Genomic DNA, 53,412 nt, shown 5'->3' on the forward strand with positions numbered 1-53,412 from the left:
CGTCCTTGAACCGGCCCAGCCGCAGCTTGGGCCCTTGCAGATCGGCCAGAACCCCCAGCGGCCGTTGCAAGGCCATCTCGGCGCCCCGCACGGCCTTCAGGGCGGCGGCGTGGTCCTCGTGCGAGCCGTGGCTGAAGTTCAACCGAAAGACGTCCACCCCCGCCTGGGCCAGGGCCTTGACCGTGCCGGGCGCGCGGCTGGCGGGCCCCAGGGTCGCGACGATGCGGGCGCGGCGGGCTCTGTTCATGACGGCGTTTCCTGCTGGTTTCTGGGCCGCCCGGCGGCGCACGGCGGCGCCGATCCGGGACGATTTGCCCTCTTCTGCCTAGGAAACGTCAAGGGCGTAAGCCCGGCTTCCCTTCGGGAAACACGAGTTTACGGCCCCGAAACAGGAGTTTATCGCGCCGGCGTCGTCTCCGTCGCCGGGCAGTCGGCCACCGCGAACCCGTTCAGGTCGATGCAGCGGCCCTCGACCTTGGGCGTCGCCACCCCGATCACATGGGCCAGGGTCGGGGCGATGTCGATGGTGCGGATCGGCAGGAACCGCTCCTCGCCCGTCGCGCCGGGCCACCAGAACAGGATCGGCACCCGACGATCATATTCCCACGGCGTGCCGTGACCGGCCAGGGTCGAGCCGACCCGACCGCCCGCCGTGACGTTCTGGGCGAAGGCGAACTGGATGTCGGGCGAGCGCTCGGCCACGGTCGACAGGCGCATCCGCTCGCGCAAGCTCATCATCTCGGGCTGACGGCTGTCCGGCAGGGGCTCGGCCAGCAGCCGGTCGCGGGTCTCGGCGAAGGCCACGTCCGGCAGGGCGCGCAGCAGCTCGACCGCCGCCTCGGCCACCTGGGTCCGCAGCGGATCGGGCAGAGACCGGTGCTGGGCGTCGGCGACCATCAGGCCGCTGCCCCCGACCTGAAGCGGATCCGCGCTGAGGTTGAAACGCGCCTTCAGCGCGTCGTTCACCCCTTGGATCGCCGCCATGTCGGCGCGGCGGGCGTGGGGATAGCCGTGGTCGTGCAGCCGCTCGACGAAGTCGGACCCGCCGTGGTCGGCCGTCAGCACCACCAGGACCCCGCCCGGAACCTGGGCCAGCCGATCCAGGAAGACGTCCAGGGCCGCGTCCAGCCGCAGCATCTGCTCGCACATCTCCGGCCCCTGGGTGCCGTACATATGACCGATCCGGTCCGTGGCCGACAGGCTGACGCCCAACATGTCGGTCGTCGCCCCCTGCCCCAGCTTCTGGCTGTCCAGCAGATATTCGGCGGCCTCCAGCGTCGCCTCGTCCAGCAGGGGCGAGGTGTCGAATTTCAGGCCCGCCGGCGGCAGGGTCGAATGGAAGGTCTGGCCGCGAATGGTCCAGTCCCCGGCCAGGGCCCGGCACTGGTCATGGGCGTAGTCCCACGTCACCGGCGCCAGGCTCATCCCCCGGCGGAAGGCGCGGTTGTAATCCGCCACCGGCGCCAGCTTGGCCTCGGCCGTCTCGCCGGGCTCGACATAGGTGGTCAGGCCGAAGTCGCCGGTGAACCAAAAGGCCTGGCCCTGATGGCCCGCCAGATTGATCGCGCCCCGATCCTTGCCCGAGACGGCGACGACCTTGCTCTCAGGGCTCACGGCCTTCAGCCAGTCGCCCAGGGTCGTGGCGCGCAGCTGCTCAGGCCCCACCGGGCCGTTGTCGGTATCGTCCCGTCCGTGGGCCAGGTGGTTCTGCGGCGCGGCCAGGCAATAGACCTCCTTGCCCGTCTTGGCGTCGATCCAGTCGTTGGCGGGGATGCCGGTCTCGGACGGATGCAGGCCCGTCAGGATCGTCGAGTGGCCGGGGCAGGTCTCGGTCAGGCCGTGGGTCTGATAGCCGTTGATCGACACCAGTCCCTGGTCCGCCATCCGGCGCAGGCCGCCGGTGTAGCGGCTGCGATACTGGTCGAACAGATTGGCGCTGAACTGATCCACCACGATGGTCACGATCAGCTTGGGCGGCGTCAGGGCCGCGCGGGCGGTCTGCGGCGCCGCCGTTTGGGCGGTCTGGGCCAGGACCGGACCGGCCGCCCCCAGCGACAGGGCGGCCAGGGCCGCCAGCGTGATGCGCGACAGGGACATGGGCTTACTCCGAAACAGCGTGGCTCGGCTTCTTAAAGGCCGCCGATGGCGATGGCGTGACAGCGGATCAGTGGGCCGGTCGGGACCGCAGCCGTCCCAGCTGATGCACAGCGACGGCGATCACCCCGCCGACCATCACCCCGATAATGGCCGAGCCCAGCGCCGTCACCGCCCAGCTGATCACGCCGTGCAGCGGACCCGTCGCGGCGCCGACCGCATGGGCCAGATGCTCCAGCGGCTCGGCCGGCCAGTGCAGGCCCAGCGTATGGGTTCCGTGCACCAGAATGCCGCCGCCGACCCACAGCATGGCGGCGGTCCCGATGATCGACAGGGCGCTCATCACCACCGGCATGCCCTTGACCAGGCCGCGCCCCAGGACGCGAACCCCGCCGTTGGGGCGCTCGGCCAGATGCAGGCCGATGTCGTCCATCTTCACGATCAGGCCCACGACCCCATAGACGGCGACCGTCATGGCGACGCCGACCACCGCCAGAATGGCCGCCTGGGTCAGGATCGGCTGGGCCGCCACATCGGCCAGGGCGATGGCCATGATCTCGCCCGACAGGATCAGGTCGGTCCGCACGGCCCCGGCCACGGTCGCCTTCTCCAGCGACGCGGGATCGTCCTCGGCGGCGACCTCTTCGTCAGGACCATGGCCGCCGAAGACCTCCATCAGCTTCTCGGCGCCCTCGAAACACAGATAGGCCCCGCCGCACATCAGGATCGGGGTTATGGCCCAGGGGGCGAAGGCGCTCAGCAACAGCGCCGCAGGCAGGATCAGCAGCAGTTTGTTGCGAAACGACCCCAGGGCGATCTTGCCGATGATCGGCAGTTCGCGGCTGGGCGACAGGCCGGTGACATAGCGCGGCGTCACGGCCGCATCGTCCACCACCACCCCGGCGGCCTTGGTCGAGGCCTTGCCCGCCGCCGCCCCGACATCGTCGATCGAAGCCGCCGCCATCTTGGCGATGCCCGCCACGTCGTCGAGCAAGGCGATCAAACCGGAAGGCATGCGAGAATCCCCAAGTTGCGCCGCAATAGGCGGTCGCTCCCGGCCCTAGGGCGCGCCGCCGGATTTGTCGAGCGCATCCGCACGACGACGAAAGCCCCGCCGGCGAACCGGCGGGGCTTCCATTCGAACGCATTTCCGATGTCGGTTTTTTTTAGAACTTACGGCCAACCCCCACAGAAACGACCCACGGGTCCAGATCCACATCGCTCTTCAGAGCGCCGTCGTTGACGTCGGCGTCGATATTGACCCACACCTTCTTGACGTCGACGTTCAGGCTCCACGGTCCCTGGATGCCGATGTCGGCGCCCGCCTGCAGGGCGTAGCCGAAGTTGTCGTCCAGATCGACTTTGAAGCCGTTCTTGTCCTCGCCGCTGTAGAACAGCATGTAGTTGACGCCCGCGCCGACATAGGGGCTGAACCGGCCCTCGGTCAGCGGGCGATACTGAAGGGTGACGACCGGCGGCAGGACCCAGGTCTCATGAACGGCGACGTCGGTCGTTCCGCCCTGGGCGCGGATCTCATGCTTGGTCGTGCCCAGGATCGCCTCGACCGCCAGATGGTCGGTCAGGAAATAGGTGAAGCCCAGGGTCGGCATCACGCTGTCGCCCACATCGACGTGCAGGCCGGAGTCGGCGCCGGCGGCGGTCGTGATGGCGTTGTCGGCTTCGGAAAAGACGTCCGTCACGCGGCCGGTGATGACCCAGTCGCCCTTCTTGGGCGCTTCCCAGACGGCGGTCTGGGCCATGGCCGGCGCGGCGAAGGCGGCGGCGGCGACGGCTGAGAGGATCAGGGTTTTCAGTTTCATCTTGCTCATCCCCGACGCCCGCTGCCGCCTCATGCGACCTGTTCCGAGCGTCTTGAGAGGGATGTGCGCCCCCTGCAAAGGTTCGGCCTTGATCCAGCGCAAACCCATGCAGGGGTTGGACAATCTGTCCATTCAGACCACCCGGGCGTGCCGCTTCTCGATGTCGACGGCGGCGGGATCAAAGGCGGCGCAGACCGCCCGCACGAACGGACGCCCCAGGTCCGTGACCGTAACCACAGACCCGCTGACCTCGGCCAGCCCGTCCAGCTGGAACGGCAGCAGCCGGGGCCAGGCGGCGTCCACCTCGGCCAGAGCGCGCCCGTGTCGGCGCGCCAGATCCGCCACATCGACGGCGAAGTCGCACATCAGCCGTTCGATGATCTCGCCCACGAAGGCGTCGCGCGGATTTAGGGCCACGCCTCGTGCGACCGGCAGGTCTCCAGCCTCCACAGCAGCGCGCCAGTCTCGCTCCTGGGTGTGGTTCTGAACAAAGCCCAGCGGCGTGCGGCTGATCGACGACGCCCCCAGGCCGATCAGCACCGGCGCCTCGTCGGTCGTATAGCCCTGGAAGTTGCGACGCAGCCGGCCGGCCCGCGCGGCGGCGGCCATGGAATCGTGCGGCAAGGCGAAATGATCCAGTCCGATCGCCTGCCAGCCCTTCTGCACCAGATAGCGCGCCGCCGCCTGGCTCTGGGCGAAGCGCGCCTCGGCCCCAGGCAGATCGGCGTCCTTGATCAGCTTCTGATGCGGCTTCATCCACGGCACATGGGCGTAGCCGAACAGGGCGATCCGGTCCGGCCGCAGGGTCGCGACCTGGGCCACCGTATTGACGACGTTCTCGACCGCCTGAAGCGGCAGGCCGTACATCAGGTCGAGGTTCAGCGAGGTCACGCCCTGCGCCCGCAGCGCCTGGGCCGCCCAGCGGATGGTCTCGAAGGATTCCGGCCGGTTCACCGCCGCCTGAACCACGGGCGACAGATCCTGCACCCCCAGGCTGGCGCGGCTCAGGCCGATGCGGCCGGCGGCCTCGATCCAGTCCTGGGTCAGGACTTCGGGGTCCAGTTCGGCGGCGATCTCGAAACAGTCGCCCAGGTCGAACCGGGCGGCCAGGCCGGCGAACAGCCGCTCCAGCTCGTCCGGCGGCAGCATATTGGGCGTGCCGCCGCCCAGATGGATCGAGCCGACCCTCAGGCGTCGACCGTTCAGCCCGCCCATCCGGGCCAGGACCAGATCGGCCTCCTTCAGCAGCAGATCGACATAGCTGCTCATGGGGGCGACCCGGTTCATCGCCCGGGTGTTGCAGCCGCAGTACCAGCACAGCCGCTTGCAGAAGGGGATGTGCAGATACAGCGACACTGCGCGGTCGAGGGGCGCGGCCGACAGCCACGCCCCCCAATCGGCGGCCCCGACGGCGGGCGTGAACTGCGCCGCCGTCGGATAGGAGGTGTAGCGCGGCGCGTGGGCGTCGTAGCGGGCGATCAGCTCGCGCGTCGTCCGCACGTCGGCGCCGGCCGGGCTAGAGAGGGACATCGCCTTCTTTCGCCGCATCGACCGACAGGCCTTGATCGCCTTCGTCGAACAGGTGGAACTCGTGCCAAAGGCCGTTCAGCACGCCGAAACCGACCGCCAGCCCGACACCCAGGATCCAGGAAAAATACCACATGGCTTGATGCTCCTCGGGTTCAGTACAGGTCGGGGTTGGTCTTGAGTGCGGCGGTCGAGGTCCGGCCCCACAGCACCTTGTAGACCCAGCTGGTGTAGGCCAGCACGATGGGCAGGAAGACCAGGGTGCAGATCAGCATGATGAACAGGGTCACGTGGCTGGACGAGGCGTTCCAGACCGTCAGGCTGGACTGCGGGTCGATCGAGCTGGGCAGGATGAAGGGGAACATCGACAGGCCGACGGTCGAGATGATGCCGACGGTCGAGATCGACGACCCGCCGAAGGCCAGGGGCGCGGACCGCAGCCACATGCCCGACAGGCCGACCACCGCCCCGACGAAGCCGAGGGTGGGCGCGATCATCATCCACGGATAGACCTTGTAGTTGTCCAGCCAGGCGCCGGGCGCGGCCTCGACCGTGGTGCGCAGCGGGTTGGAGAAGCCCTGGATGTCCAGGTCCCCCACGATCCGATAGCCGACGTTGCCGAAGGCCATATACAGGCCGCCCGCCGCGAATAGGACCAGAGCCAGAAGGCCGGCGATGGTGCCGAACAGACGGGCGCGTTCCAGCACCGGTCCCTGTTCCGCCTTGACCGACAGCCAGGCCGCGCCGTGCAGCACCAGCATGGCCACCGACAGCAGGCCGGCGATCAGGCTGAACGGGGTGAAAAGGCCCAGCAGATTGCCGTCGTAGAAGGAGCGCAGGTCGCTATCCAGACGGAAGGGGGCGCCCAAGAGGACGTTGCCGACGGCGACGCCGAACACCAGGGCCGGCACGAAGCCGCCGATGAACAGGCACCAGTCCCAGAAGGACCGCCACTTGGGCGAGGGCCGCTTGGAGCGGTACTTGAACGACACCGGCCGCAGGATCAGGGCCGACAGGACCAGGAACATGGCCAGGTAGAAGCCCGAGAAGCTGACGGCGTAGACGAAGGGCCAGGCGGCGAAGATGGCGCCGCCGCCCAGGATGAACCACACCTGGTTGCCTTCCCAGGTGGCGCCGACGGTGTTGATCACCATCCGGCGCTCCTCGTCCGTCTTGGCGACGAAGGGCAGCAGGGCCCCGACCCCCAGGTCGAAACCGTCGGTCAGGGAGAAGCCGATCAGCAGCACGCCCAAGAGGGCCCACCAGATCAGGCGAAGGGTTGCGAAGTCGATTGGAAGATCCATGGTCGGATGTCCTCAGTCTGTCTGGTTCAGGCCACGGCCGGGGCGGCGACGGGGGTCGCGGGCGCCTCGGGGGCGGGGGCGCCGAAGGTTTCCTGCTCGTGGAAGGGCCCCTTCTTGATGGCGTAGAGGATCAGCCTGACCTCGACGACGGCCAGGGCGCCGTACAGGGCGGTGAAGCCGATGATGGTGCCCCACAGCTGGGGCACGGTCAGGGTCGAGGCGCCCAGGAAGGTCGGCAGCACGCCTTCGACTGCCCAGGGCTGACGCCCGAACTCGGCCAGGATCCAGCCGAACTCGATCGCGACCCACGGCAGCGGGATCATCAGCACCGCCAGACGCAGGAACCAGCGGGTGTCATGCTTGCGCACGGTGCACAGGAAGAAGGCCGTGGCGAAGAACAGGATCATGAACATCCCGATGCCGGCCATGATGCGGAAGCTCCAGAACAGGGCCGGCACGTTCGGCACCGTCTCCCAGGCCGTCTGTTTGATCAGCTCGGGCGAAGCCATGCGCGGATCGGCGACGTGGCGCTTCAGCAGCAGGCCGTAGCCCAGGTCGCGACGATGGGTCTCGAACACGCCGCGGGCGACGGGATCGGCCGGATTGGCCTTGACCTTCTCCAGGGCGTCATAGGCGATGACGCCGGATTCGATGCGGTCCTCAGCGGTGGCGACCAGTTCGAAGATGCCCTGGACCGGCTTGTCGATGGTGCGGGTGGCGATCAGACCCATGATCCACGGCACGTGGACGCCGTAGTGGGTCTCGCGGTCCTTCATGCTGGGGATGCCGATCAGGGTCAAACCGGCAGGCGCGGGCTCGGTGTGCCACATGGCTTCCAGGGCGGCGAGCTTCATCTTCTGGTTGTCGGTCAGGGCGTAGCCGGACTGGTCGCCCAGGACGACGACGGACAGAGAGGCCGCCAGGCCGAAGGCCGAGGCCACCGTCATCGACCGCTTGGCGAAGCCGACATGCTTGCCGCGCAGCAGATAGAAGGCCGAGACCCCCAGCACGAACACCGAGGCGCAGACATAGCCGGCGCTGACGGTGTGGACGAACTTGGCCTGGGCCACCGGGTTGAAGATCACGGCCATGAAGTCCGTCACCTCCATCCGCATCGAGTCCGGATTGAAGGCGGCGCCGACCGGGTTCTGCATCCAGCCGTTGGCGATCAGGATCCACACGGCCGACAGGTTCGTACCCAGCGCCACCATGAAGGTGACCAGCAGGTGGGCCGACGGCTTCAGCTTGTCCCAGCCGAAGAACATCAGACCGACGAAGGTGGCCTCCAGGAAGAAGGCCATCAAGCCCTCAATGGCCAGAGGCGCCCCGAAGATGTCGCCGACATAGTGGCTGTAATAGCTCCAGTTCATGCCGAACTGAAACTCCATGGTGATACCGGTGGCGACGCCCAGCACGAAGTTGATGCCGAACAGCGTGCCCCAGAAGCGCGTGATCGTCCGCCAGATCGGCCGACGGGTCATCACATAGATGGACTCCATGATGACCAGCATGAACGACAGCCCCAGGGTCAGGGGCACGAACAGGAAATGGTAAAGGGCTGTCAGCGCGAACTGCAGCCTGGATAGGTCGACGACCGCGAGGTCGATCATGGCTCTAGGCTCCTTGTAGCCGGCCCCGACGACCGACGTTCGTCCCGCCCTAGAACCAAGGCGGGGCGGTCGCCTTGATTTCGATCAAAGCCCCCTTGCCCTCGGGATCGTAGTGGACTGATCGTCCTTGGACATTTCGCCCAACGACGGTTTGTCCAATGGCTTTCGGCCCTGTCCCGAGGCTGGAGTGTTCGAATGACCTCTGCGCCGATTTCGGCCTCCTCTCCCGCCGCCCCTCCCGCCGTCTGGCTGAAACGGTCCGCCGCGCCCTGGCGGCGTCTGACCGCCCTGGCGGGTCTTCTGGCGGTGGCGGACGTGGTTCCGGCGGTCGGTTTCGCCGGCGGTCTGGCCATGACGGTGGCGACCTTCGGCGCCTCGCCCCTGGCCGCCCTGCCCTGGCTGCTGCTGGCGGTCGTCAGCCTGATCGCCCGCGGCCTGATCGGTCAGGCGGCGGTGGTGGTGGGCGCGCGCCTGGGTCGGTCGGTCAAGACCAGCGTGCGCGACCGGCTGCTGGCCGACCTTTTCGGCCGGGGCGCCCGGTCCGGCGACCGTTTGACCGCCGTGGTCGAAGGGGTCGGCGCGCTGGACGGCTATATGTCCCGCTTCACCCCCCTGAAGACGGCCGCCGGCCTTTCGCCCCTGTTGATCATCGCCGTCGCCGCCGTCGCCAGCCCCTTTTCCGCCGGCATACTCCTGTTCACCCTCCTGCCCTTCGTCTTCGGCATGATCCTGGCCGGAACCGCCGCCGCCGGTGAAAGCCGCCGTCAATTCCAGGCGCTGGAACGGCTGTCGGGCCTGTTCGTCGATCGGGTGCGCGCCCTGCCCGCAGTCCTGGCCTTTGACGCCCGCGCCCGCACCACCGTCGAAATCGCCCGCGCCTCCGACGAACTGGAGCGGCGCACCAATCGGGTCATGCGCATCGCCTTCCTGTCCTCCGGGGTACTGGAGTTCTTCTCGGCCCTGTCGGTCGCCCTGATCGCCGTCTATTGCGGCTTCAACCTGTTGAAGCTCCTGCCCTTCCCCGCGCCGGAGCAGTTGGACCTGCCGCGCGCCTTCTTCGTGCTGGCCCTGGCGCCCGAGGTCTATCAGCCCCTGCGTCGTCTCGCCGCCGCCTATCATGACCGCCAGGCGGCCGAGGCCGCCGTCCCCGCCCTGATCACGCCCGAGCCCGTCGCGCGCGACCGACATATCCTGCCGGAAGACGCCCCGGCGATCCGTTTCTCCAGCGTCTCTATCGCTTACGGCGACGCCGCCCCGGTGATTTCCGACTTCGACCTGGAGGTCCGGCCCGGCCAGATCGTCGCCCTGGTCGGCGCCAGCGGTTCGGGCAAGTCCAGCCTGCTGCACCTGTTCCTGGGTCTGTCGCCCCTGACCGCCGGAGAGGTCGAGGTGGGCGGCGCGCGCCTCAGTCAGGCGGGCGACTTCGCCGGTCAGATCGCCTGGGCCAGCCAGAACCCCGTCGTCGTGCCGGGCAGTCTGGGCGACAACATCCGCATCGCCGATCCGTCCGCCTGCCCCGGCCGGATCCTGGTCGCCGCCGGAGAGGCGGGCCTGTTCGGCGATCTGGACCGGCCCATCGACGAACGCGGCGGCGGCCTTTCGGGCGGCGAACGGCGCCGCCTGGGCCTGGCCCGCGCCATTCTGAAGCGCGCCCCCATCCTGCTGCTGGACGAGCCCACGGCCAATCTGGACCCCGCTGCGGAAGACGCCATGCTGGATCTGATCCGCCAGGCGACGCGCGGTCGCACGACCTTGATCGCCACCCATTCCGCCGCCGTCGCGGCCATGGCCGACCGCGTGGTGCGCCTGTGATGAACCGTCCCTCGTCCTCCCGCATAGGCGCCTTGATCGCCGCCCAGCGTCGCGCCCAGCGGCTGCGTCTCCGTATCGCCGCTGCGACCGGCGCGATCGTCGCCGTGGCGGCAACCTGTCTTCTAGGGCTGTCGGGCTGGTTCATCACCAGCGCCGCCCTCGCCGGGGTCGCCGGATCGGCGGCGGTCCAGGCCTTCAACTATATGGTGCCCAGCGCCACCATCCGTCTGCTGGCGATCCTGCGGACCGGCGCTCGCTATATCGAGCGGGTCTCCGGCCATGAGGCGGCGCTGAAGGCCCTGGCGCGGCTGCGTCCGCAACTGTTCGACGCCCTGGCTTCGGCTCCCCCCGCTCGCGCCCTGGCCCTGGCCTCGGGCGAGGCCTCGGCGCGGCTGGTCCAGGATGTGGACGCGGTTCAGACCCTGTTCGTGCGGCTGTCGGCGCCCTGGGCCCTGGGAGCCGGCGCCGCGTCCGCCGCCCTCCTCGCCGGCCTGGCCAGTCCATGGGCGGGCGCGCTCCTGCTGGCCTCAATGGCCCTCTGCGCAGCCGGCGCCCTGCTGATCGCACGACGTCTGGCCGCCCCCGCCGGGCGGGCGGTTCAGATCGCCGTTGGCCGACTGAAAGACCGGCTGGCCGCCCTGGAGGCCGTCTCCCCCGAATTGAAGGCCTATGGGCTGGACCGTTGGGCGGCGATCGAAGCAGCCGGGGCCGCCGCCGACCTGGACCAAGCCCAGGTCGCCCTGACCCAGGCCGGAGGCTGGATGGCCGCTTGGCAGGCTGCAGCGACGGGTTTGGCGGTCGCGACCGTGATCCCGGCCACCCTGGGCGCGCCCCTTGCCCTGACCGCCTTAGCCGCCCTGGCGGCGGTCATGGGCGTCGAATCGGTCGGCGGCCTGGTCGGCGCCCTGCAACAGAACGGCGCCGCCGAGGAAGCCGCTCGCCGCCTGGAGGCCCTGCCCTCGGCTCTTCACCCGAATCGGGCGCCGGTTTCGGTCGCCCCGACCCTGGTGCTCCAGGCCGACGGCGCGGCCCTTCATCCGCCGGCGCGCCTGGGCCTGATCGGCCCCTCCGGTGCCGGCAAGACCACGCTGATCGAACGCCTGATCGGCCTGCGGGACGCCCAGCCGGGCGAAGCTCGCCTGGGCGACATCGACGTCGCCGACCTGACCCCCGAGGACCGACGGCCGCTGTTCGCCTATGCCGCCCAGGACGTGCGGCTGATCGACGGCACCGTCCGCGAGAACCTGCTGCTGGCCGGCCCGGCCGACGACGACGCCCTGTGGCGCGCCCTGGACGACGCGGCCCTGGCCGAACGTCTGCGCGCCGACCCGGCGGGTCTGGACGCCCGCATCGGCCCCAACGGCGAACGGCTGTCCGGGGGCGAACGGCGTCGGCTGGGTCTGGCGCGCGCCTATCTGCGGCCCGCCGCCTGGCTGGTGTTGGACGAACCGACCGAGGGGCTGGACCCGGCGACCGAGGCCCAGGTGCTGAAGGCCCTGGATCGACGGCTGAAACAGGCCGGTCAGGGCCTGATCCTGGTCAGCCACCGCTCCGCCCCAACTCAGTTGTGCGACCGGACGATCCGGGTCGAGGGCGTGGGGGAAGACGGCCGGGTCGGCCTGGCGCCCGCCCGCCGGCTCACGCCCGCCTAGAGCATAATCGTTTCGGACGGAACCGCTTCGCGGTTCCGACAGAAGCGTGAATCATGCTCTCGCTTTAATCTGGAGCCTGATTCACGGCGTCAGCGGAATCGCGAAGCGATTCCACTTCAACCGATCAGGCTCTAGGCCTCGCCCTCGGCGATATCGCGCAGCCGCTCGGGCTCTTCGATCCGCAGTTCGCTGAGCGACAGCAGACGAATCACCCCTGTGGTCTTGAACTTGGTCAGGACCCGGCTGACCGTCTCTATGGTCAGGCCCAGATAGTCGGCGATCTCGGATCGGGTCATCGGCAGCCGCACCTGATCCTCGGCCTGCGGCCGCAAGGGATCGCGGCTGGGCAGCTCCAGCAGGAAGGAGGCGATTCGTTCCTGCGCCGTCTTGCGGCCCAACAGCAGCATCTGGTTCTGGGCGGCGGCGAGTTCGTGGGTCGCCCGATCCAGCAGAGCCTCTTCCAGCCGGGGCCGCTCACGGACAAGGGCGCGGTATTCGCTCTTGCGGAACCGGCACAGGGTCGCATCCTCAATCGCCTCGCCTGAAAAGGCGTAGTCCTCGCCGGTCGCCAGGCCGACGAAGTCGCCGGCGAACAGGAAGCCCGTGATCTGGCGCCGCCCGTCGGGCAACAGCTTATAGATCCGCACCGATCCTGAGGTGATGTTGAACAGATGGACGGCCGGATCGCCCTCGCGGATCAGGGCCTCGCCCGCCTTCAGCGACACCCTTTCGGCGATGGCGTCCAGGCCGGCCAGGTCCGCCGGATCCAGGCTGCTGCAGACGCTGAAGGCGCGCGCGCCGCAGCCGACGCAGACCGATTCCTGTCGGCGCTGTGCGCAGTCGGTCGGCAGGGCGCGAAGTTCCAGCATGATGGCGCGATTATGCTCTTGTCCGCCTAAGACGCAATTCTTTTGACGCGGATCAAGGCGGTCCTTTCGTCTAAGCCCTAGACGTCCGACAATGAGCGCACTCCAATACCGACGCCTGAGCGGCGACGAGGCCGACCAGGCCTATGTCATCGCGCGCATGGCTGATTCGACCCTGACGATGGACGCCTGGCGCGCCCGCGTCGCGGCGGCGCCTGCGGCCGGCGGAGTGATGGCGGCCGTGGCGGGAGGGGTCGTGCGCGCGGTCCTGGCCTATACGATCGCCACCACGACGGAGGGCGAGCGTCAATTCATCGTCGACGCCCTGGTCGCCTTCGATCTCTTGAGGCCCGAGCGGCTCGTCCAGGGCCTGATCGACGCCGCATGCGACCTGGCCCGGCAGAACTGCAAGGCCATAGGCCTGTCGGCGGGCCTGGACGCGCCAGGACGCGACGCCGTGATACGCCATATCGCCGAAGGCGCCGTGCTGCATCGGGTCATCTGATCCAGCGGCGCGGACGGGGCTGCTGGTGCGGGCGGCCGGGATCGAACCGGCAAGGGCTTTCGCCCGGCAGATTTTAAGTCTGCTGCGTCTACCAGTTTCGCCACGCCCGCGAGCCGGTCCGGCTCTATAGCCAGAACCGGCGGCCGGGGCCAAGCGGCTCAGCGCGCAGGCGTGGCCGGGGCGGCGGGGCGCATGGCGCGGAAATCGACGTCCGAATCGGCGATCAGCCACAGCAGCCCCGCCCAGGCGGCGACGTTCTGGCTCAGTTGGGCCGGGTCGATCTTGTCCAGGGTGTCGTTGGCCGTGTGGTGCAGGTCGAAATAGCGGGTTCCGTCCTGGGCCAGGCCGAAGAAGGGCACGCCCAACGGCCCCATAGGCCCGACATCGACCCCGCCCTCGGTCTCGACGCGGTCCGAGGCCAGGACGCCGATCGGATAGAGGACGCGCGTGGCGGCCTTCTGGAAGTCGGAGCCTTGCGCGCCGGCCGGCAGCCGCAGGGCATAGACCCGGTCGGCGCCGAAGTCGCTCTCGCCGGCGATGATGTGCTTGTCCAGGGCGGCGCCTTGGTTGCGGGCGTAGACGCCGCCGCCGTTGCCGGTCCGGGGCGTCGGCTGGGCCACCTCTTCGGAACCATAGAAGATGACGCGCAGGGTGCGCGCCGGGCGACGGCCGCTGTCGGCGATGGCCTTGGCTGCGGCCACCGTAATGGCGCCGCCCGCTCCGTCGTCGATCGCGCCGGTGCCCAGGTCCCAGCTGTCCATGTGCGAGCCCAGGACGATGATCTCGTCCGGACGGCTGGCGCCGGGCAGGTCGCCGATCACGTTCTGGCTGTGGGTCTCATAGGTATGGGCCGTCGAGGTCAGGCGCATCCGCACCGGCTCGCCCAGGGCGACCAGGCGGCTGACCTGGTCGGCGTCCGGCGCCGACAGGGCGAAGGCGGGGATCGTCGGCTTGCCGTCCACATAGCGGGTGGTGCCGGTGTGCGGCATCCGGTCCTCGTCGGACCCGACCGAGCGCATCACGAAGGCCGCCGCCCCCTTGGCCGCGGCGACGCCCGGCCCGGCCCCGCGCACGCGGGTCTGGGGACCATAGCCCGAGCCGTCCTGCATCGGATGCATCTGGCCCAAATCGACATAGACGATCTTGCCCCGCACAGCGGCGTCCGGCGCGGCCTGAAGGTCTTCCATCGAGGCGAAACGGACGATCTCGGCCTCGACTCCGCCTGTGGGGGTGGCTGGCGAATGGCCCAGCGCGGCGGCGACCAGGGCCTGGGCGTGGTCGCCGACAATGGCGGCGGAGCTTTCGCCCCGCTCCCACCCGACCAGAGGAAACTCTTCGATCCGGACGTTCTGGAAGCCGTGGGCGCGCAGATAGTCGGCGGCCCAGGCGGCGGCGTCCTGTTCGGCTTTCGATCCCGCCGGGCGCGCGCCGAACCGGGTCGTCAGCTGGGTGACGTAGTCCAGGGCGATGTTGGAGCGCAGGGCCGCGTCGCGAATGGCGATCGCCCGCTCCACCGTCGCGGCGTCCTGGGCCGACGCCAGGGGCGCAAAGGCGACAAGGCCCAGCGCAAGGGCGCTGGCGGTCAGCAGACGAAGGGACATGGGCGCGGCTCCACTTGGAAAGCCGCGACCCTAGAAAGAGTCAGCCGTTCTGGAAATAGGGTTCCACCGTCCCCTGCAACTTGACGGTCAGGGCCTTGCCCTTGCGGTCCACGCGATTGCCCAGAGCCAGCCGCACCCAGCCCTCGGAGACGCAATATTCCTCGACATTGGTCTTTTCCTCGCCCTTGAACCGGACGCCGACGCCGCGCTGCAACGCCTCGGCGTCGTGATAGGGGCTGGACGGGTCGACGGAGAGGCGGTCGGGAGGCGTGTCGGACATGGTCGGTCAGAGGGCTCGTAGGTCGGAAAGGCGCGGTGATAGCCGCGCCCGGCCGCCCTGCCAACCGAAACCGCCGCTCAGAACCCGAGCCAGAGCCGCGCCAGCGGTATGGCCAGCCACAGGGGCGCCGTCAGCAGGCCGCGCGCCAGCGGGCGCCGAAGGCGGTGCGCAATATACAAGACTTCCCCGAGCATGGCGGACCATCCTCAATGCCTCGCCCCCAAATCGGGCGTGAAGGGAGGATGCGCCCAAATGGGTTAGCGGATCGCCGTCATCCCACTAGGGATGAATCCGCAAGGGACGTCACTGCACCGTCTGGCGCGGCTGGGCGTCGGCGGCCGAGGGCTGATAGGCTTGGGGACCGCTGGCCGGAGCGGCGGCGGGGGTCGCGGTCGGGCGGGCGGCTGGACGGTTCGCCGGGCGGCGGGCGGCCGGACGCGGGGTCTGACGCGCCGGGGTCGCCGCAGCAGGCGTCGGCGCCGGGGACGCAGCCGTCGGACCAGAACCCGGCGTCGCGGGCGCGGCGGCGGCCGGGGCGGGGGTCGCTTCGGCGGCGGCGGCGCGGGCCGCCATCTGCTGCGCCTGGAAGCGGGCGGCCATCTTCTCCGTCAGCTCCTTGGCCTGGGCCGGCGTCATCTGGGCCATGACGGCCGCCAGGGTGCGCGGCCGCATGGCCGCCGCGACCGGCAGACGAACCCGATCCTCCAGCGAAGCCATGACGGGGGCGGCGTCCTTGGGCCGCATGGCCGAATAGACCTGAACCAGCCGGTCGATCTCGGCCTTTTCGCGCTCGTCGACCTGGCCCAGCATCTGCTTCATCTCGGCCTTCAGCGCCTCCAGCGCCTTGACCTTGGCGTCCAGCTTCTGCTCGGCGGCGACCATCAGCGGCAGGGTGGTGGCGAAGTCCTGATCCCGCGCGTCCAGCTCGGTTCGGCGCGCCGACAGGGACTGGATGATCTTCAGCTCGGCCGGAGAAATGCCGGCCTGCTGCGCCAGCTGTTCGGGCGAGAGCGCGCAGGTGCCGGCCGGGGCGGGCTTGGGCGCCGCAGCGGCGGCGGCCGGCGCAGCCTCCTCGGCCCAGGCCTTGGCGCCTTCGAACAGGCCCGGCGCGACGCCGACGGCGCGCACGGCGACGACCCCGCCGATGGCGACGGCGATCAGGGGGAGAAGGCGGGGGATGCGGGCCATGAAAGAAGGTTCCGAACTCAGGCGGCGAACAGGTCGTCGTCCAGATTACGACGCGCGGCGTTGAGGCTTTGTTTTGCGGTTTGGTTAGCGGAGCCGACGGCGGTCAGGGCCTGGACGATGGCGGCGACATTGTCGCGCCCGGCCGGCGCCCGGCCCGTCGCGGCGCTCGCGACGGTCGGGGTCATGCCCTGGATGCGTTCGGCCAGGGCGGCCATGCGGCGCGCGCGCTCGTCGTCGTCATTGACCAGGGCGGCCGGCGAAGGGGCGATCGCGGCCGAACGAACCGGTTCGGGACGGGCGACCGCCTCCTCTTCCCGGCTCCGGCTCGTCGCGGTCGGGGCCCGCGCGATCAGAACCTCCAGCTGCTGCTTGACCTCGCGCGCCTTGATGATCCGGTCGTGCAGCAGATCCGTCTCCTGGCCCGAGGCGCGCAGATTGGCCAGGGCCGCCTCGGCGCGGCCGGCGGCGGCGTTCAGCTCGGTCACCGCCTGGGCGAAGGCGATCTGCCCGGTGCGAAGGGCCGCCAGCTTGCGCTCCAGCTTGATCCCGTAGCCGACCGCCGCGACCAGCAGCAGCATGAGGACGGCGTCCATGATCATTCCAGCCATCAGCGCGCGCCCTTTATTCTTGCGGCGGATTCAGGGCTGATCGGCCCTTCGACGCGCACGGCGATATGTTGTCCCTTTCGGCCCATGCGGCCGGTCGTCAGGGGGATGGAGCCCGCACGGATCGAAACCTCCGAATCCGGCGTGGCGTTCAGCATCATCGTGTCCCCGACCTTCAGGTTCAAGACGCTGGACAGGGGCATGACCTGCTCGTCCAGCACCGCCCGCACCTCGGTTTCGGTGGTCCAGATTTCGGTGGCCAAGTGGCCTTCCCAGATGTTGTCGCGGCCGAACTTCTCACCCATGAACTGCTGCAGCAGCATCTTGCGGATCGGCTCCAGCGTCGCATAGGGCAGGAGCAGTTCGATCCGTCCGCCGAGATCCTCCATGTCGATCCGCAGCTTGATCAGGATGGCGGCGTTGGCCGGGCGCGCAATGGCGGCGAAGCGCGGATTGGTCTCCAGCCGGTCCAGATTGAAGGTGACCGGGGTCAAGGGCTCGAACGCCTGGCGGGCGTCGTTCAGCACCACCTCCACCATCCGCTGCACCAGCACCCGTTCGATGGTGGTGTAGGGCCGCCCCTCGATCCGCAGGGCCGCCGTGCCGCGACGGCCGCCCAGCAGCACGTCGACGATCGAATAGATCAGGTTGGAATCGACGGTCAGCAGGCCGTAGTTGTCCAGTTCCTCGGCCCGAAACACCGCCAGGATGGCCGGCAGAGGGATGGAGTTCAGATAGTCGCCGAACCGGATCGACGAGATGTTGTCCAGCGACACCTCGACGTTGTCCGAGGTGAAGTTGCGCAAGCTGGTCGTCATCAACCGCACCAGGCGGTCGAACACGATTTCCAGCATCGGCAGGCGTTCGTATGAGACGAGCGCCGAGTTGATGATGGCGCGAATGCCGGACTTTTCCGACCCGTCGTCGTCGCCGAGATCGAAGCCCAGCAGGCTGTCGATCTCGTCCTGGTTCAGGACGCGCTCGGACAGGGCGTCCGCAGGATCGCCCAGTCCGGCCAGGGAATCGATCGGCGCGTCGGTCATCGCCTATTGCACCAGCATTTCTTCGATCAGAACGGCGTCGACCTTGCCCGGCGCGGCGACCAGATTGATGCGGCGCAGAAGCTCGGCGCGCAGCTGATAGGTGCCGGCGGAACCGCTCAGATCCTCGGGGCGAAGCTCCCGCACGAAGCCCGTGAACATGTCCTGCAGGCGCGGCATTTCTTCCTGCAGATGCGTCGCCACCTCGGCGTCATGCATCTCCAGCGTCAGCTTGAGCTTCAGGAAGGTGGGGCGTCCGTCCGGCGACTGGATGTTCATCACCATGTCCGGCAGGGTGTAGAAGGTGACGCCGTCCGGCCCTTCCGAAATCTTGCCCAGCGACGGATCGGCCTCGCCCTCCTTGCCGCCCCCGCCGTGGCCGCCGCCCTTTTCCTCGCCCTTCTTCTCTTCCTTGCCGTGACCGCCCTTTTCCTCGGCCTTGGCTTCGCCGTGGCCGCCTTCCGCTGCGGCGGCTTCCTCGCCATGCGCCTCGGCCGGCTTGGGCTTCATCAGGAAGAAGGCCGCCGCGCCGCCGCCGCCCAGGACCAGCAGGGCGACCGGCGCGATGATGAACAGGATCGGCAGCTTCTTTTTCTTGGGCGCGCCTTCTTCGCCCTCGGCGCCCGCCTCGGCCTCGGTCGCGTCGGCGCTGGGGTCGCCCTTCTTCTTGCCAAGTTTCAACATGCGCTCGCCCCGGAGAATCTACAGGGGAAGATCGGCCCGGCTTGGTTAATGCGACGTTTACAAACGGCAGTTTTTGCCGGGCGAACCCGCCCCTCCTCCCCCGCAAAGCCCCGCCGCGCCTGAATTAACCCTGTTGGCACGGTCATTGCGTAAGGGATTTCCGAAGGAGCCTCGTCGTGGAAAACGCCGCCTATATCGGACTGTCCCGTCAGATGACGCTGCGCCGCGAGCTGGACATCGTGGCCAACAACATCGCCAACGCCGACACCACCGGCTTCAAGGTGGAGCAGCTGATGGTCGGGACGGAAATCGGCCAGCGGGCGCGCAACGACGCCATCCGGCCGTCCGCCAGCTTCGTGCTGGACAACGGCGTCGGCCGGGACTTCGGCCAGGGCGCCATGTCCGAGACGGGCCGCACGCTGGACTTCGCCATCGCCGGAGAAGGCGCCTTCTTCACCGTCCGCGACGGCGCCAACGGCGAGGCCTATACCCGCGACGGCGCCTTCACCCTGGACCCCGAGGGCCGGTTGACGACCAAACAGGGCGCGCCTGTGCTGAGCGGCGGCGCCGAGATCGTGCTGGACCCTGCGCTGGGCGCCATATCGGTCGGCGCGGACGGGACCATCACCCAGGCGGGCCAGATCACCGGCCGCCTTTCCGTCGTCCGGTTCGACACCCTGGGCGTTTTGGAGAAGGGCGGCGACGGCCTCTACCGCAACGGTTCCAACACCCAGCCGGTCGAGGCGAACGACGCCCAGGTCCATCAGGGCGCTCTGGAAGCCTCCAACGTCAACTCCCTCGTCGAGATCACCAACCTGGTCGAGATCAGCCGCGCCTATGAGAGCGTCACCCGGATGATCGAGAACACCACCGACCTGAGCCGTCGCGCCGTCGAGCGCCTCGGCAAGGTCGCATAAGGAACCCTGGACATGCGCGCACTTCGCACCGCCGCCTCGGGCATGGCCGCCCAGCAGCTGAACGTGGAGGTCATCTCCAACAACATCGCCAACATGAACACGGTGGGCTTCAAGAAGCAGCGCGCCGAGTTCCAGGATCTGCTCTATCAGAACGTCGAACGGATGGGGGCCCAGTCCTCCAGCCAGGGCACGGTCGTCCCGACGGGCATTCAGATCGGCGCCGGCGTCAAGGCCGGGGCGGTCTATCGCGTGACCGAACAGGGCACGCCCCAGCAGACCGGCAATCCCTATGACATGGCGATCGACGGCCGCGGCTATTTCCAGGTGACCCTGCCCTCGGGCGAGATCGGCTACACTCGCGCGGGCAATCTGCAGCTCAGCCCCGAAGGCCAGATCGTCACCGACGACGGCTATCCTCTGGAACCGGCGATCTCGATCCCGCAGGACACGGTCAAGCTGACCATCTCCAAGACCGGCCTGGTCCAGGCGACGCAGCAGGGTCAGACGGCGCCGACCACCGTGGGCCAGATCCAGTTGGCGACCTTCTTCAACGAGGCGGGGCTGGAAGCGATCGGCGACAATCTTTTGCTGGAGACGGCCGCCTCGGGCGCCGCCAACATCGGCTCGCCCGGCGACGTCGGTTTCGGCCAGATCCTGCAGGCCTATACCGAAGCCTCGAACGTCGATGCGGTGTCCGAGATCAGCGCCCTGATCATCGCCCAGCGCGCCTATGAGATGAACTCCAAGGTCATATCGACGGCGGACCAGATGATGTCGGTCACCTCCCAGGTGAAGGGCTGAGCCATGAAGATCGTTCGTAACGCCCTGGCCCTGACCGCCGTCTTCGCCGCGATCGCCGGCGCCGCCTCAGCCGGCTCGGTGGTCCTGAAGTCCAACCCTGTCGACGACGACGGCCGGGTGACGCTGGGCGACCTGTTCGAGGGCGCGGGCGCCGCCTCTGAGGTGGTGGTGGCCCAGCGCGTTGGCCCGTCCGTCGTTCTGGAAGCCGGCGCCCTTCAGGCCCAGGCGCGTCAGGCGGGTCTGGACTGGGACAATCCGACGGGCCTCCGTCGAGTCGCCGTGCGTCGCGCCGCCGCCGTCCCGGTTCAGACCGCCGCCGCCTCGGCCGGCCAGACGGCCCGCCCCGCCTTTGTCTCCGCCGGCGCCCAGGTCATCGCCCGCAACGACATGGTGCGCGTCACCTATCAGGTCGGGGGCGTCAATCTCAGCGTCATGGGCAAGGCGCTGCGCAACGCCGCCCTGGGCGAGCCCGTGGCGGTCATGAACACCGCCTCCAACCGCATCATCGACGCCGTGGCCTCCGGTCCCGGCCAGGCCCTTGCCGGTCCCGCCGCCGACATGGTCCGCGCCAATCCTCAACAATTCGCCGCCCGCTAGGGAAGTCCGTCATGCGTAAGCTCGTCCTCGCCGCCGCCGTCTCCGCCGCCTCCCTGGGCGCCTGCTCCACCGCCGTCGAGGCGGTGCGCGGCCCCCAACTGGCGCCCATCGGCTATCCCGCCGCCCTGGTTCCCACCCAGCAGGCCTATATGGCCGCCCCGGCGATGCGGACTGAATCGACCCCCGCCAGCGCCAACAGCCTGTGGCGGGTCGGCGCCCGCACCTTCTTCGGCGACCAGCGCGCCCGTCACGTCGGCGACATCCTGACCGTCCGCATCGACATCGACGACCGCGCCCAGACCCAGAACACGACCCAACGGTCGCGGTCCAACGACGCCTCGACCGGAGTGTCCAACTTCTTCGGTTTGGAAAGCAGCCTGGGCCGCGCCTTGCCGGGCGGTTTCGATCCGTCCAAGATGGTCGGGCTGGAAGGCGAAACGAACGCCTCGGGCTCGGGCTCGGTCAACCGGTCCGAAAAGGTCTCTCTGACCATCGCCGCCGTCGTCACCGAGGTTCTGGCCAACGGCAATATGGTCATCCAGGGCCGGCAGGAGGTCCGCACCAACCGTGAGGTTCGCGAGCTGACCGTCGCCGGCATCGTGCGGCCGGAAGACATCTCCTCGGCCAATTCGATCAACCACACCCAAATCGCCGAGGCCCGCATCTCCTACGGCGGCCGCGGCGACATCAGCCGGATGCAGGCCACGCCCGCCGCCCAGAGCCTGGTGGAGCGCTTCAGCCCCTTCTGACCCGCTGCGGCGCGAAAGCCACAACCATCAGCCGCGCAAGCGGAGCCGTGAACTGTTGACGAATACCCGCGTTTGACCGTCAGACGCGAGTTAATGAAATGTTCAAGGTCCTGATCCCCGCCGCCGCCGCCATCGCCTTGGTCGCCTTCGCCGCCAAGCCGCAGGCGACCGAGCCCTCGGCCCCGATGTCGGCGGAAGCGCCGGCCATGGCCTGGCATCTCAGCCACGAGGGCGCCATGGCCAAGCTGGCTTACGGCGTCGCCAACTCCGATCAGTTGGCCCTGATGGTGACTTGCTCGCCTGGAGACCGGACGGCCGTGGTCTATGGCGACGTCCAGCCGGACACGCCTCGCCTGATCAACGCCTCGCACGGTCCCAGCCTGATCGATCCCTTGACCGGCGGCGACGCTACGGAGTCGCGCCTGTCCTTGCAGGACGCCAGTCTGAAGGGTCTCGCCGACCGCGGCGTGATGCGGGTTCAGGGCGATGCAGGCCAGTTCGACCTGACCGCTGACAGGGCCGAGCGGCGGATGATCGCGGACTTTCTGGCCTATTGCGGGTCTTCGCGCGCTTGACAAAATACGCGGCTGACGCAGGCTTGAGTTCCACCGCCAGCAGGGCCGACCGATGAACCTCATTCTCGCCGCCCTCCTGGCTTTCGGCCAGGCGGGAGCTCCGCGCGCCGCCCCGGTCTGGACCTGGACCCTTTATGAGAACGAGGGTCCGGTCGTTCTGGCCAATGAGGCGCCCGACACGCCCAATCTTCGCGCCACCGTGGAATGTGATCCGCGCTCAGGCGTCGTGGACCTTACGGTATACAAGGAAGACGCCCCGGCGCCCGGCGCCGCCTTCGCGCGCCTGAGCTCCGGCGACGTCGCCGCGACCAGTCCGGCCCGGTTCGGACGGCGGGGACGGCTGCAGGTGACGGTCCGCACCGACCATCCGCTGTTCGCCGCCTTCGTCGGCTCGGGCGATCTGACCATTCAGACGGGCGATCGAACAGACCGGGTGGCCATCCCCCGCGCCCATCTTGCCAAGCTGCGCCGTTTGGCGGACCGTTGCGCCGGTTGAGGAGACCGACGATGTCCCGGCTTAAGCTGATCCCGCCCCTTCTGTCCGTCGCGGCCCTGGCCGCCTGCGCGACCCAGCCGCCGACGGCCGACCTGTCCCCGGCCGCATCCGCCCCCGCCCCGACGCCGGGCTACGACTGGATCCGCAACACGGACGAGCCGCCGCAACAGGCTCTGGTCTACGGCATGGCCCACAGCGACGAAGTCAAGCTTCAGCTCTTCTGCCGTCCCGGTTCCGACACCCTGGATCTGGCCGCCATACTCGACAAGCCGGCGCGCCAGCTGCGGCTGGAGTCCGGCGGCGACACCGAAACCTATCGCGCCACTTCTGAAGAGGCGGCGATCAGCGACGGCTACTACGCCCAGGCCCGCGCCAGCACCAAGGACCCCGTCTTCCAGCGGTTCCGCCGGCTGGGCTGGATCGCCGTCTGGGACGGGGACGAACGTCACGCCTACGCCGCCCGCCCCGCCGCCCTGGCCGAGATCGAACGCTTCTTCGCCGCCTGCGGATGACGGCTTGACGCCCCCCGTCCGCTCCGCTTGCGTGGCGGCTGAAAGCGGAGGGCGTCATGAAGATCATCGGTTTGGCCGTTGCGGCCGGTTTGGCGACGGCGGCGACCGGCGCGGCTGCGGCCCCGGAGGCTGCGCAGATGGGGGTCCCCGTGGCGGCGCCGGCGACGGCCCGCCCGGCTGAGGCGGCCCTGAACGCCCTGATCGCCGATTACGAAGCCTATCTGAAGGCGATCGACCCCTTCGCTGCGGGCGGAGAGGGCGATGTGGAGGCCATGGGCCGGGTTCCCGACCTGTCGCGCGCCTTCGAACTGGCCCAGCGCGCGCCGCTGGAAGCCTTCGTCGCCCGGGTCGAGGCCATCGACCCGGCAAGTCTTTCCCAGGCGGCGCGGATCAATCACGCCTTTCTGCTGTACAGCCTGAAGCGCGGCGTCGAGGGTCTGGATTACGACGCCTCTCGCCTGGCCTTTGACAGCGAAGGCGGGCCGGGAACCTGGGCCCTCTATGTCGGCCAGAGCACCCGACTGAACACGGTGGCGGAGGCTCAGGCCTATATCCGGCGCATACGGGGCTTTGGCGACATCTACGCCCAGACCACCGACAACGCCCGGCGGGGTCTCGCCACCGGCATGGTCCAGCCCCGCTCCGTCACCGAAAGCGCCCTGGCCGGGGCGCGCAATGACGTGGCGATCACGCCCGAGGACGAGCCCCTGCTCAAACCCTTCGCCACCCTGCCGACCACCATCGCCCCCGCCGACCGCGACCGGCTGAGGGCCGAGGCCGCCGCTGCGGTCGCCGCAGTCATCGTCCCCGCACGCCGGGCCTGGCTGGCCTTTCTGGAGACCGAATACCTGCCCAAGGCTCCGATCGAGCCCGGCCTGGGCAACCGCGCCGGCGGCAAGGCCCTCTACGCCTATCTGGTGCGCGGCCACACCACCACGGACCTGACGCCGGACCAGATCCACCAGATCGGCCTGTCCGAGGTCGCCCGCATCCGCGCCCGGATGGAGGTCGAGATGAAGGCCGCCGGCTGGACCGGCGACTTCGCCGGCTTTTTGAACTTCCTGCGCACCGATCCCCAGTTCTACGCCCAGACGCGCGAGCACCTGCTGGAGAAGGCGTCGGAGATGGCCAAGCGCGCGGACGGCGGCCTGCCCGCCCTGTTCGCCACCCTGCCCCGCCTGCCCTATGACGTGCAGCCGGTCCCGCCCCAGATCGAGGCGACCTACACCACCGGCCGCTACAATCCCGGCTCGATGCAGAACGGCGTCCCTGGCCACTATGTGGTCAACACGTCGAAGCTCGACCAGCGCCCCCTGTACGAACTGCCGGCCCTGACCTTGCACGAGGCCGTGCCCGGCCACCACCTTCAGATCGCCCTGCAGCAGGAGGCCGAGGACCAGCCCTATTTCCGCCGCCAGGCCAATGTGACGGCCTTCACCGAAGGCTGGGGTCTCTATTCCGAGTTCCTGGGCGAGGAGATGGGCTTTTATCGCACGCCCTATGAGCGGTTCGGCCGCCTGTCCTATGAAATGTGGCGCGCCTGCCGCCTGGTGGCCGACACCGGCCTGCACTGGATGGGCTGGTCGGAAGAGCAGGCCCGCGCCTGTTTCCGCGACAACTCCGCCCTGGCGCCCCACAATATCGAGACCGAGCTTCAGCGCTACATCGGCTGGCCCGGCCAGGCCACGGCCTACAAGATCGGCGAGATCCGCCTGCGCGAAATCCGCGCCAGGGCCGAGCGCGAGCTGGGGCCGAAGTTCAACGTCCGCACCTTCCACGACGCCCTGCTGACGGAGGGCCCGCTGCCGCTGGCCCTTCTGGACCAGCGGATGGACGCCTGGATCGCGGCGGAGAAATAGGACCTTCCCCCGCTTGCGGGGGAAGTGTCAGGTCGTGGCGCGCAGCGACACGCCTGACGATGGGGGAAGTCTTCTGTTCAAACGAGACTCCCCTCTCCGACCCTAGTCCGCTGCGCGGACGCCGGGCCACCTCTCCCGCAAGCGGGAGAGGGTCTTAAGCCCACGCCGGAACCGGCAGGCCCTTCGATGTCAGGAATTCCGGGTTGAACAGCTTGGACGCATAGCGCGACCCCGGATCGCACAGGCAGGTGACGATGGTCTTGCCCGGCCCGATCTCGCGCGCCAGCCGCACAGCCCCGGCGATGTTGACCCCGGCCGATCCGCCCAGCGACAGACCTTCGTGCTTCACCAGATCGAACAGGATCGGCAGGAACTCGGCATCCTCGATCCGGTAGGCGTGGTCGGGCTTGAACCCCTCCAGATTGCCGGTGATCCGCGCCACCCCGATCCCCTCGGTGATCGACGAGCCCTCGCCCGTCATCTCGCCCTTGGTGAACCAGTTGAACAGGGCCGCGCCGGCGGGATCGGCCAGGGCGATGGTCACATCAGGCTTCTTCTCGCGCAAATAGGCCGCGACGCCCGAGATGGTGCCGCCCGACCCCACGGCCGAGACGAAGGCGTCGATCTGGCCGCCCGTCTGTTCCCAGATTTCCGGCGCTGTCGTCGTATAATGGGCGTCTCGGTTGGCGGTGTTGTCGAACTGGTTGGCCCAGATCGCCCCGGCCTCTTCGCTCTCGTTCAGTTCAGAGGCCAGGCGTCCGGAATAGTGGACGAAATGATTGGGGCTGGAGAAGGGGGCGGCGTCCACCTCGACCAGGCGCGCGCCCAGCGAACGGATGGCCGACTTCTTCTCCTCCGACTGGGTGCGGGGCATGACGATGACCACGGGATGACCCAGGGCCGCCCCGACCAGGGCCAGGCCGATGCCGGTGTTGCCCGCCGTTCCCTCGACGATGGTCCCGCCGGGCTTCAGCGCGCCCGACGCCCGCGCGGTCTGGACGATGGACAGGGCGGCGCGGTCCTTGATCGAGCCGCCGGGGTTCATGAACTCGGCCTTGCCCAGGATTTCGCAGCCCGTCTCGTCAGACAGGCGATTCAGGCGGACCAGCGGCGTATGGCCGATCAGGTCGATGACAGACGGTGTGACGGACACGTTTCAGCTTTCAGGCGAGGTCGAACGGGAGGACGATCAGGCGGCGACCTGACGCTTGCCTAGGTGGATGCCGCATTCGACCTTGTCCATCCCCGACCAGCGTCCGGCCCGCGCGTCTTCGTCGTCTTCGACGGCGCGGGTGCAGGGCCAGCAGCCGATGGAGCGGTAGCCCTGCTCCACCAGCGGGTGGCGCGGCAGGTCGTGCGCCTCCAGCCAGGCCTCGACGGCGTCGGCGTCCCAGTCCGCCAGCGGATTGATCCGCAGCACCCCGTCCAGCACCTCGAACGGTTTCAACGCCGCGCGGGTCGCGGCCTGATAGCGTTTGCGCCCGGTGATCAGGGCGTTGAACCCGACCGTCGCCCGCGCCAGGGGCCGCACCTTCCGCAGGTCGCAGCAGGCGTCGGCGTCGGTCTTCCACAGGTCGTCGCGGGCGTCCAGGGTCGCCTTCTCGTTCGCATCCGGCGTGACCAGACGCACGTCGGTCAGTCCCAGAGTCTTGGTCAGCTGGGTGCGATAGGACAGGGTCTGCAGGAAATGCTGGCCGGTCTCCAGAAAGACCACCGGCACGTCCGGATTGGTCTGGGCCACAATGTGCAGCAGGGCCGCCGATTCCGCCCCGAACGAGGATATGGTCCCGGTCCGCAGGCCCAGGGCCGGATCCAGCGCCGCCTTCAGGATGTCCGACGCGGCCTTGCCCTCGGTCTCGCGGTTCAGCCGATCAGCCAGGGCCTGCAGATCCCGATCGTTCGACGCCGCTCGCCGCCTTTGCCAGATGGTCGGGGCGGGATCGACGGCCGGCTGATAGGAGCCGCTGAAGGCCTGATCCATCCGCGCCCAGGCCGCCGTGTCTGCCCCCGGCGCCAGCTCCACCGCGTCGAATCCCGACCGCCGCAGATGGCGCGCCTGGTCCGGCAGGACCTTGCCCGCCGCGATCAGCCGCCCGGCATAGCCCCGCTCGCGCAGCACCGCCGCCAGCGAGAAGCCGCGCCCGTCGCGAAAGGCGTCAAACTCCAGCACCAGGACGTCGGTTGCGGCGGCGGCCGCCTCGACCTCTTCCAGCGGGGTCGTCACCGACAGGCGCGGCCCGTTCTGAACTCCCTCAAGCGTTTGCAGCATCGAGCGTCTCATAGATGGCGTCGCGGAAGGGATCGGGTCCGACACGGCGCACCGTGTCGATGAACCGCTCGCCCTCGGCGCGGATTTGCAGATAGCGGTCCAGGGTCCGCTGGATGGCGGGCGCGACCTCGTCGGCCGGCAGGCTCTTGCCGACGATGTCGCCCAGGGCCGCCTGTTCGTCGGGCGAACCGCCGACGGTGATCTGGTAGTATTCTTCGCCCTTCCGGTCGACGCCCAGGACGCCGATATGGCCGACGTGGTGGTGGCCGCAGGCGTTGATGCAGCCGCTCATATTGATCCGGACCGGCCCCAGCTTCTCCTGATAGTCCAAGTCCGCCAGCCGCTTCGACAAGGCCTGAGCGACCGGGATCGACCGGGCGTTGGCCAGGCTGCAATAGTCCAGCCCCGGACAGGCGATCACGTCGGTCGCCAGATCGGCGTTGGCCGTGGCCAGCCCCGCCTCCAGCAGCGCCCGCCAGACCGTCGGCACATCGTCCAGCTTCACATGGGGCAGGACCAGGTTCTGCTCATAGGCGGCGCGCAGTTCGTCGAAGCCGTAGCGTTCGGCCAGGTCGGCGACCGCGTTCATCTGGTCGGCCGTGATGTCGCCCGGCACCCCGCCGACCGGCTTCAGCGACACCACCACCGAGGCATAGCCCGGCTGCCGGTGACGCCGCACATTGTTCCGCGCAAACCGCGCAAAGTCCGGATCGGCCAGCAGGGCGCGCTCGAACGGAGCGCTGGCCTTGGGCAGATCCTCGAACGGCGGCGGGGCGAAATAGGCCTTGATCCGCTCGGCCTCGTCCTCGGGGATCCGCAGGTCTTCCAGGCGCAGGGTGGCGTAGTGTTTGTCCACCTCCTCGCGGAAGGCCTCCAGCCCGACCGAGGCGACCAGGATCTTGATCCGCGCCTTATGGATATTGTCGCGCCGTCCCAAGAGGTTCCACGCCCGCAATATGGCGGTCAGATAGGCCAGCAGGTCCGCAGCCGGAACCGCCGAGGCGATCTCCTGGCCGATATGGGGCAACCGCCCCTGCCCGCCGCCGACGAAGACGCGGAAGGCGGTCCCGCCGTCTTCGCCGCGCACGATCTGCAGCCCCACGTCATGGGTGCGGATCGCCGCCCTATCCTTCTCGGCGCCGATGACCGCGATCTTGAACTTGCGCGGCAGGAAGCTGAACTCCGGGTGGATCGTCGACCACTGTCGGATGATCTCGCACCAGGGCCGCGGATCCTCGATCTCGTCCTCCGCCGCCCCGGCGAAGACGTCGGTCGTGGTGTTGCGGATGCAGTTGCCCGAGGTCTGGATGGCGTGCATCTCGACATCGGCCAGATCGCTCAGGATCGCCGGCAGGTCCGTCAGGGCCGGCCAGTTGTACTGGATGTTCGTCCGCGTGGTGAAATGGCCGTAGCCCTTGTCATAGGTGCGGGCGATATGGGCCAGCCGGCGCATCTGCCGACTGTTGAACGTTCCATAGGGAATGGCGACCCGCAGCATATAGGCGTGAAGCTGCAGATAGACCCCGTTCATCAGCCGCAGCGGCTTGAACTCGTCCTCGGTCAGGGCGCCGGAGGCGCGGCGCGCCACCTGGTCGGAAAACTCCGCCACCCGCTCACGCACCAGGGCGTGGTCGAACTCGTCATAGCGATACATCAGCCCACGCCTCCCGCGACGCTGTGGCCGACGGTCGGACCGGTCGCGCGAATCCGCTCCTTCAGCCGATCCCGGCCTGAGGGGGCGCCCCCCTGGACCTCCACCAGATAGGGATTGACGAAGACGTCGGGCCGCCCGGCGACCTCCGCCAGCACGATCTCGGCCGCCGCCTCGTCCAGGGTCGAAGCCTCGTCCAGGCGCTCGACCGGCTGATTGTTCAGGCCGGCATAGATGACGCGGCCGTCCGACAGGCGGTTTGCGGTCACGATCTTCACGCCGCGAACTCCGCCCGGACGTCCAGCTGAGCGGCCGAAAACGCCGCCGTCTCGCCGACGAACAATAGGGCCGGACCGGTCAGATGGGCGCCCCGCACCAGGGCGCCCAGCGCGTCCAGCCGACCCGTCAGAACCCGCTCGTCCGGCCGGCTGCCGTTCTCGACGATCGCGACGGGGGTCGAGCCCAGACGCCCCGCCGCCATCAGCTTGGCCGCCGTCTCCTCGGCCCGGTCCACGCCCATATAGATGGCCAGGGTATGATTGGGCGCGGCCAGCCTGGCCCAGTCGGCGTCGCCCCCACCCGGCTTGGCCTGGGCCGTCACGAAAGTCACCGCCTGGGCGTAGTCGCGATGGGTCAGCGGGATCCCCGCCGAAGCGGCGCAGGCCAGGGCCGCCGTCACGCCCGGCACCACAAAGACCGGAACCCCGGCCGCCCGCATGGCCTCCAGCTCCTCGCCGCCGCGCCCGAAGACGAAGGGATCCCCGCCCTTCAGCCGCACGACCCGGTGGCCGGCGCGGGCCTCCTCGATCATCAGGGCCTCGATCTGATCCTGGGGTACCGAATGTTCGCCGCGCGCCTTGCCCACGTACAGGCGTTTGGCGTCTCGTCGCGCCCGCTCCAGCACGGCATCCGGCACCAGCCGGTCGTGAATAATGACGTCGGCGTCCTGCAACACCCGCAGCGCCTTCAGGGTCAGCAGCTCCGGATCGCCCGACCCCGCCCCGACGATATGGACCATCCCCTGCTCCGGCGCGGCCGAGTTCAGCAGACGCAGCATCTCGCGCCGCGCCTCCGCCGTGCGCCCCTCGGCTGCCAAGGCCGCCGCCGGTCCCCGGAACGCCTTCTCCCAGAACCGTCGCCGCGCCATGAAGTCCGGCACATTGGCCTTGACCGTATCGCGCAGCTCGCGCGCCAGCCGGGCGACGTGGGCCAGACCGGCGGGTAGAACGCCCTCGACGGCCGTGCGCACGTCGCGGGCCAGGATCGGCGCCGATCCCCCGGTGGCGACCCCGATCACCACCTCGTCCCGGTCGATCAGGGCCGGGGTCTGGAAGTCGCTCAGATGGGGCTTGTCCACCACATTGACCTGGGCCCCCGCCGCCCGCGCCAGGGCGCCCAGCCGCGTCAGTTCGTCCGCGTCGTCCAAGGCCATAAAGACCAGACGCGCCCCCGCCAGATCCTGGGCCTGGGCCGCGCGCAGCACCGGCTCCGGCGCGCTCAGCGGGATTTCCATCCGGGGCGGGGCGCCGTCAGGCGCGAACCACAGCAGCTGGGCCGGCGTGTTCAGGAACAGTCGCAGCTTGGCCAGGGCGGGCTCACCGCCGCCGATGATCACGATCTTGGCGGCCTCAAGCGGAATGGAGGCGAGAAATACACGCATCGTCTTGCTTTCAGGGCCGGCGTCGGGGAAGGAGGACGGCGGCGGAGCCCGAACCATCGGCCTCCCCGTCCAGACCCGCAAACCAGATTGCCTTTGGCACGCTGATAGGATTTCTAACGGCGATGGCCCGTTCCCTGCTCCCGCTCAACGCCCTGCGCGCGTTCGAGGCCGCCGCGCGTCACCTGAACTTCTCGCGCGCCGCCGACGAACTGGCGGTGACGCCCGGCGCCGTCAGCCAGCAGATCCGCCTGCTGGAGGACATTGTCGGCGGCCCCCTGTTCGTGCGCGAGGCGCGCGGTCTCCAGCTGACCGACCTCGGCCGATCCTCGGTCCCCCTGCTGCGCGAGGGGTTCGAGCGGCTGATGGACGCCTCGGCCCTGCTGCGCGAGCCGCCGCGCCGCAAACAGGTGTCGATCAGCATCGCCCCCGGCTTCGCCTCCAAATGGCTGATGCCGCGCATGGACGACTTCCACGCCGCCCATCCCGAGATCGAGCTTTGGATCTCGGCCGACATGGAGACTGCCGACCTGACCGAGGGCAAGGTCGATCTCGCCGTCCGCTACGGCCCCGGCGACTACCCCGGCCTGACCGTGGACCGGCTGATGACCGAGACGGTCCTGCCCGTCTGCGCCCCGTCTCTGATGAACGGCGAACATCCGATCCGCAAACCCGCCGATCTGATGCGCCACACCCTGCTGCACGACATGTCCAACGACGGCGACCCCAGCCGCCCCGACTGGGCCATGTGGCTGAAGGCGCGCGGCGTGCGCCACCCCGACCCGCGCCGGGGCTCGCGCTTCAACCAGTCCAGCCTGCTGATCGAGGCCGCCGTCTCCGGCCGCGGCGTCGCCCTGGCCAAACGCACCCTGGCCCAGGCCGACCTGGCCTCGGGCCGTCTGGTCGCCCCCTTCCCCGACGGCTCGGAAGCGGTCGGCTTCGCCTATTACGTCGTCCAGCCCCGCGACCGCCCGCCCTCGCCCAGCGCCACCGCCTTCGTCGCCTGGCTGAAGCGGCAGGCCGTCGATCACGACAATACGATGGGACAGCTTTAGAGCACCGCAAACCTTGACTCCGACGGCGGCCGGACCGACACGACCGCCCCATGATCACGCGCTATTCCCGCCCCGACGCCGCCGCCATCTGGTCGCAAGAGACCAAGTACAAGATCTGGTTCGAGATCGAGGCCCATGCGGCGACCAAGATGGCCGAACTGGGCGTCATCCCCCAGCAGGCCGCCGACGCCATCTGGGCCAAGGGCAAGGACGCGACCTTTGACGCCGACCGCATCGACGAGATCGAGCGCACCACCAAACACGACGTCATCGCCTTCCTGACCCACGTCGCCGAGATCGTCGGCGAAGAGGCGCGCTTTCTGCACCAGGGCATGACCTCGTCCGACGTGCTGGACACCTGTTTCGCGGTCCAGCTGGCCCGGTCGTCGGACCTGCTGATCGAAGGCGTCGATCGCGTCCTGGCCGCGCTGGAAACCCGCGCCAAGGAGCATAAGTACACCCCGACCGTCGGCCGCAGCCACGGCATCCACGCCGAGCCCGTGACCTTCGGCCTGAAGCTCGCCGGCTATCACGCCGAGTTCCAGCGCGCCAAACGCCGCCTGATCACGGCCAAGGAAGAGATCGCCACCTGCGCCATTTCCGGCGCCGTCGGCACCTTCGCCAATGTCGATCCCGCCGTCGAAGCCTATGTGGCCGAACAGATGGGGCTCCAGGTCGAGCCGGTCTCGACCCAGGTCATCCCGCGCGACCGCCACGCCGCCTTCTTCGCCGCCCTGGGCGTGGTCGCCTCTTCGGTCGAGCGTCTGGCGGTCGAGATCCGCCACCTGCAACGCACCGAGGTGCTGGAGGCCGAGGAATTCTTCGACAAGGGTCAGAAGGGCTCGTCGGCCATGCCGCACAAGCGCAACCCCATCCTGACCGAAAACCTGACCGGCCTGGCCCGTCTGGTCCGCTCAGCCGTCACCCCGGCGATGGAAAACGTCGCCCTGTGGCACGAGCGGGACATCAGCCATTCCTCGGTCGAACGCGGCATCGGTCCCGACGCCACCATCCATCTTGACTTCGCCCTGCAACGCCTGGCCGGCGTGATCGAGCGGCTGAACATCTATCCCGAGAACATGCAGAAGAACCTCGACCGCCTGGGCGGTCTGGTGCACTCGCAACGGGTCATGCTGGCCCTGACCCAGGCCGGCGTCTCGCGCGAGGCGGCCTATGCCGCCGTGCAGGAGAACGCCATGAAGGTCTGGCGCGGCGAGGGCGCCTTCCTGGACTTCCTCAAGGCCGACGACCGCGTCACCCTGCCCCACGATCAGCTCGAAGCCCTGTTCGACCTCGGCTATCACACCAAGAATGTGGACGTGGTGTTCAAGCGGGTATTCGGCGAGGGATGATCTTCAGTATTGAAAATGGCACCGATTTTCGTACTCTATCATCATGCAACGCGTCGAAGCCTCTATCGCGGTCAGCGTCTCTGACCTGAAGAAGAGCCCCAGCGCCGTCATGGACGACGCGGCGGGCCAGACCGTGGCCGTGCTGAACCACAACCGGGTCATGGCCTATATGGTCCCGGCCGCCGCCTATGAGGCGATGATCGAACGCCTGGACGATCTGGCCTTGATCGAGACTGTCCGCCAGCGGCAGGACGAGACGCCGGTGCGCGTCTCGCTCGATGCCCTTTGATCTTCAGTTCCTCCCCTCCGCGCTGAAGGAGTGGGAGAAGCTGGGCGCTCCGGTCCGGGTCCAGTTCAAGAAAAAGCTCGCCGAACGACTGGAGAGTCCGCGTGTTCCGAAGGATGCGCTCCACGGGATGCGCGATCACTACAAGATCAAGCTGCGCGACGCCGGATATCGGCTGGTCTATCGGGTCGAGGACGCAATCGTCACGGTGACCGTCGTCGCGGTGGGCAGACGCGACCGCAGCCAGGTGTATCGGGACGCGGCGCGTCGGGAATGACCAAGAGCCAGTTCCCCCCCGTCGTCGACGCCGCCACCCGCCTGCTGATCCTCGGCAGCCTGCCGGGCGACGCCTCGCTGAAGGCGGCGCAATATTACGCCCACCCGCGCAACGGCTTCTGGCCCTTGATCGGCGGGGTGCTGGACGAGCCCCTGGCCGCCCTGCCCTACCCCGACCGCCTGGAGCGGTTGAAGGCGCGCGGCGTCGGCCTGTGGGACGTAATTGCCTCGGCCCGGCGATCCGGCAGTCTGGACGCGGCGATCAAGTCGCCCGAGGCCGCCGATCTGCGCGGTCTGATCCAGGACCTCCCCGAACTGCGCGCCGTCGCCTTCAACGGCGGTCTGGCGGCCAAGCTGGGTCGGCGGATCCTGGCCGACCTCGCCGGCCTAGCCCTGGTCGATCTGCCGTCGTCCAGCCCCGCCCATGCAATATCCTTGTCGGCAAAGGCGGAAACCTGGGCCATACTCGGCAAGTTTCTCCCGGATAAGCCTGCCGTCTGATGATCCTGACCCTCTCCTGCCCCGACCGCCACGGCATTGTGGCGGCCGTGTCCGCCTTCCTGCTGGAGCGGGACGCCAACATCTCCGACGCCCAGCAGTTCGGCGACGCCGCCGGCGCCACCTTCTTCATGCGTGTGGTGTTCGAACCGCGCGAAGGCGACGACCCGGCCGCGATCCGCACCGCCTTCGCCCCTCTGGCTGGGCGATTCGACATGGACTGGACCCTGAGGGGGCCGGAACCGCGCAAGGTGATGATTCTGACTTCGCGCTTCGACCATTGCCTGGCGGACCTGCTGTACCGCTGGCGGATCGACGAACTGCCCATGGATGTGACGGCGGTCGTTTCGAACCATCCGCGCGAGATGATCGGCCACGTCGATCTGGGCGACCTGCCCTTCCATCACCTGCCCGTCAGCGCCGCCGACAGGCCGGCCCAGGAGGCCCAGCTTCTGCGCCTGATCGAGGAGACCGGCACGGAACTGGTCGTTCTGGCCCGCTACATGCAGATTCTGTCCGACGATCTCAGCGGTCGGCTGGCGGGGCGCTGCATCAACATCCACCACTCCTTCCTGCCCGGCTTCAAGGGCGCCCGCCCCTATCACCAGGCCCATGCGCGCGGGGTGAAGGTGATCGGCGCCACGGCCCACTATGTCACCGCCGACCTGGATGAAGGTCCGATCATCGAACAGGACGTGGAGCGAATCAGCCACCGCGACACGCCCGAAGATTTGATCAGAAAAGGCCGCGACATCGAGCGCCGCGTCCTGGCCCGCGCAGTCCGTCGGCACCTGGAAGACCGGGTTTTGCTGCATGGCGCCAAGACGGTCGTCTTCGAGGACTAACGGCCAAGCTGCGTCCTCTTGTCACGCCGCAGGCATCCTTTACCCGCCTCAAGCCGTAACCTTTCCGTCAACGCCGCAGTGCGGACCAACAGGGAAGGAACAACCATGCCAAATCTTCGGACACTTATGCTCGTCGCCGCCTCCGGCGGCGCCTTGATGGCGCTCGGCGCTTGCAACAACAACGAGACCGCCCCGGCCGAATCGACGGCCATGGCGCCGGCGGAAGGGACCGCCATGGCGCCTATGGCGGCCGAACCCATGGTCGGCGGCGCCGCCATGAGCTCGAACGAGACCATCGTCGCCAACGCCTCCAAGGCCTCGAACCTGTCGACCCTGGTCGCCGCCGTTCAGGCCGCCGGCCTGGTCGAAACCCTGCAAGGCCCCGGCCCCTTCACCGTCTTCGCCCCCGACAACGCCGCCTTCGACAAGATTCCCGAAGCCACCCGCACCGCCTTGATGCAGCCTGACATGAAGGCCGATCTGACCAAGATCCTGACCTATCACGTCGTCGCCGGGCGTCTGACGGCCGCCGACATCGCCGCCCAGGCCCAGGCGAACGGCGGAACCGCGACCCTGAAGACCGTTCAGGGCGAGGAACTGAAGGTTTCGGCGGGCCCGAACGATACCTGGGTCATCACCGACGCCAAGGGCGGAAAGTCCACCATCACCCAGGCGGACGTGGCTCAATCGAACGGCATGGTCCATGTCGTAGATACGGTTCTGATGCCGTAAAAATATTTACGATCCGCCCGGAACCGGCGGAAACCAAATCCCGCCCCCCGTGTTCTTAGGGGGCGCGAGACGCACAGTAAGCCGGGTGAGACATCCCCCAACGTCCCCGGCAAAAAGAAAGGGCCGCACTTTCCCCCGGGTGCGGCCCTTTCGACGTCTGAAGGCCCGAAGGCCGAAAGTCCTATTCGCCGGCGCGAATCTGTTCGCGGGCGATCGAGGCCAGTTCGTCGATCTTGGAGCGGATTTCGCCCTCCGAGACCGTCAGGCCCGAGGCCTTGAAGTCGCCGGCGACCTTGCGGAACACGTCTTCGTCGCCCGGCTGCTCCATGTCGGCGCGCACGATGGCGGCGGCGTACTGGTCCGCGCTGTCGGCCGACAGGCCCATCTTCTCGGCCGCCCACAGGCCCAGCATCTTGTTGCGCCGGGCGATGGCCTTGAATTCCTGCTCCTGATCGAGGGCGAACTTGGCCTCAAAGCCCTTTTCCCGATCGTCGAACGTCGTCATGTCGCTCAGCAAGCTCCGCACACCCCTGACCTCGGGGCAAGCGCCGTCTATAGCCCGCCCGCGCCCGAACGCAACATGGCTTGCATAGACCTTGGTCCTGTTGCGGCGTCGCACGCGGCGTTCATTTGTGTCGAGGGCCGCCTTCCGCTAAGGAGACGCCGAACGAGATTGACTGCCCGAACGATTCCAAAACGCGCCGCCAGGACCGGGTCTTCCCCTTTCCACCATGGCCGCGCGATTTTTGTTTCTGGAGGGCGCCCGTAAGCCGGGACCGGAATATGAACAGCAAACGCAAGAAGATCTACGAGGGCAAGGCCAAGATCCTGTACGAAGGGCCCGAGCCCGGCACCCTGATCCAGTACTTCAAGGACGACGCCACCGCCTTCAACGCCCAGAAGAAGGCCGTTCTCGAAGGCAAGGGCGTGGTCAACAACCAGATCAGCGAATTCATCATGTCGCGCCTGAACGGCATCGGCGTGACCAACCACTTCATCAAGCGGCTGAACCTGCGCGAACAGCTGATCCGCGAAGTCGAGATCATTCCGCTGGAAGTCGTCTGCCGCAACATCGTCGCCGGCTCGATGAGCCAGCGTCTGGGCATAGAGGAAGGCACGCCCCTGCCCCGCTCGATCATCGAATTCTACTACAAGAAGGACGAGCTCAACGACCCGATGGTCACCGAAGAGCACATCACCGCCTTCAACTGGGCCTCGACCCAGGAACTGGACGACATCCTGGCGATGACGGTTCGGGTCAACGACTATCTGTCAGGTCTGTTCAGCGCGGTCGGCATCACCCTGGTCGATTTCAAGATCGAGTTCGGCCGCATCTGGGAGAACGACTTCAGCCGCGTCATCCTGGCCGACGAGATCAGCCCCGATTCCTGCCGCCTGTGGGACTCCTCGACCGGCGAGAAGATGGACAAGGACCGCTTCCGCCGCGACCTGGGCAACGTCATCGAAAGCTACACCGAAGTCGCGCGTCGCCTGGGCATCATGAAGGGCATGCCGACGGTGATTCAGGGGGGGCTGCACTGATGGCCAAAATCAAGGTTCACGTCTTCCTCAAGCCCGGCGTCCTGGACGTCCAGGGCAAGGCCGTTGAAGGCGCCCTTCAGGGTCTGGGCTGGTCGGGCGTATCGAACGCCCGCGTCGGCAAGCTGATCGAGTTCGACCTCGACGGCGTCGAGGATCCGCAAGGCGAGGCCAAGAAGATGTGCGAGCAGCTGCTCGCCAATACGGTGATCGAAGGCTACCGTATCGAGGCGGCTTGAAGCATTCGGCCTCTTCCGCGCGAAGGTGCGGAAGAGGCGCTTGCATCCATACAGCGGACTCCTAGTTAAGCTAACGGCTTGAACGACGGAGCACCTATGCCCTTCACCCTCACCTCCACCGACATTCAGGACGGCGGCGTCCTGCCCGACGCCCAGGTTCAGGCCAAGGGAAACACCTCGCCCCATCTCGCCTGGTCCGGCGCGCCTGAGGGCACGAAGAGCTACGCCGTCACCTGCTATGATCCCGACGCCCCGACGGGTTCCGGCTTCTGGCACTGGACCGTCGCCAATCTTCCGGCTGATGTGACCGAGTTGAAGACCGGCGCGGGTTCGCCCGGCGGCGATCTGCCCCACGGCGCGGTCCAGGGCCGCACCGACTACGGCAAGGCCGGCTTCGGCGGCGCCGCCCCGCCTGCCGGCCACGGCCCGCACCGCTATATCTTCACCGTCTTCGCCGTGGACGTGGAGCGGCTGGACGTGACCGCCGACGATTCCGGCGCCGTCTTCGGCTTCAACCTGCACTTCCACACCCTGGCCAAGGCCTCGATCACCGCGACCTATGAAAACCCGGGCTGAGCCCGCCCCTCGGCGGTCGCGCCGCAACCTTATGTGATCGCCGATCATTTCCAGCGGGTTGAAGCCTGAGAGGGGCCGCCTATGTTGCAGCGCAACACCCCTCCCTTCTCTCGCCGCAGGATTTTCGCATGGCCGTCACCGGCGCCGTGGCCGACACTGACGTGGCCGTAAAACCCATGGCGAGGGGCCGCGTGGCCCTGGTCCTGATCGCCCTGGCCATGGGCGGTTTCGCCATCGGCGTGACCGAGTTCGCGGCCATGAGCATCCTGCCGGACTTCGCCGCCGGCCTGGGCGTCGACGCCCCGACGGCGGGCCATGTGATCAGCGCCTATGCGGCCGGCGTGGTGGTCGGGGCGCCCATCCTGGCGGTGCTGGGCGCGCGCAGCCCCCGCTGGCTGCTGCTGATCGGCTTCATGGCCCTGTTCGCCGTCGGCAACGGCCTGTCGGCCATGGCGCCCACCTATGAATGGATGCTGGTCTTCCGCTTCCTCAGCGGCGTGCCGCACGGCGCCTATTTCGGCGTGGCGGCCCTGGTCGCCGCCTCCATCGTGCCGCTGCATCTTCGCACCCGCGCCGTCTCGACCATTCTGATGGGGCTGACGGTCGCCACCGTCATCGGCGTCCCCTTCGCCAATCTGGTCAGCCACGCCTTCGGCTGGCGCTGGACCTTCGCCATCGTCAGCGTCCTGGCCGTGATCACCATGGGGTTGGTCGCTCTGTTCGCCCCGCGCGACCCCGCCCATGCCGACGCCAGCCCCTTGCGCGAACTGGGCGCCCTGAAGCGCAGCCAGGTCTGGCTGACGCTCGGCGTCGGCGCGATCGGCTTCGGCGGCATGTTCTGCGTCTACGCCTATCTGGCCTCGACGCTTCAGGCGGTGACCGGCGTGGGGCCGGACATCCTGCCTTGGGTCTTCGCCGTCTTCGGCGTCGGCATGTTCCTGGGCAATATACTCGGGGCCTGGGCGGCCGACCGGATCGGCTTTCCGGCGGCGGGCGGCCTGCTGCTGTGGAGCGCCGCCGCCCTGGCCCTCTATCCCTTCGCCGCACCGCACCTGTGGGCCGTCATGGTCGTGGTCTTTCTGATCGGCGGCGGCGGCGGCCTGGGCTCGGTGCTTCAGACCCGTCTGATGGACGTCGCCGGCGACGCCCAGACCCTGGCGGCGGCCCTGAATCACTCCGCCTTCAACACCGCCAACGCTCTGGGCCCGCTTCTGGGCGGTCTGGCCATCGCCGCCGGCTACGGCTGGACCTCGACCGGCTGGGTCGGCATGGGCCTGTCCCTGGGCGGGTTTGCGATCTTCGTGATCGCCTGGCTGGCGGGGCGCAAGCGTGCTGCGGCGGAGCGTTTGGCGTAACCACAGTTTATGGTAGTATGGGCGTATGGCGGACGTCACCAATGACCTCATCTACGAAGTGCTGAAGTCGATGCAGACGCGCCTGGATCGGATCGACGGCAACATCGCCGACGTGAAGGGCGAACTTCAGGCCATGCGCCTCCACCTCAACGGCCTGAACCAGGACGTCTCCAACCTCTATCAGATCGTTGATCGTCAGGACGCCCGTCTCGGCCGGATCGAGACCCGCCTCGGACTTCTTGAACCCGCGCACTGACATTTCCCGAAAACGGTGCTAGAGGCCCGCGCCATGAGCGCAGCCGTCATCGTCTTCCCCGGTTCCAACTGTGATCGCGACTGCAAGGTCGCCGTCGAACGCTCCACCGGCGAGCCCGTCTCGATGGTCTGGCACGCCGAGACCGAACTGCCCCAGGGCCTGGACCTGATCGTCATTCCCGGCGGCTTCTCCTACGGCGACTATCTGCGCTGCGGCGCCATGGCGGCCCAGTCGCCGGTGATGCAGGCCGTGAAGAAGGCGGCGGACGACGGCGTCGCCGTGGTCGGCATCTGCAACGGCTTCCAGATCCTGTGCGAGGCCGGCCTGCTGCCCGGCGCCCTCTTGCGCAACAAGGGCCTGAAATACGTCTGCAAGCCCATCGCCCTGACCGTCGCCAACGGCCAGACCCGCTTCACCGCCGGCTATCAGGGGCAGCGCGAAGTGGTCATGACCCAGGGCAACGGCGACGGAAACTTCTTCGCCGACGCCGAGACCCTGGCCCGGATCGAGGGCGAGGGCCAGGTGGTCTTCCGCTACGTCGACAACCCCAACGGCTCGGTCAACGACATCGCCGGCATCCAGAACGCCCGCGGCAATGTGCTCGGCATGATGCCCCACCCCGACCGCGCCTTCGAAGCCGAACTGGGCTCCGCCGACGGCGCGGTTCTGTTCCAAAGCATCTACGCGGCGGCTTGACGGCAATCATGCGTTGAGGCGGAGTGGGGTCATGAAAGCCTTCCTCCCCGCCCTCGCCGTTTCCGCCCTCTTGGCCGGCGCCGTCTCCGCGAAGGCGCAGGACGCCCCGCCGCCTGGTGAGGATTGGGTGCTGACGACCATACCCGAGCGAAAGGCCACCCTGGCCATCGCCGAGTTCACCTCGGGCATCACACTGGCGGCGCGGTGCATGGACGGCGACTACGACCTTTTCATCGCCGGCCTGCCTCCCATGACAGCCCCTTCTACGACACGAACCCTCGGGCTGAGCGTAGGGGAAGAGGAGGGCAAACCCACGGTTTGGAGCGCGGGGGAAAACGGCGAGACCGCCTTCAGCCGCATGCCCGCCTTGGTGGCACGCCGCCTCGCCAAGGGCGGCGCTCTCCAGATCACGGCGTCGGGACCGGACAACCGGCGTTATCGCTATGTGATGGACATCAATCCGTCCAGCACCGCCATCGCCCAGACCTTGCAGGCTTGCGGACGGCCATTGGTAGATCCTCGCGACAGTCACACCGAAGGCGCAGGCCAAGATGGCCTGCCGCCTCCCTTCGCTTGGGAGAGACAACCGCGTCCAGATTTTCCGATGCAGGCGCTGAACGCGGGCGAAGGCTATGCGACCTTGACCTGCGTCCCGCAGCCGGACGGCCGCATCTCCGATTGTCAAATAGAAGGCGAATGGCCACGGCGCCTCGGCATAGGGCGTGCTGCGCTCCGATCGATCGATCGCGCCAGAATGCGGCGGATTACGCCTGAAGAAGGACCGGCGCCGCCTTTCGAATACCGCGTGGTCGCATTCACCATCACGTTCAAGGTGAATTAGCCTGCGTTTTTTTCGGCCTCCATGCCGGCGCTCAGTATGAGCTTTTAGCTAACCGTGAGGTCAAGTCTCTGCGCGCTTTATGTGCGGTTCCCGTCGGCGTCTTCCTCCACACCCTGAACGGCCAAGCTCTCGTCCAACTCGTCGCCGTCCTCGATCACCGACACGCCGTTCTCGAGTTCGGGGTCTTCATCGGCGGTGTTGACGCCGCCTGGGTCGCGCTGGGCGGCCAGTTCGCGGGCGCCGACGCCCTGGCCGTTTTCGATGGCCCGGTTGGCGGCGACTTCATCGGTTTCGAAATGCGGGGTTTCGGTCTGATCGGCCATGTCGCCTCTCCAGTTGGAACTGGACTGACAACCGGCCGCACGGCCGCCGGTTCCTGACGTCGGCGCAATTCTCGGATGTAACCCTCCGCGCTTCAACGGCTTGGCGAAGCCCTAACCCAAACGACCCGCCGCTGCGGCAAGCGGGCGTATGTTTCAGGGGGTCTTTGACGGAGTCGGCGCCGGTTCCGGACACATCGGACACATCGGACACATCGGACACTGTTTTAGGGGGCGCCCCGTCGCGTCAAGGGCTCCAGACTGGCGCGGGACAAGGGCCGGAAGGTAAGGAACCGCCCGCCCACGCTCAAGGTCGCCTCATAGGCCTGGGGCCTTTGCAGCAGGGCGGGATCGTCCGCCGCCGCCGCCCGGCCGGAGGCGATCTCGCGCGCGTCCATCGGCGGGACGACCGGTCGCCCGTTGGCGTTCGCCAGGGCCGCCATGAAGCGCCGCACGGCCAGGGCCTGCTGCGGCGGCGTCAGGGCCGCGCGCACCTCGGCCCAGGCCGCCTCGGCCGAGGCGTTCAGAACCAGCGCGGGCGCGGCCTGGGCCTGGGTCTGGGCCTGGGCCTGGCTCTGCGTCTGGCCCAGGGCCGGGTCGCTCCCCCACGCCCCGAGAAGCAGAACGGCCAGGCCGGCGCAGGCGTGAAGGCGCAAACGGATCATCCGGCGACACCAGCATGGGCCGTCCCTCTCTCGCAAGCTTCACATTTTCAACCCAGGCCGGTGAACCTTCCGTCCCCGTGGGGCGTACAGAGCGCTGAACCGTGAAGTGGAACCCCCATGTCTTCGATCCTTCGCCCCACGCCCGCTCAGCGCACCCGTCGCCTGGTGGTCCTGGCCGCCGCCGTCTTCGCCGTGGTCGTCCCCCTGGTTCAGAACCTGGCCGGGCTGGGCCTGACCCAAGCCGAGTTCGCCGCTGAAGGGAACCAGACCCTGCGGGTCGCCGGCTACGCCTTTTCGATCTGGGGCCTGATCTATCTGGGGCTTCTGGCCTACGCCGTGCGTCAGGTCTTGCCCCAGACGGGCGAGAGCGTCCTGATCAACCGGATGGGCTGGCCCTCGGCCGTGGCCTTCTTCGGCCTGGGTCTCTGGATCATCGTGGCGGCCCTCAACCTGAAGGCGGCCAGCGTCATCATCATCTTCGCCACCTTGATCGCCCTCTTGGCGCCGCTGCTGGCCCTGTCGGGCGAGGTGCGGCGGCTCTCGCGCGCGGACCGCGACCGGCTGCTGCTGGTCTGGCCCCTCGCCGCCCTGGCCGGCTGGCTGACGGTGGCGGCGCCGCTGAACCTGATCACCACCGTGACCGCCTTCGACGCCCTGCCCGCCGCACTGTCGCCGACGGGATGGGCGGTGCTGGCCATCGTCGCCACGACGGGGGTCGCCCTGGCGGTGACGGCGGCGCTGCGGACCCTGGCCTATCCCCTCCCGACGGCCTGGGGCCTGCTGGGCGCCTTCGTCGCGGAACAGGCGGAAAAGCCGGCGGTGGCCTTCACGGCCCTGGCCGGCGCCGTGATCCTGCTGGTCGGCGGCGTTCTCCTGGTCTTCCGCCTCAAGCCGGGGATTGAACGCACCGCCTAGGGCGTGGGCGAGACGGGCTTGCCCGCCCCCACGTCGAAGGCGCCGTCCTCGTCATAGCCGACGCTGCCGACGCCGGTCGCCTCTCCGGTCATCCGCTGGCGGCGGCTGGCCAGGGCCGCCTCCGGCGCCGCCGCGTCCATCTCCCGCGTCGTTTCGGGATCGTTGGACCGGTCCATCTGCTGGTGCTCGGCGGGGCTGGGCTTGGTCAGATCGTGGGACGCCATCAGATGCCCTCTCCGTCTTCCTCGGTCTCTTCATCGGCCTCGTTCTGGGCCTCTTCGGCCATGGCGGAGGCGCCGGCGTCGTCGGCGGCGATCTCGGCCCGGTCTTCGTCTTCAGGTGTGGCGGCGGGGTCTATCGGGGTGTCGGTCATGCGGATGCTCCTTTATCGCCAGGAGACAATGGCGCGGCGCCCGACCCGTTCCGTCCGTCCTTCCCTGGCTCAGATCACGGCCGCGACATCACTGGTCGACGCCGAGTCTCAGGCCAGAACGCCCAAAATGCTGTCTAGAATGTAGCTTATCGTCCCGTCTGCCGTTAGAAGGCGCGGCCATGACCGCTCCTCAAAAGACCATGGCCGAACTGGCCGCCGAATACGGCCTGGCCCCGAACGAATATCAGGTCGTCCTCGACCGGCTGGGCCGCGAGCCCAATCAGGTGGAACTGGGCGTCTTCTCGGTCATGTGGTCCGAGCACTGCTCCTACAAGTCCTCCAAGATCCACCTGGGCAAGTTCCCCACCACCGGCGAGCGCGTCATCTGCGGTCCGGGCGAGAACGCGGGCGTGATCGACATCGACGACGGCGACGCCTGCATCTTCAAGATGGAGAGCCACAACCACCCCTCCTATATCGAACCCTATCAGGGCGCGGCGACGGGCGTGGGCGGCATCATGCGCGACGTCTTCACCATGGGCGCCCGGCCGGTGGCCCTGCTGAACGCCCTGCGCTTCGGCGATCCGTCGCATGAAAAGACCAAACGCCTGGTCAAGGGCGTGGTCTCCGGCATCGGCGGCTACGGCAACTGCGTCGGCGTGCCGACCGTGGCGGGCGAGACCAACTTCCACGCCGGCTACAACGGCAACATCCTGGTCAACGCCATGTGCGTCGGCCTGGCCAAGGCCGACAGCATCTTCTATTCGGCCGCCCCCTCGGCGGGCCTGTCGGTCGTCTATTTCGGCTCCAAGACCGGCCGCGACGGCATCCACGGCGCCACCATGTCCTCGGCCGAGTTCGACGATGAGTGGGAATCGAAGCGCCCTACCGTCCAGGTCGGCGATCCCTTCGCCGAGAAGCTGCTGATCGAGGCGACGCTGGAGCTGATGGCCTCGGGCGCCGTCGCCGCCATCCAGGACATGGGCGCGGCGGGCCTGACCTCCTCCTCGGTCGAGATGGCCGGCAAGGGCGGCGTCGGCATCGAGCTGAACATGGACGCCGTGCCCCAGCGCGAAGAGGGCATGACCGCCTATGAGATGATGCTGTCGGAAAGCCAGGAGCGGATGCTGGCGGTCCTGAAGCCCGGCCGCGAGGAAGACGGCCACCGCATCTTCAAAAAGTGGGGCCTGGACGCCGCCGTGATCGGCGTCACCACCGACACCGGCCGACTGGTGCTGAAGCATCACGGCGAAACGGTCTGCGACGTGCCGCTGGCCCCCCTGTTCGACGATGCGCCCCTGTATGACCGCCCTTGGGTCCAGCCCGCGCTGCAGCCGAAGCTGAACCACGCCGACATCCCCGCGCCCGAGAACTGGGCCGATGCGGTGATGAAGGTCGTCGCCTGCCCCGACATGGCCTCCAAGCGCTGGATTTGGGAACAGTACGACCGCCACGTCATGGCCGACACGCTTCAGGACTCGGCCACCGGCGCCGACGCCGGCGTGGTCCGCGTCCACGGCACCGACAAGGGTCTGGCCGTGACCAGCGACTGCACCCCCCGCTATGTCCAGAACGACCCCTACGAGGGCGGCAAACAGGCGGTGGCCGAGGCCTGGCGCAACCTGACCGCCGTCGGCTCGCGCCCCATCGCCATCACCGACAATCTGAACTTCGGCAACCCCCAGCGCCCCGAGATCATGGGCCAGATCGTCCGCGCCATCGACGGCATGGCCGATGCCTGCCGCGAACTGTCCTTCCCCGTCGTCTCGGGCAATGTCAGCCTCTATAACGAGACCAACGGCGTCGCCATTCCGCCCACCCCGACCGTGGGCGCCGTGGGCCTGCTGCCCAACTATGACGTGGTGACGGGCTTCTCCGGCATGGCCGAGGGCGATGCGCTCGTCCTGATCGGCCAGACCGTCGGCGAACTGGGCGCCTCCATCTATCTGCGCGAGGTCCTGGGCCGCGAGGACGGCGCCCCGCCGCCCGTCGACCTGAAGCTGGAGAAGAAGACCGGCGACTTCGTGCGCGACCTGATCGAGGCCGGCGACCTGACCGTGGTCCACGACCTGTCCGACGGCGGCCTGATCGGCGCCGCCGCCGATCTGGTTCTGGCCTCCGACGTCGGCGTGACCCTGGACGCCTCCAGCGCCGCCCACGCCCACATCTTCCTGTTCGGAGAGGACCAGGCCCGTTATCTGGTCGCCGTCCCCGACGCCGACGCCCTGATCGCCAAGGCCCAGGCCGCCGGCCTGCACGCCTCCGTCGTCGGCCACGCCGGTGGCGACGCCTTCGCCTCTCGCGGCGACAAGGGTGAACTGTTCAGCATTCCCGTCGCCCACCTGCGTGAATGGCACGAGGGCTGGATGCCGGGCTGGCTCGGCGACGCGGCCTGAGCCGTCTGGACTAGGACGAATCGACATTCAGCGCATCCAGAGGATGGAAGCGGCGATGTGGACGAAGGCGAGGTAGTGTCGCGCCAGCCTATCGAAGCGGGTGGCGAAGCGGCGGAAGTGCTTGAGCTTGTTGAAGCAACGCTCGACGCGGTTGCGCAGCTTGTAGATCAGGGGATCGTGCGGGATCTGTGCCTTGCGAGATCGGGTCGAGGGTATGACAGCCTCGGCTCCGATCCTGGCCAGATGGGCGCGTAGGCTGTTGGCGTCATAGGCGCGGTCGGCGAGCACGGCGGCGGGGCGGTGGCCTTCCAGAAGGGCCGGCGCCGCCAGGATGTCGTGGCTCTGACCGGCTGCGATAAGGAAGCGAACGGGCCGTCCGAGCGTGTCGCAGGCCATGTGGACCTTGGTCGTCAGTCCACCTCTGGAACGCCCCACAGCCGGGTCGGGGCCCCCTTTTTTTGGCCGCTGCCCCGGCCGGTCGTCGCTTGTTGGTGGGCCCGCACAAGGGTCGAATCCAGCATCAGATACTGGTTGTCGCGATCCTTGATCAGGTCGTCGAACACCTTCTCCCAAACCCCCGCCGCCGCCCAGCGGCTGAAGCGCTTGTGCGCCGTCTTCCACTTGCCGTAGCGCTCCGGGAGATCCTGCCAATGCGCACCGGAGCGCAGCACCCAGAGCACCCCGTTCACGAACAGTCGGTTGTCGGACCCCGTCCGCCCGGGGTCCGACGCCTTACCCGGCAGCAACGGCGCGATCCGCAACCACTGCGCCTCGTCCAGCTCATAACGCTTCACGCCCATCACAAACCTCCGCCAAAGCGGAGACCTATGAATCACGCATCAAGCCCCGCGTGAATCCCTGAATGTCGATTGGACCTAGCCGGGTTACAAACGGATAAGGGCCGTCGCACCACGGCCCTTGTTCCGCCTCGACCGGACCCCAAGTCTAGGGCCTCACTGGAGGCATGGACATGACCCTGGCCGCCGACGCCGTCTTCCGCCCTGCCATCCCGCCCCGTCGCACGGGCGGCCCGCTGTCCCTGCTGCCCTTCCTGTGGATCAGCTGGCGTGACCCCCTCCGCATGTGGTCCGAGCGGCATTTCACCGAGCCGCAGCTCTACGGAAACAGCGCCTTCGGCGAGATCCTGGTGGTCAGCCACCCCGAGGGCGTCCGCCACGTCCTGACCGAGAACGCGGCCAACTATGTGAAGGGCGACCTGCAACGCCGCGTCCTGGGCCCCATGCTGGCCGAGGGCCTGCTGCTGACCGAGGGCGACAAATGGCGCCGCGCCCGCCGCATCCTGGCCCCCCTGTTCACCCCCGCAAAAATGACCACCCTGAACGCCCGCATGGCCGAGGTATGTCAGGCGCGCGTCGCCGGCTGGTCCCTGTCTGCGCGCGGCCGGGTGCTGGACATCGATTCCGAAATGTCGGGTCTGACCTTCGACATCCTGTCGGCCACCATGTTCTCCGACGACCTGGGCGGCGAGGCCCGCGGCTTCGAACGCGCCCTGAATCAGTTCCTAGCCAACGGCGCCCGCATCGATCCGCTGGACGTGCTGGGCGCCCCGGACTGGGCCCCGCGCCTGGGCCGGCTGGCCAGCTTCCGTTCGGCCCGCTTCTTCGAACAGCGCGTCACCCGCCTGGTCGAGGCCCGCCGCGCCCGCATCGAGGCTGGGGACATGCCGCCCCAAGACCTGCTCAGCGCCCTGCTGCTGGCCCGCGACGAGAACGGCGGACCCGGCCTGTCGGACGAAGAAGTCGCCGCCAACATCCTGACCTTCATCCTGGCGGGGCACGAGACCACCGCCCGCGCCCTGGGCTGGACCCTGCACCTGCTGTCGCGCCAGCCCGAATATCTCGCCCGGCTTCAGGCCGAGGCTGACGCCTTCGACGTCTCCGATCCGCAATGGGCCGAGGCCCTGCCCTGGACCCGCGCCGTGCTGGACGAGACCATGCGCCTGTTCCCGCCCGCCCCGACCATGGCCCGCAAGGCCCTGGCCGACGACGAGATCGGCGGCCAGCCGATCAAGGCCGGCGCCACCGTCATCATCTCCCCGTGGATCCTGCAACGCCACAGCCTGCTGTGGGAAGACCCGGACGCCTTCAAGCCCGAACGCTTCCTGCCCCAGAACCGCAAGTCCATCGACCGCTATGCCTACATCCCCTTCAGCGCCGGTCCCCGCGTCTGCATCGGCGCCGCCTTCGCCATTCAGGAGGCGGTGATCGCCCTGGCCTCCATCCTGCGCGCCGCCGAGATCGAGCCGATCACGACGATCGAACCCCGCCCCGTGCACCAGATCACCCTGCGCAGTCGCGAACCGATGCGACTTCGGCTGCGGATGCGCCGAGGCTGAAGAATTCACGCGACGGAATTCGCCGCCCGGCGCGTTAAACACAGGTGTCGCCGACCGGGCGCCATTGTTCAGCTTGCCATCAGCTTCAGGACGACCGCGCTGCGAACCGCCATTCTGCTGCCGCCGGGTTCGCTCTTCTCCGAAGCGCGCCCCAACTCCATGGAGACGGTCGTGCGGACGCTCGCCCGCTGCGATCATGATCCAGACACCCGAATTCTCTGCCAGGAGGGCGCCCAGGACCACAACGCCTCCCGCGTGATCGCCCTTCCACGACGCAACACCCAACAGAGTCTGTTCGACGCCCTGCGCGCGCTTCAGCCGGAACTGATCGAACACCATCAGCAGGTGAAACAGGCCCTGGCCGTGTCGGCGCGTTTCCCCCAGGCGGTGCATGTCCTTTATCGACACAATGCATTGAAGCCCGCGCGCCGGTGGTTTGATCGGTGGCGCTACGCCTTGCGCTACAGCCGGATGGACGGCTTCATCTTCGTCAGCCAGGCGGAGAAGACGGCCTTCGCCCGGACCTATCCGCAGCTGGCCGATCGCGCCCACGCCGTGCCCAATCCCATCGACGCCGGCGCCTGGCTGGCGCCGCCGGAAGATCGCCAGCCGATCATCGCCTTCGCCGGACGGGCCATGCCGGAAAAGGGATTGGACGTCCTGTGCGCCGCCTTGCCGGCCGTGCTGGACAGCCACCCGAGCTGGCGCGCGGTCCTGATGTTGAACGACTGGGCCGCGCACGCGGACTGGGCCGCCCCGCACCTCACGCCGCTTCAGCGGTTTGGCCCCCGGGTCGCCGTCCTGCAGTCCGCCCCGCTGGACCAGGTGCGCGAACAGATGAAATCCGCCGCCATCGCCGTGACGCCCTCGACCTGGGACGAGCCCTTCGGTTTGACGGCGGTGGAAGCCCATGCGGCGGGCGCCGCCCTGATATCATCCGGGCGCGGCGGCCTTCGCGAAGCCAGCGGCGACCACGCCCACTATCTGGAGGCCGTGACCCCCCGTCACCTGGTCGCCGCGTTGGACGCCTTGATCCGGGAGCCGAACCGCCGCCTGGCCTTGGCCCGCGCGGCCCAGCACTATGTGCTCAAGACCCACACGCCCGAAAGGCGCGCCGCTGAACTGGCCCAGGTGCGCCGCCAGTTGGTCGAAAGCCGGAAACGCCGAGACGCGGCCTGACGCCCCCCGCAGTCGGAAGACCTGTCACATTGTAGGGATAAGGGCGACGAAAACTCAGGATGCGCCGATGACCCGCCTCGCTCTTTCCCGCCGTTCCATGCTTGCGGCTTTCGGCGGCGGCCTGGCCCTGTCGCCGACCGGCCCCGCCCTGGCCCAGGCCGTGTTCGATGTGAACCCCTTCCGGCTGGGCGTGACGGCGGGCGACCCGCTCCCGGACGGCTTCGTCATCTGGACGCGCCTGGCCCCCGACCCGCTCGCCTACGGTTCCGGCATGCCCAAGGCGCCCGTCGCCGTGAAGTGGGAGGTCGCCGCCGACCGGGGCTTCAACACCGTCGTCCGTTCCGGCGAGGCGATCGCCCGGCCGGAGCTGGGCCATTCCGTCCATGTCGAGGTCGAGGGGCTGGAGCCCGCCCGCCCCTATTTCTACCGCTTCCAGTGCGGGACCGAGCGTAGCGGCGTCGGGCGCGCCAAGACCGCCTCCCTGGCCGGCGCCTCCGTCTCGGCCGTCCGCTTCGGCGTCGCCGGCTGCCAAGCCTATGAACAGGGCTATTACACCGCCCACCGCAAGATGGCGGAAGAGGAGCTGGATTTCATCTTCTGCTACGGCGACTACATCTATGAGGGTCGCGCCAACCCCATCTATCAGTCGGGCGCCGGCCCCCAGGACAACACCCGCGTCCACCTGGGCGGCGAAATCTACAGCCTGGACGACTATCGCCGCCGCTATTCCCAGTACACGATGGATGCAGACCTTCAGGCCTCGCGCGCCTCGGCTGCCTGGTTCTGCACCTATGACGATCACGAGGTGGACAACAACTGGGTCGGCGACATTGATCAGGACGGCACGCCGCCTGAGGTCTTCCTGCTGCGTCGCGCCGCCGCCATGCAGGCCTTCTACGAGTTCATGCCGATGCGGAAATCGGCCTTCCCGCGCGGCGCGGGCATGCAGGCCTATCGCCGGGCCCAGTACGGCGACCTGCTGGACGTGGCCTTCCTGGACACCCGCCAGTATCGCACGGACCAGCCCTGCAATGACCGCTTCAACGCCAACTGCCCCGGCATAGAGGCGACGACGGCCCAGGTTCTGGGCGACGCTCAGGAAGCCTGGCTGCTGACCAACCTCGACCGTTCCAAGGCCCGATGGAAGGCCCTGGCTCAGCAGGTCATGATGATGGACCTGAACCGCAACACCTCCGGCGGCCAGGGGGTCAACACCGACAGCTGGGCCGGCTATCGCGTGCCCCGCAACCGGCTGCTGAGCCACATCCGCGACCGCCGCATCGACAATGTCGTGGTCCTGACCGGGGACGAGCATCAGAACTACGCCGGCGGCCTGTGGCTGGACGGCAGCCAGCCCGAGGGCGCCCCCATCGCGGTCGAGTTCGTCGGCACCTCGATCAGCTCGCGCGGCGACGGATCGGACCGCGGCGCCGACTACGACCGGTTTATGGCCGTCAATCCCCAGCTGAAGTTCCGCAACTCCCAGCGCGGCTATGTGGTCTGTGAAGCCACGCCGACCGTCTGGACCACTCAATTCAAGGTTTTGGACAAGGTATCGGACCGCTCGGGCGTGCTGACGACCCGCCAGACCTTCGCGATCGAGGCGGGATCGAACACGCTGACGCCGGCGTGATGACCTCACATAGGCTGGAGCCTATGGACAGGATATAGCCTCTCAGCTATATAGCGACATGCCATGGGCCGTCAGCAACCATGATGAGTTCGACCCAGAGTTCGACGCCCTCCCAGTCGAAGTCCAGGACGAGCTATTGGCGATGACGGCGCTGTTGGAAGTCTATGGGCCCCGGCTGGGCCGCCCCCATGCCGACACCCTGGCAGGGTCAAGGCACGCCAACATGAAGGAACTTCGGTTCAAGGCGGCCGACGGGGTCTGGCGGGTTGCGTTCGCATTTGATCCGGAGCGGCAGGCCATCCTGCTGGTCGCCGGCGACAAGGCAGGCGTGGCCCAGAAGCGATTTTACAAAGGCCTTATCGCCAAGGCAGACAGCCGGTTCACCAGCCACTTGAGGGCGCTGAAGGAGACATAAGATGGGTCGCACGCGCGAAGAGATCATGGCTGCGCTGCCCGAGGCCCGCCGGGCGCGCATCGACGCCCGCGCCGCCGAACTCGTGGGCGAAGTGGAAGGCCTGAAGGCGTTGCGCGAGCTCGCCGAACGCAGCCAGGAGCAGATCGCCCAGGCGCTTGGAGTAAAGCAGCCTTCGGTGCTCAAGATGGAACGCCAGGCCGATCTCTACCTGTCCACTCTGCGCCGGTTCGTCGAGGCGGCCGGCGGCACCCTTGAACTGCGCGTCGAACTGCCCGGAAAGGGCGTCCTTCACCTCACGGGCATGGGCGACATCAGCCACTGAGATAGGATCCGCCTCGGCCAGGAGAGCGCGGCGACTTCTCCCGTGCGGATCAGAGAACCGGCACCGCCTGGCTCAGCCGCCCGCCGACCCGGATCGGCTCGACCCGCGTCGCCAGCCCCGTCCTGTCGTCGGTCTCCACGAAGACGCCGCACACGGTGGCCGGCCCGGACGCCGGCGTATAGCGCCCGCCCGAAATCCGGGTGGTGAAACGGCGCAGCGGCTCTTCCTTTTCGTTGCCGATGACGCTGTCATAGTCGCAGCAGCCGCCGGCGTCGGTCTGATAGGCCGTGCCGCCCGGAAGGATCTGGCAGTCGGCGGTCGGGACGTGGGTATGGGTGCCGACCACCAGCGACGCTCGCCCGTCGCAGAAATGGCCCATGGCCATCTTCTCGCTGGTCGCCTCGCAGTGCATGTCGACGATGACCGCGTCGGCCACGGCCCCCAGGGGCGCCGCCGCCAGCTCGCGTTCCACCGCCCCGAACGGATCGTCCATCGGGTCCATATGCACCCGGCCCAGCACATTCATCACCAAGACGGTGCGGCCCGTGTCGGTCTCGAACAGATTGGCCCCGGCGCCCGGCGCATCCATCAGCCGCGGATAGTTGGCCGGCCGGATCAGACGCGGCTCGCGCACGATATAGGTCAGGGCCTCGCGCTGGTCCCACGAGTGATTGCCCAGGGTCAGGCAGTCCGCCCCCGCCATGAACAACTCACGCGCCGTATTCTCGGTAATGCCGAAGCCGCCCGCGGCGTTCTCGGCGTTCACCACCACGAAGTCCAGCTTCAGGTCGCGCTTCAGGCCCGGAAGATGATCGCTGATCCCGTCACGGCCGGACTTGCCGATAACGTCGCCGAAAAACGCCAATCTCATTCGTGTACGCCTTTACCAACATCCGACCAGTCCTCGACCCTTAGGCCGGCAACGCGCTCGAACTCGCCAGTGTTGCGGGTGACGACGGTCAGCCCCCGACTGCGAGCATGACCCGCAATCTGATAGTCATAAGGTCCGATGGGGCGACCGCGACGCTCCAGATCCGCACGGATAGCCGCCGTATGCCGGGCCGCATCTTCGTCGAAAGCAAGAATGTCCAGCCGCGCGAGGAACGACTCCAGCCGTTCGGCGCGACGAGAGTCCGCGAGCTTGCTGGGTCCAACCGCCAGTTCCATGACGACCACCGTCGATACATGAAGCGGCTCGTGCTCAGACCTCAGACGCGCATTCAACGCAGCGCTGCGGCCCCGCAGGATTTCGATACAGATGCTGGTGTCCAGCATATAGCCGGTGCTCACCAGTCCTCCCGCTTCTGCATCTCGGGCTGGTCGCGATCCGGCCAATCCGAAATGCCGGGCTGGTCGAGAAAGTCATCCCACAGCGCATCCACCGGCACCAGGCGCAGGCTCTTGCCCTCCTTGATGACGCGAAGCTCCTTCACGTCATCGGGAAAAGCCACGGCCTTGGGCAGTCGCACGGCCTGCGAGCGATTGGACTTGAAGACCGTGGCTTTCAGCGGGGCGCTCATGGCCTCCCTATCGGCTTGCTGCACGGATATGTCAATGGCATATCCCTCAAAACGCCTGATACCCCGCCTCGGTCAGCACCCCGTGCAGCCGCATGTCGTGC

At 68.2% G+C, this 53,412-nt stretch carries 61 protein-coding genes, 1 tRNA gene and 1 pseudogene (2 of these 63 cut by a window edge); 32 read left to right on the top strand and 31 right to left on the bottom strand.

Annotated features, from left to right (window positions below; genetic code table 11):
- The 8 genes from pyk to ACZ5M6_RS14450 all read right to left on the bottom strand — a co-directional run.
- On the bottom strand, positions 1-247 hold the 5' end (the start) of the coding sequence (gene pyk / locus ACZ5M6_RS14415) for a pyruvate kinase (protein ID WP_464158984.1). It extends 1,196 nt beyond the left edge of the window; 247 of the gene's 1,443 nt are visible here — the first part of the coding sequence; the start codon lies at positions 245-247; the stop codon falls past the left edge of the window.
- A 149-nt stretch (positions 248-396) separates the two neighbouring features.
- The gene (locus ACZ5M6_RS14420) at positions 397-2,097 is read right to left on the bottom strand and encodes an alkaline phosphatase family protein (protein WP_464158985.1); all 1,701 of its coding nucleotides are present in this window, start codon (positions 2,095-2,097) and stop codon (positions 397-399) included.
- Positions 2,098-2,164: 67 nt separating this feature from the next.
- Entirely contained in the window at positions 2,165-3,109 is a 945-nt protein-coding gene (locus ACZ5M6_RS14425) for a DUF808 domain-containing protein (RefSeq protein ID WP_201462947.1), read from the bottom strand.
- A gap of 151 nt (positions 3,110-3,260) precedes the next feature.
- Positions 3,261-3,923, bottom strand: a complete 663-nt coding sequence (locus tag ACZ5M6_RS14430; RefSeq protein WP_152950753.1) for an OmpW/AlkL family protein — start codon at positions 3,921-3,923, stop codon at positions 3,261-3,263.
- A gap of 123 nt (positions 3,924-4,046) precedes the next feature.
- On the bottom strand, positions 4,047-5,444 hold the full coding sequence (hemN, locus tag ACZ5M6_RS14435) for an oxygen-independent coproporphyrinogen III oxidase (protein ID WP_464158986.1): 1,398 nt from the start codon (positions 5,442-5,444) through the stop codon (positions 4,047-4,049).
- Entirely contained in the window at positions 5,431-5,577 is a 147-nt protein-coding gene (gene cydX / locus ACZ5M6_RS14440; RefSeq protein WP_054766299.1) for a cytochrome bd-I oxidase subunit CydX, read from the bottom strand. Before cydX ends, hemN begins: the two co-directional genes overlap by 14 nt.
- Positions 5,578-5,596: 19 nt before the next feature.
- Positions 5,597-6,745 (bottom strand): cytochrome d ubiquinol oxidase subunit II, encoded by a 1,149-nt coding sequence (gene cydB, locus ACZ5M6_RS14445; protein WP_191554340.1) that lies wholly within the window; start codon positions 6,743-6,745, stop codon positions 5,597-5,599.
- Positions 6,746-6,771: 26 nt separating this feature from the next.
- Positions 6,772-8,352 carry a cytochrome ubiquinol oxidase subunit I gene (locus tag ACZ5M6_RS14450; protein ID WP_152951159.1) on the bottom strand — a complete coding sequence of 527 codons (1,581 nt, stop codon included), beginning with the start codon at positions 8,350-8,352 and terminating at the stop codon, positions 6,772-6,774.
- A 198-nt stretch (positions 8,353-8,550) separates the two neighbouring features.
- Here ACZ5M6_RS14450 and cydD point away from each other — a divergent pair, with 198 nt between their 5' ends.
- Together cydD and ACZ5M6_RS14460 are read left to right on the top strand one after the other, a co-directional pair.
- On the top strand, positions 8,551-10,167 hold the full coding sequence (gene cydD, locus ACZ5M6_RS14455; RefSeq protein ID WP_464158987.1) for a thiol reductant ABC exporter subunit CydD: 1,617 nt from the start codon (positions 8,551-8,553) through the stop codon (positions 10,165-10,167).
- Positions 10,167-11,819: an amino acid ABC transporter ATP-binding/permease protein gene (locus ACZ5M6_RS14460; RefSeq protein WP_464158988.1), complete on the top strand. Its 1,653-nt coding sequence runs from the start codon at positions 10,167-10,169 to the stop codon at positions 11,817-11,819. Before cydD ends, ACZ5M6_RS14460 begins: the two co-directional genes overlap by 1 nt.
- Positions 11,820-11,950: 131 nt before the next feature.
- Here ACZ5M6_RS14460 and ACZ5M6_RS14465 read toward each other — a convergent pair whose 3' ends face one another.
- Positions 11,951-12,688 carry a helix-turn-helix domain-containing protein gene (locus ACZ5M6_RS14465; protein WP_464158989.1) on the bottom strand — a complete coding sequence of 246 codons (738 nt, stop codon included), beginning with the start codon at positions 12,686-12,688 and terminating at the stop codon, positions 11,951-11,953.
- 91 nt (positions 12,689-12,779) lie between these two features.
- On the opposite strand from ACZ5M6_RS14465, the gene ACZ5M6_RS14470 reads away from it, so the two are divergent.
- Positions 12,780-13,190, top strand: a complete 411-nt coding sequence (locus ACZ5M6_RS14470) for a hypothetical protein (protein ID WP_054766303.1) — start codon at positions 12,780-12,782, stop codon at positions 13,188-13,190.
- Between the two features lie 23 nt (positions 13,191-13,213).
- Here the strand turns inward: ACZ5M6_RS14470 and ACZ5M6_RS14475 are convergent.
- The 7 genes from ACZ5M6_RS14475 to ACZ5M6_RS14505 form a co-directional block, all read right to left on the bottom strand.
- Positions 13,214-13,300, bottom strand: a tRNA-Leu gene (locus ACZ5M6_RS14475).
- A gap of 48 nt (positions 13,301-13,348) precedes the next feature.
- The gene (locus ACZ5M6_RS14480; RefSeq protein WP_054766377.1) at positions 13,349-14,791 is read right to left on the bottom strand and encodes a M20/M25/M40 family metallo-hydrolase; all 1,443 of its coding nucleotides are present in this window, start codon (positions 14,789-14,791) and stop codon (positions 13,349-13,351) included.
- A gap of 40 nt (positions 14,792-14,831) precedes the next feature.
- A complete protein-coding gene (locus tag ACZ5M6_RS14485) occupies positions 14,832-15,071 on the bottom strand; it encodes a DUF3297 family protein (protein ID WP_054766378.1) in 240 nt (79 codons plus the stop codon).
- Between the two features lie 303 nt (positions 15,072-15,374).
- A complete protein-coding gene (locus tag ACZ5M6_RS14490; protein WP_054766379.1) occupies positions 15,375-16,259 on the bottom strand; it encodes a MotE family protein in 885 nt (294 codons plus the stop codon).
- A gap of 17 nt (positions 16,260-16,276) precedes the next feature.
- A complete protein-coding gene (locus ACZ5M6_RS14495) occupies positions 16,277-16,867 on the bottom strand; it encodes a DUF6468 domain-containing protein (protein WP_054766380.1) in 591 nt (196 codons plus the stop codon).
- Entirely contained in the window at positions 16,867-17,907 is a 1,041-nt protein-coding gene (gene fliM, locus ACZ5M6_RS14500) for a flagellar motor switch protein FliM (protein WP_464158990.1), read from the bottom strand. Before fliM ends, ACZ5M6_RS14495 begins: the two co-directional genes overlap by 1 nt.
- 3 nt (positions 17,908-17,910) lie before the next feature.
- Positions 17,911-18,588: a flagellar basal body-associated FliL family protein gene (locus ACZ5M6_RS14505; RefSeq protein ID WP_464158991.1), complete on the bottom strand. Its 678-nt coding sequence runs from the start codon at positions 18,586-18,588 to the stop codon at positions 17,911-17,913.
- A 176-nt stretch (positions 18,589-18,764) separates the two neighbouring features.
- On the opposite strand from ACZ5M6_RS14505, the gene flgF reads away from it, so the two are divergent.
- The 8 genes from flgF (at position 18,765) to ACZ5M6_RS14545 (ending at position 25,094) form a co-directional block, all read left to right on the top strand.
- On the top strand, positions 18,765-19,505 hold the full coding sequence (gene flgF / locus ACZ5M6_RS14510) for a flagellar basal-body rod protein FlgF (RefSeq protein WP_182714065.1): 741 nt from the start codon (positions 18,765-18,767) through the stop codon (positions 19,503-19,505).
- Between the two features lie 12 nt (positions 19,506-19,517).
- Complete coding sequence (flgG, locus tag ACZ5M6_RS14515) at positions 19,518-20,306, top strand: flagellar basal-body rod protein FlgG (RefSeq protein ID WP_054766384.1); 789 nt, start codon at positions 19,518-19,520, stop codon at positions 20,304-20,306.
- 3 nt (positions 20,307-20,309) lie between these two features.
- Positions 20,310-20,903: a flagella basal body P-ring formation protein FlgA gene (locus tag ACZ5M6_RS14520; RefSeq protein ID WP_182714064.1), complete on the top strand. Its 594-nt coding sequence runs from the start codon at positions 20,310-20,312 to the stop codon at positions 20,901-20,903.
- 11 nt (positions 20,904-20,914) lie between these two features.
- Complete coding sequence (flgH, locus tag ACZ5M6_RS14525; RefSeq protein ID WP_464158992.1) at positions 20,915-21,652, top strand: flagellar basal body L-ring protein FlgH; 738 nt, start codon at positions 20,915-20,917, stop codon at positions 21,650-21,652.
- A 98-nt stretch (positions 21,653-21,750) separates the two neighbouring features.
- Complete coding sequence (locus ACZ5M6_RS14530; protein WP_054766387.1) at positions 21,751-22,227, top strand: hypothetical protein; 477 nt, start codon at positions 21,751-21,753, stop codon at positions 22,225-22,227.
- 52 nt (positions 22,228-22,279) lie between these two features.
- Positions 22,280-22,723, top strand: a complete 444-nt coding sequence (locus ACZ5M6_RS14535) for a hypothetical protein (protein ID WP_152950762.1) — start codon at positions 22,280-22,282, stop codon at positions 22,721-22,723.
- Positions 22,724-22,734: 11 nt separating this feature from the next.
- Positions 22,735-23,235 carry a hypothetical protein gene (locus ACZ5M6_RS14540; protein WP_054766389.1) on the top strand — a complete coding sequence of 167 codons (501 nt, stop codon included), beginning with the start codon at positions 22,735-22,737 and terminating at the stop codon, positions 23,233-23,235.
- Positions 23,236-23,291: 56 nt separating this feature from the next.
- Positions 23,292-25,094 carry a DUF885 domain-containing protein gene (locus ACZ5M6_RS14545; RefSeq protein ID WP_464158993.1) on the top strand — a complete coding sequence of 601 codons (1,803 nt, stop codon included), beginning with the start codon at positions 23,292-23,294 and terminating at the stop codon, positions 25,092-25,094.
- A gap of 154 nt (positions 25,095-25,248) precedes the next feature.
- Here ACZ5M6_RS14545 and ACZ5M6_RS14550 read toward each other — a convergent pair whose 3' ends face one another.
- Genes ACZ5M6_RS14550 through cysG form a run of 5 tightly spaced genes read right to left on the bottom strand, consistent with a single transcriptional unit; the run spans position 25,249 to position 30,674 of the window.
- Positions 25,249-26,247: a cysteine synthase A gene (locus ACZ5M6_RS14550; RefSeq protein WP_464158994.1), complete on the bottom strand. Its 999-nt coding sequence runs from the start codon at positions 26,245-26,247 to the stop codon at positions 25,249-25,251.
- Between the two features lie 36 nt (positions 26,248-26,283).
- Entirely contained in the window at positions 26,284-27,363 is a 1,080-nt protein-coding gene (locus tag ACZ5M6_RS14555; RefSeq protein ID WP_464158995.1) for a phosphoadenylyl-sulfate reductase, read from the bottom strand.
- Complete coding sequence (locus tag ACZ5M6_RS14560; protein ID WP_464158996.1) at positions 27,347-29,017, bottom strand: nitrite/sulfite reductase; 1,671 nt, start codon at positions 29,015-29,017, stop codon at positions 27,347-27,349. Before ACZ5M6_RS14560 ends, ACZ5M6_RS14555 begins: the two co-directional genes overlap by 17 nt.
- Complete coding sequence (locus ACZ5M6_RS14565) at positions 29,017-29,292, bottom strand: DUF2849 domain-containing protein (RefSeq protein ID WP_464158997.1); 276 nt, start codon at positions 29,290-29,292, stop codon at positions 29,017-29,019. Before ACZ5M6_RS14565 ends, ACZ5M6_RS14560 begins: the two co-directional genes overlap by 1 nt.
- Positions 29,289-30,674 carry a siroheme synthase CysG gene (gene cysG, locus ACZ5M6_RS14570; protein ID WP_464158998.1) on the bottom strand — a complete coding sequence of 462 codons (1,386 nt, stop codon included), beginning with the start codon at positions 30,672-30,674 and terminating at the stop codon, positions 29,289-29,291. The genes ACZ5M6_RS14565 and cysG overlap by 4 nt, the downstream gene beginning before the upstream one ends.
- Positions 30,675-30,796: 122 nt before the next feature.
- On the opposite strand from cysG, the gene gcvA reads away from it, so the two are divergent.
- The 7 genes from gcvA (at position 30,797) to ACZ5M6_RS14605 (ending at position 35,715) form a co-directional block, all read left to right on the top strand.
- Entirely contained in the window at positions 30,797-31,726 is a 930-nt protein-coding gene (gcvA, locus tag ACZ5M6_RS14575) for a transcriptional regulator GcvA (RefSeq protein ID WP_464158999.1), read from the top strand.
- Between the two features lie 50 nt (positions 31,727-31,776).
- Positions 31,777-33,078, top strand: coding sequence for an adenylosuccinate lyase (purB, locus tag ACZ5M6_RS14580; protein ID WP_464159000.1), 1,302 nt, complete (start codon positions 31,777-31,779; stop codon positions 33,076-33,078).
- A gap of 43 nt (positions 33,079-33,121) precedes the next feature.
- The gene (locus ACZ5M6_RS14585; RefSeq protein WP_054766395.1) at positions 33,122-33,367 is read left to right on the top strand and encodes a type II toxin-antitoxin system Phd/YefM family antitoxin; all 246 of its coding nucleotides are present in this window, start codon (positions 33,122-33,124) and stop codon (positions 33,365-33,367) included.
- Positions 33,357-33,641 carry a type II toxin-antitoxin system RelE family toxin gene (locus ACZ5M6_RS14590; protein WP_054766396.1) on the top strand — a complete coding sequence of 95 codons (285 nt, stop codon included), beginning with the start codon at positions 33,357-33,359 and terminating at the stop codon, positions 33,639-33,641. Before ACZ5M6_RS14585 ends, ACZ5M6_RS14590 begins: the two co-directional genes overlap by 11 nt.
- Complete coding sequence (locus tag ACZ5M6_RS14595; protein ID WP_054766397.1) at positions 33,638-34,141, top strand: DNA-deoxyinosine glycosylase; 504 nt, start codon at positions 33,638-33,640, stop codon at positions 34,139-34,141. The genes ACZ5M6_RS14590 and ACZ5M6_RS14595 overlap by 4 nt, the downstream gene beginning before the upstream one ends.
- On the top strand, positions 34,141-34,983 hold the full coding sequence (purU, locus tag ACZ5M6_RS14600; RefSeq protein ID WP_054766398.1) for a formyltetrahydrofolate deformylase: 843 nt from the start codon (positions 34,141-34,143) through the stop codon (positions 34,981-34,983). The genes ACZ5M6_RS14595 and purU overlap by 1 nt, the downstream gene beginning before the upstream one ends.
- Before the next feature lie 126 nt (positions 34,984-35,109).
- A complete protein-coding gene (locus tag ACZ5M6_RS14605; protein ID WP_227975973.1) occupies positions 35,110-35,715 on the top strand; it encodes a fasciclin domain-containing protein in 606 nt (201 codons plus the stop codon).
- A gap of 181 nt (positions 35,716-35,896) precedes the next feature.
- Here the strand turns inward: ACZ5M6_RS14605 and ACZ5M6_RS14610 are convergent, their stop codons facing one another.
- Entirely contained in the window at positions 35,897-36,220 is a 324-nt protein-coding gene (locus ACZ5M6_RS14610; protein WP_054767022.1) for a DUF1476 domain-containing protein, read from the bottom strand.
- A gap of 278 nt (positions 36,221-36,498) precedes the next feature.
- Between ACZ5M6_RS14610 and purC the strand changes: the two genes are divergently transcribed.
- The 7 genes from purC (at position 36,499) to ACZ5M6_RS14645 (ending at position 41,217) form a co-directional block, all read left to right on the top strand.
- A complete protein-coding gene (gene purC / locus ACZ5M6_RS14615) occupies positions 36,499-37,257 on the top strand; it encodes a phosphoribosylaminoimidazolesuccinocarboxamide synthase (protein ID WP_054766400.1) in 759 nt (252 codons plus the stop codon).
- Entirely contained in the window at positions 37,257-37,493 is a 237-nt protein-coding gene (gene purS, locus ACZ5M6_RS14620) for a phosphoribosylformylglycinamidine synthase subunit PurS (RefSeq protein ID WP_191554365.1), read from the top strand. Before purC ends, purS begins: the two co-directional genes overlap by 1 nt.
- A gap of 96 nt (positions 37,494-37,589) precedes the next feature.
- Positions 37,590-38,069, top strand: coding sequence for a YbhB/YbcL family Raf kinase inhibitor-like protein (locus tag ACZ5M6_RS14625; protein ID WP_464159001.1), 480 nt, complete (start codon positions 37,590-37,592; stop codon positions 38,067-38,069).
- 128 nt (positions 38,070-38,197) lie between these two features.
- Complete coding sequence (locus ACZ5M6_RS14630) at positions 38,198-39,424, top strand: MFS transporter (protein WP_464159002.1); 1,227 nt, start codon at positions 38,198-38,200, stop codon at positions 39,422-39,424.
- A gap of 25 nt (positions 39,425-39,449) precedes the next feature.
- Positions 39,450-39,680, top strand: a complete 231-nt coding sequence (locus ACZ5M6_RS14635; protein ID WP_054766405.1) for a hypothetical protein — start codon at positions 39,450-39,452, stop codon at positions 39,678-39,680.
- A 33-nt stretch (positions 39,681-39,713) separates the two neighbouring features.
- Positions 39,714-40,376 carry a phosphoribosylformylglycinamidine synthase subunit PurQ gene (gene purQ, locus ACZ5M6_RS14640; RefSeq protein WP_054766406.1) on the top strand — a complete coding sequence of 221 codons (663 nt, stop codon included), beginning with the start codon at positions 39,714-39,716 and terminating at the stop codon, positions 40,374-40,376.
- A gap of 31 nt (positions 40,377-40,407) precedes the next feature.
- Complete coding sequence (locus ACZ5M6_RS14645; RefSeq protein ID WP_333897242.1) at positions 40,408-41,217, top strand: energy transducer TonB; 810 nt, start codon at positions 40,408-40,410, stop codon at positions 41,215-41,217.
- 77 nt (positions 41,218-41,294) lie between these two features.
- On the opposite strand, the gene ACZ5M6_RS14650 is transcribed toward ACZ5M6_RS14645, so the two are convergent.
- On the bottom strand, positions 41,295-41,540 hold the full coding sequence (locus ACZ5M6_RS14650) for a hypothetical protein (RefSeq protein ID WP_228185409.1): 246 nt from the start codon (positions 41,538-41,540) through the stop codon (positions 41,295-41,297).
- 224 nt (positions 41,541-41,764) lie between these two features.
- Entirely contained in the window at positions 41,765-42,202 is a 438-nt protein-coding gene (locus ACZ5M6_RS14655) for a hypothetical protein (RefSeq protein WP_464159003.1), read from the bottom strand.
- A 117-nt stretch (positions 42,203-42,319) separates the two neighbouring features.
- Here ACZ5M6_RS14655 and ACZ5M6_RS14660 point away from each other — a divergent pair, with 117 nt between their 5' ends.
- Positions 42,320-43,117: a hypothetical protein gene (locus tag ACZ5M6_RS14660; protein WP_464159004.1), complete on the top strand. Its 798-nt coding sequence runs from the start codon at positions 42,320-42,322 to the stop codon at positions 43,115-43,117.
- Here ACZ5M6_RS14660 and ACZ5M6_RS14665 read toward each other — a convergent pair.
- Both ACZ5M6_RS14665 and ACZ5M6_RS14670 read right to left on the bottom strand, forming a co-directional pair.
- The gene (locus ACZ5M6_RS14665; RefSeq protein ID WP_183214924.1) at positions 43,114-43,341 is read right to left on the bottom strand and encodes a Tat pathway signal protein; all 228 of its coding nucleotides are present in this window, start codon (positions 43,339-43,341) and stop codon (positions 43,114-43,116) included. The genes ACZ5M6_RS14660 and ACZ5M6_RS14665 overlap by 4 nt on opposite strands.
- A complete protein-coding gene (locus ACZ5M6_RS14670) occupies positions 43,341-43,490 on the bottom strand; it encodes a hypothetical protein (protein WP_182714049.1) in 150 nt (49 codons plus the stop codon). Before ACZ5M6_RS14670 ends, ACZ5M6_RS14665 begins: the two co-directional genes overlap by 1 nt.
- Before the next feature lie 179 nt (positions 43,491-43,669).
- On the opposite strand from ACZ5M6_RS14670, the gene purL reads away from it, so the two are divergent.
- Positions 43,670-45,886, top strand: coding sequence for a phosphoribosylformylglycinamidine synthase subunit PurL (purL, locus tag ACZ5M6_RS14675; protein ID WP_464159005.1), 2,217 nt, complete (start codon positions 43,670-43,672; stop codon positions 45,884-45,886).
- A gap of 27 nt (positions 45,887-45,913) precedes the next feature.
- Here purL and ACZ5M6_RS14680 read toward each other — a convergent pair.
- Positions 45,914-46,680: pseudogene (locus ACZ5M6_RS14680) on the bottom strand (IS5 family transposase).
- 176 nt (positions 46,681-46,856) lie between these two features.
- Between ACZ5M6_RS14680 and ACZ5M6_RS14685 the strand changes: the two are divergent.
- The 5 genes from ACZ5M6_RS14685 to ACZ5M6_RS14705 all read left to right on the top strand — a co-directional run bounded on the left by ACZ5M6_RS14685 (position 46,857) and on the right by ACZ5M6_RS14705 (position 51,791).
- Positions 46,857-48,242, top strand: a complete 1,386-nt coding sequence (locus ACZ5M6_RS14685) for a cytochrome P450 (RefSeq protein ID WP_464159006.1) — start codon at positions 46,857-46,859, stop codon at positions 48,240-48,242.
- A gap of 171 nt (positions 48,243-48,413) precedes the next feature.
- Positions 48,414-49,421, top strand: coding sequence for a glycosyltransferase family 4 protein (locus ACZ5M6_RS14690; protein WP_464159007.1), 1,008 nt, complete (start codon positions 48,414-48,416; stop codon positions 49,419-49,421).
- 67 nt (positions 49,422-49,488) lie between these two features.
- Positions 49,489-51,054 carry an alkaline phosphatase D family protein gene (locus tag ACZ5M6_RS14695; protein ID WP_395941863.1) on the top strand — a complete coding sequence of 522 codons (1,566 nt, stop codon included), beginning with the start codon at positions 49,489-49,491 and terminating at the stop codon, positions 51,052-51,054.
- 58 nt (positions 51,055-51,112) lie between these two features.
- Positions 51,113-51,469: a type II toxin-antitoxin system RelE/ParE family toxin gene (locus ACZ5M6_RS14700; RefSeq protein ID WP_201462980.1), complete on the top strand. Its 357-nt coding sequence runs from the start codon at positions 51,113-51,115 to the stop codon at positions 51,467-51,469.
- A 1-nt stretch (position 51,470) separates the two neighbouring features.
- Positions 51,471-51,791 (top strand): XRE family transcriptional regulator, encoded by a 321-nt coding sequence (locus tag ACZ5M6_RS14705; RefSeq protein WP_182714043.1) that lies wholly within the window; start codon positions 51,471-51,473, stop codon positions 51,789-51,791.
- Between the two features lie 49 nt (positions 51,792-51,840).
- Here ACZ5M6_RS14705 and ACZ5M6_RS14710 read toward each other — a convergent pair whose 3' ends face one another.
- The 4 genes in view from ACZ5M6_RS14710 to ACZ5M6_RS14725 are tightly spaced (at most 46 nt apart) and all read right to left on the bottom strand, a layout consistent with a single transcriptional unit that may run on beyond the window.
- On the bottom strand, positions 51,841-52,662 hold the full coding sequence (locus ACZ5M6_RS14710) for a TIGR00282 family metallophosphoesterase (RefSeq protein ID WP_054766419.1): 822 nt from the start codon (positions 52,660-52,662) through the stop codon (positions 51,841-51,843).
- A complete protein-coding gene (locus tag ACZ5M6_RS14715; protein ID WP_224764391.1) occupies positions 52,659-53,081 on the bottom strand; it encodes a type II toxin-antitoxin system VapC family toxin in 423 nt (140 codons plus the stop codon). The genes ACZ5M6_RS14710 and ACZ5M6_RS14715 overlap by 4 nt, the downstream gene beginning before the upstream one ends.
- Entirely contained in the window at positions 53,078-53,311 is a 234-nt protein-coding gene (gene vapB / locus ACZ5M6_RS14720; RefSeq protein ID WP_221205100.1) for a type II toxin-antitoxin system VapB family antitoxin, read from the bottom strand. Before vapB ends, ACZ5M6_RS14715 begins: the two co-directional genes overlap by 4 nt.
- Before the next feature lie 46 nt (positions 53,312-53,357).
- Positions 53,358-53,412, bottom strand: the 3' portion of a protein-coding gene (locus ACZ5M6_RS14725; RefSeq protein WP_464159008.1) for a 5-formyltetrahydrofolate cyclo-ligase. The gene runs 488 nt beyond the window's last position; the window shows 55 of its 543 coding nt (coding positions 489-543); its start codon lies beyond the right edge, outside the window; its stop codon occupies positions 53,358-53,360.

This window comes from Brevundimonas sp. Br13 (assembly GCF_055391505.1).

What these genes read in the sequence shown, in the direction of transcription:
- ACZ5M6_RS14650 (WP_228185409.1), bottom strand. Translation starts at nt 41,540, where the DNA reads ATGGCCGATCAGACCGAAACCCCGCATTTCGAAACCGATGAAGTCGCC.
- ACZ5M6_RS14685 (WP_464159006.1), top strand. Translation starts at nt 46,857, where the DNA reads ATGACCCTGGCCGCCGACGCCGTCTTCCGCCCTGCCATCCCGCCCCGT.
- ACZ5M6_RS14530 (WP_054766387.1), top strand. Translation starts at nt 21,751, where the DNA reads ATGTTCAAGGTCCTGATCCCCGCCGCCGCCGCCATCGCCTTGGTCGCC.
- ACZ5M6_RS14645 (WP_333897242.1), top strand. Translation starts at nt 40,408, where the DNA reads ATGAAAGCCTTCCTCCCCGCCCTCGCCGTTTCCGCCCTCTTGGCCGGC.
- ACZ5M6_RS14705 (WP_182714043.1), top strand. Translation starts at nt 51,471, where the DNA reads ATGGGTCGCACGCGCGAAGAGATCATGGCTGCGCTGCCCGAGGCCCGC.
- ACZ5M6_RS14420 (WP_464158985.1), bottom strand. Translation starts at nt 2,097, where the DNA reads ATGTCCCTGTCGCGCATCACGCTGGCGGCCCTGGCCGCCCTGTCGCTG.
- ACZ5M6_RS14625 (WP_464159001.1), top strand. Translation starts at nt 37,590, where the DNA reads ATGCCCTTCACCCTCACCTCCACCGACATTCAGGACGGCGGCGTCCTG.
- ACZ5M6_RS14490 (WP_054766379.1), bottom strand. Translation starts at nt 16,259, where the DNA reads ATGGCCCGCATCCCCCGCCTTCTCCCCCTGATCGCCGTCGCCATCGGC.
- ACZ5M6_RS14485 (WP_054766378.1), bottom strand. Translation starts at nt 15,071, where the DNA reads ATGTCCGACACGCCTCCCGACCGCCTCTCCGTCGACCCGTCCAGCCCC.
- ACZ5M6_RS14595 (WP_054766397.1), top strand. Translation starts at nt 33,638, where the DNA reads ATGACCAAGAGCCAGTTCCCCCCCGTCGTCGACGCCGCCACCCGCCTG.
- cydB (WP_191554340.1), bottom strand. Translation starts at nt 6,745, where the DNA reads ATGGATCTTCCAATCGACTTCGCAACCCTTCGCCTGATCTGGTGGGCC.
- ACZ5M6_RS14520 (WP_182714064.1), top strand. Translation starts at nt 20,310, where the DNA reads ATGAAGATCGTTCGTAACGCCCTGGCCCTGACCGCCGTCTTCGCCGCG.
- ACZ5M6_RS14670 (WP_182714049.1), bottom strand. Translation starts at nt 43,490, where the DNA reads ATGACCGACACCCCGATAGACCCCGCCGCCACACCTGAAGACGAAGAC.
- fliM (WP_464158990.1), bottom strand. Translation starts at nt 17,907, where the DNA reads ATGACCGACGCGCCGATCGATTCCCTGGCCGGACTGGGCGATCCTGCG.
- ACZ5M6_RS14535 (WP_152950762.1), top strand. Translation starts at nt 22,280, where the DNA reads ATGAACCTCATTCTCGCCGCCCTCCTGGCTTTCGGCCAGGCGGGAGCT.
- ACZ5M6_RS14505 (WP_464158991.1), bottom strand. Translation starts at nt 18,588, where the DNA reads ATGTTGAAACTTGGCAAGAAGAAGGGCGACCCCAGCGCCGACGCGACC.
- flgH (WP_464158992.1), top strand. Translation starts at nt 20,915, where the DNA reads ATGCGTAAGCTCGTCCTCGCCGCCGCCGTCTCCGCCGCCTCCCTGGGC.
- ACZ5M6_RS14555 (WP_464158995.1), bottom strand. Translation starts at nt 27,363, where the DNA reads ATGCTGCAAACGCTTGAGGGAGTTCAGAACGGGCCGCGCCTGTCGGTG.
- ACZ5M6_RS14710 (WP_054766419.1), bottom strand. Translation starts at nt 52,662, where the DNA reads ATGAGATTGGCGTTTTTCGGCGACGTTATCGGCAAGTCCGGCCGTGAC.
- purC (WP_054766400.1), top strand. Translation starts at nt 36,499, where the DNA reads ATGAACAGCAAACGCAAGAAGATCTACGAGGGCAAGGCCAAGATCCTG.
- ACZ5M6_RS14460 (WP_464158988.1), top strand. Translation starts at nt 10,167, where the DNA reads ATGAACCGTCCCTCGTCCTCCCGCATAGGCGCCTTGATCGCCGCCCAG.
- cydD (WP_464158987.1), top strand. Translation starts at nt 8,551, where the DNA reads ATGACCTCTGCGCCGATTTCGGCCTCCTCTCCCGCCGCCCCTCCCGCC.
- hemN (WP_464158986.1), bottom strand. Translation starts at nt 5,444, where the DNA reads ATGTCCCTCTCTAGCCCGGCCGGCGCCGACGTGCGGACGACGCGCGAG.
- ACZ5M6_RS14540 (WP_054766389.1), top strand. Translation starts at nt 22,735, where the DNA reads ATGTCCCGGCTTAAGCTGATCCCGCCCCTTCTGTCCGTCGCGGCCCTG.
- ACZ5M6_RS14430 (WP_152950753.1), bottom strand. Translation starts at nt 3,923, where the DNA reads ATGAGCAAGATGAAACTGAAAACCCTGATCCTCTCAGCCGTCGCCGCC.
- purS (WP_191554365.1), top strand. Translation starts at nt 37,257, where the DNA reads ATGGCCAAAATCAAGGTTCACGTCTTCCTCAAGCCCGGCGTCCTGGAC.
- gcvA (WP_464158999.1), top strand. Translation starts at nt 30,797, where the DNA reads ATGGCCCGTTCCCTGCTCCCGCTCAACGCCCTGCGCGCGTTCGAGGCC.
- ACZ5M6_RS14605 (WP_227975973.1), top strand. Translation starts at nt 35,110, where the DNA reads ATGCTCGTCGCCGCCTCCGGCGGCGCCTTGATGGCGCTCGGCGCTTGC.
- ACZ5M6_RS14545 (WP_464158993.1), top strand. Translation starts at nt 23,292, where the DNA reads ATGAAGATCATCGGTTTGGCCGTTGCGGCCGGTTTGGCGACGGCGGCG.
- ACZ5M6_RS14470 (WP_054766303.1), top strand. Translation starts at nt 12,780, where the DNA reads ATGAGCGCACTCCAATACCGACGCCTGAGCGGCGACGAGGCCGACCAG.
- purB (WP_464159000.1), top strand. Translation starts at nt 31,777, where the DNA reads ATGATCACGCGCTATTCCCGCCCCGACGCCGCCGCCATCTGGTCGCAA.
- ACZ5M6_RS14495 (WP_054766380.1), bottom strand. Translation starts at nt 16,867, where the DNA reads ATGGCTGGAATGATCATGGACGCCGTCCTCATGCTGCTGCTGGTCGCG.
- cysG (WP_464158998.1), bottom strand. Translation starts at nt 30,674, where the DNA reads ATGCGTGTATTTCTCGCCTCCATTCCGCTTGAGGCCGCCAAGATCGTG.
- purU (WP_054766398.1), top strand. Translation starts at nt 34,141, where the DNA reads ATGATCCTGACCCTCTCCTGCCCCGACCGCCACGGCATTGTGGCGGCC.
- ACZ5M6_RS14665 (WP_183214924.1), bottom strand. Translation starts at nt 43,341, where the DNA reads ATGGCGTCCCACGATCTGACCAAGCCCAGCCCCGCCGAGCACCAGCAG.
- ACZ5M6_RS14635 (WP_054766405.1), top strand. Translation starts at nt 39,450, where the DNA reads ATGGCGGACGTCACCAATGACCTCATCTACGAAGTGCTGAAGTCGATG.
- ACZ5M6_RS14425 (WP_201462947.1), bottom strand. Translation starts at nt 3,109, where the DNA reads ATGCCTTCCGGTTTGATCGCCTTGCTCGACGACGTGGCGGGCATCGCC.
- ACZ5M6_RS14660 (WP_464159004.1), top strand. Translation starts at nt 42,320, where the DNA reads ATGTCTTCGATCCTTCGCCCCACGCCCGCTCAGCGCACCCGTCGCCTG.
- cydX (WP_054766299.1), bottom strand. Translation starts at nt 5,577, where the DNA reads ATGTGGTATTTTTCCTGGATCCTGGGTGTCGGGCTGGCGGTCGGTTTC.
- purQ (WP_054766406.1), top strand. Translation starts at nt 39,714, where the DNA reads ATGAGCGCAGCCGTCATCGTCTTCCCCGGTTCCAACTGTGATCGCGAC.
- ACZ5M6_RS14590 (WP_054766396.1), top strand. Translation starts at nt 33,357, where the DNA reads ATGCCCTTTGATCTTCAGTTCCTCCCCTCCGCGCTGAAGGAGTGGGAG.
- ACZ5M6_RS14560 (WP_464158996.1), bottom strand. Translation starts at nt 29,017, where the DNA reads ATGTATCGCTATGACGAGTTCGACCACGCCCTGGTGCGTGAGCGGGTG.
- ACZ5M6_RS14695 (WP_395941863.1), top strand. Translation starts at nt 49,489, where the DNA reads ATGACCCGCCTCGCTCTTTCCCGCCGTTCCATGCTTGCGGCTTTCGGC.
- ACZ5M6_RS14630 (WP_464159002.1), top strand. Translation starts at nt 38,198, where the DNA reads ATGGCCGTCACCGGCGCCGTGGCCGACACTGACGTGGCCGTAAAACCC.
- ACZ5M6_RS14480 (WP_054766377.1), bottom strand. Translation starts at nt 14,791, where the DNA reads ATGTCCCTTCGTCTGCTGACCGCCAGCGCCCTTGCGCTGGGCCTTGTC.
- vapB (WP_221205100.1), bottom strand. Translation starts at nt 53,311, where the DNA reads ATGAGCGCCCCGCTGAAAGCCACGGTCTTCAAGTCCAATCGCTCGCAG.
- ACZ5M6_RS14585 (WP_054766395.1), top strand. Translation starts at nt 33,122, where the DNA reads ATGCAACGCGTCGAAGCCTCTATCGCGGTCAGCGTCTCTGACCTGAAG.
- ACZ5M6_RS14610 (WP_054767022.1), bottom strand. Translation starts at nt 36,220, where the DNA reads ATGACGACGTTCGACGATCGGGAAAAGGGCTTTGAGGCCAAGTTCGCC.
- ACZ5M6_RS14465 (WP_464158989.1), bottom strand. Translation starts at nt 12,688, where the DNA reads ATGCTGGAACTTCGCGCCCTGCCGACCGACTGCGCACAGCGCCGACAG.
- flgG (WP_054766384.1), top strand. Translation starts at nt 19,518, where the DNA reads ATGCGCGCACTTCGCACCGCCGCCTCGGGCATGGCCGCCCAGCAGCTG.
- ACZ5M6_RS14655 (WP_464159003.1), bottom strand. Translation starts at nt 42,202, where the DNA reads ATGATCCGTTTGCGCCTTCACGCCTGCGCCGGCCTGGCCGTTCTGCTT.
- ACZ5M6_RS14700 (WP_201462980.1), top strand. Translation starts at nt 51,113, where the DNA reads ATGCCATGGGCCGTCAGCAACCATGATGAGTTCGACCCAGAGTTCGAC.
- purL (WP_464159005.1), top strand. Translation starts at nt 43,670, where the DNA reads ATGACCGCTCCTCAAAAGACCATGGCCGAACTGGCCGCCGAATACGGC.